Genomic DNA, 57,671 nt, shown 5'->3' on the forward strand with positions numbered 1-57,671 from the left:
ATCAGCAAGACAAAGGCTGGTTGATATACGATGGTAGGCAATTAGAAATTGGGAAATCAACTACTTAACATCAGGCTAAACAAGGATGCCCGGAAAAATCGCCGGGCACCTGTTAGCCCGGCAGTTGGCAGAGAGATCATGAAAGAAATGAAGGATTGGAACCAGACCGATATTGCGTGTGCGCATAGCAAGGGCGGTGTTACAGTGACTGCGCACCCGTTCGACAACCTCATCCGAAATGGATGTAGCCTTTGGCCGCCGCCGGAAATTGTCCAGAAGTTATACCAGAGCAGGCAAATTCGGGCGTTCACAGGTGAAGACGAAAAGGTATGCACATCTGGCGTCGGTTTCTACTGCGATCTGCAATCCATCCATAGCGAAGATGCGATAACATGGTCAGTCTTTGGGACTATAGCGCGAGCGCCGCAGGCTGATTTGAAGGTTTGGCTCACAGACTTATTCAAGCTTATCGACCTTCCGGGTTTGACACCTGACGATGCAGAGGTGTTTCTTTGGCGTCGGGTGCCGCATCCTGACACTCTTGTTCCGGGCGGCCCCGAGATAGACGTTGGCATATCCACCTCGACCGCTCTCATACTGGGTGAAGCCAAATGGCAATCGGGCGTTGGTTCCGCCCAAGGAAAGATGAGGGATAAAGACCAAATTCAACTGAGGGGTGAGTTTCTCAAGAAGTATGGGTCATGCCTGTTCCCGAATCGCTCCGAATTTGTCGTTCTTGGCATTGGGCTTTTAGAGGACGCCTTCAAGGACACAACACCGGCAGGCATCACCTTTCGATCAACAACATGGGAAAACGTGTGCTTGCTGGCCTCCCATCCTCAAGCAGAGGAAGTCTGGCGCTATTTCAAATGGAAGAAGAAACACACAAGACTTGCCAACAACCGGCTGCAGTGGATCGCCGAAAACGCCGGCGCCCACTGAGCCGGAGCGTTAAAGGATGAATAAAATAAAATGACATCTTTAAAAAAACACATTGTTTACACCTTTCTTGCGATATTCGTTGTAACTGCGTTTGTTGGGCTTTCGGGCGTTATCGGTTGGGTTGAGATTAAACCTGACACCGTTAAATGGGTATTTGCTTTGCTTATCGCGCAATCTGCCACGGTCATCGTAACGATTATCAAAGCCCCAGAATATTTTAGCGAGCCTGAAGCGATAGCGCAAGCCAAGGAGGAGTATCTTACAAAGATAGAAGAATTGCAGAAACAACTGACTCAGAGCATCAAGGACCGCGAGAATATGGTAGCGTTCTTCGGGAGTAAAATACTTCCTGATGATCCAAGACATCCCCTTTATAACTTGCTTCACAATAATAATAACCCCAATCCTTAACCATCTAATCAACCGGATTTGGCGAAAGACATGCCAAACCGGTTATCAGGCTGCATTATGGAAAATGAAAAAGACATCAAAAACACAGTGCTTCCACACATTATACCCCCAGAAAGAGGCGACTTAGCAATGCATAACGCTTGGATTGCAGCATCGCCACAGTTAAGCAACATCTTATCAGGTTATGAAGATAATACAAAACTGAGCGACAATGTTTTCCTACTTCATTTACCAGAGGCTTTACCCACCCTTTCTGCCGCTGTAAATCTTCTTCAATCGCAGCAATTTTCTTATCAAGTTCTATACTTTGCGGGTGAACCTCAATGGACTTTTGAGTCATAGCCATCTCCTTTGCTAACCCTGGCTTTCACTTGACGGAATACGCAAGTGAAGCCGTCGTTATAAGTGTAGAAGAATAATGATCGTGGCAAAAAGGGATTATCCTATATTTCCATTTTTCACGGGCCTACTGGTCCGGTTTTTAAATTGACGGTTTTCGTTAAACTTAAAAGGTAGTTGCTTATGAAAAATACACTAAAAATTTTATCTATTATATCTTTGGTCCTGTTTTTCCTCTGTTCATGCCAAACAACACGTCCGATTAAAAAATTAGAAAAGCAGGCCATTAAACCTGCTCAACAGGAACAATATTCTGCTCACGACTATATAACTGATGGGTTTGGGTATGTTAAAAAAAGGCAGCTTGCCGAAGCAATTATCTGCTTCAGTAAGGCCATAGAGCTGGAGCCTGAAAATCCTTATGCATATGGTTTTCGCGGGAATGCCTATAATGACTTCGGTAAAATTGACAAGGCCCTTCCTGACTTAAATAAAGCTATTGAGCTGGACCCAGATAATCTATTTGCCTACAGTAGTCGCGGGAAAGTCCTTTTTAAGAAAAATAAAATTGATCTGGCTATATCTGACCTTAACAAGGCCATAGAGATAGATCCTGACAAAGATATTATCTACAATTATCGTGGAATGGTCTATATGAGAACAGGACAAATTGATGAGGCTGTGCCTGATTTTAGCAAAGCAATAGATCTGAATGCAGACCAAGAACTTTATTATAGAAATCGTGGGGCAGCATATGTAAAAAAAGGTCTATTTGATGAGTCAATATCTGATTTTACCAGAGCAATAGAGTTGGACCCTAATAATGGATTTGCTTACCACCTGCGTGGTGATGCCCATATTAATAAGGGCGAGATAGATGAAGCTATCATTGATTTAAGCAGGGCCATTGAGTTAATCCCTTATAATGCTCGTAATTTATTCAATCGAGGAGATGAATTTATCAGTATAGACGATGCGGTTTTTGATTATAACAATGCATTAGAATTGGACAGATACAATGCAACTCGTTATATAGCTCGCTCAAAAGCGTATTTTATAAAAGGTCTAATTGATGAACAAATATCTGATTTAAGCAGAGCCATAGAATTGGATCCAAATAGTTCACTTATTTATAATTTACGTGGAACTGCGCACTCAATAAAGAGACAGTATGAAGCGGCTATCTCAGATTATAGTAAACTCATAAACCTGGACCCAGATAATCCTGAATACTATAGTCAGCGTGGGAACGCTTATGTGGCCTTAAAAAAATTGGAAGAGGCCAATTACGATTTCAATAGAGCTATTGAGCTGAGTTCTGATAGTGTATCTGCATACAGTAATCGTGGAAATATGTACATGATAAAGAGACAGTATGAAGCGGCTATCTCAGATTTTAGTAAAGTCATAAACCTGAATCCCAATAAACCTAATTATTATATTCAGCGTGGGTACGCTTATAAGGGCATAAAAAAAATGGAAGAGGCCATTTATGATTTCAATAGAGCTATTGAGCTGGATCCCAAAGATTATATAGCGCGTAGCCAACTTGCATGGCTTTTAGCTACCTGCCCTGATAAAAAATATCGTGATGGTATTAAGGCAATAGAACATGCTGAGAAGCTGGTAGAGTTTAATAAAAATCCAGCCAGATTAGATACATTAGCTGCAGCCTATGCAGAAGCAGGCAGATTTGAAGATGCAGTAAAAACCCAGGAAATAGCAATTGATATCCTGAAAAAGGAAGGATCTTCTGCCGATAAAATTGCCATATATCTTGAGCGACTGGATTTTTATAAAGAAAATAAGCCGTGGAGAGACAAGTAGCAAAATATTTTTTATGAAAGATTTTCGAAAGAGAAAATGAGTGTCATGCCTTCACATTTCAAAACCTGTCATGAGTGAAGCCCTGACACTGTTTTTTAACTTTAGTAATTATAACTTATAATCCCGCATTCGGCGGCTCCTTCGGACCCGCCGAATGCGCAGGTGACCTGCGTATTGTGTGTCGAAAATATAAAGGATCATCGACAATAAATTTAAAATACATCTTATGCATACGAACAATATTAATCATTTCAAACAATACGATGTGGTAAAAATAATATCTTTTTCAAATCCAGATCGTATAATTAAATCTGAGTTCGATACAAAGAAACCAGAAATCGGAGACATTGCAACAATAGTTGAAATTTATACAAATCCAACAATTGGTTATGAGTTAGAGTGCTCAAATTCAAAAACAGGGGAAACACTCTGGTTATGTACTTTTGATCCTTTAGAGGTAAAACTTGAGTTAGTGAATTAAAAACACACAACAAAAAGTTCAAGGTGGTGCGACACCTGGCTACTATATCGCCGAGCGTAGCAGAGTCAATATTATCAACTATCTTAGGAGCATGGAGTTGAATGCCATAAACACGCCAGGCTCTTTAACTTCAGAGTTATGACAGCACTATATTTTAATGCAAGGAGATTTTCATTTTATGATAATTAATATTGGTGGCGTTCAATATGGCATTGGTCTTCCAGAGTTTTTAATTATTTTAGTTATATTTGCAATTGCAGTAGGTATCCCACTTATCGTAACCCTTCTACTCAGGAAATATGTCCCACAAAAACTTTGGATTGCTTTATTGTTAGGTTTTATACTCGGCCCACTTGGTCAATTTTATTTTAAAAAGGCATGGCTGTATTTTATATCACTTCTTATTTTAGAAATAATTCTAATCGTAAAACAGGTTAATTATGGTTTGTTAGCATTATCAATTTTATCAGCAGGCATCATGTACTTGCGTTTTAATAAATTAAAAAGTCATAACATTTAAATTAACAAGACTGGGGGGCCTCTTTCAATTTTTGCAGAACATCTAGGCGCAGCTTGTTATTTGAATCGAGGAGGGTGAAATGAAATATGTGAAGCCTATATTGATTTGTTTAACCAGCCTACTCTTTGCTGGTTGCTTCATTCGCATTCAAACCACCAGTAATGAAGAAATGAATAAGAATGTTGGTAAATTCGGAGTTATGAATAGAGACATGATTCTTATCAAAAATTACATGTCAAAGGAAGCTCTGAATTTGGGAGAAAAAAACCATATAAAACCTGAGTTTTTTATAAGGATACTAAAGGCAAATACGAGAGTAAAAATAAAAAGTGTTGCTTATCGAAGGTTACCGCATGGTGTGTTCTATTATTACGTTTGTGAAGATATTGAAAATAAAGATAAATTTGAATTATATAATGGCGACTTTGACGCAATAAAATTAGAAGTCAATCGCTAACAAGTAACTTCTCCTGCCGCGGCTCCGCAAGCAAAGGCTGCTCTTGATGATCTTAAGAAGACGTAGAATAATAAATGCTCTTTGAAATTTAGTTGTCAGAAAAGATAATAATTTTTAAAAGATCACCCTGCTTTACACTTTATCCTTAAGATCTGAATACCCGGCACATGAAGGTAAATACCTCTCATATATTCGTTAAATAAAGTCATTTCCTTCATTTATTATTTAAATATTGCGGGTAAACATTCAATATGTTAATTTTTATAAAAAATATCAGAGAATAAACCTTCAAACATTTTAAAGAATATTTATGGCAAAAGATTTTTACGAAATACTCGGAGTAAAAAAGGAATCCACCCAGGAAGAGGTAAAAAAGGCATACAGGAAGCTTGCCAGGAAATGGCACCCTGATATCAACCCCGGCAGCAAGGATGCTGAGCAGAAATTCAAGGATATCTCTGCTGCTTATGACTGCCTCGGGGATGCTGGAAAGCGAAAGCTCTATGATGAATTCGGTGAAGACAGCCTAAACTCCGGGTTTGACGCTGAAAAGGCTCGTGAATATAAAAAATGGGGTGCATACCAGCAGGAGGGTGGCTCAGGCCGCGCTTCGTCCGGAGGTCGGTCCGGGCAGGATTTTGGCAAATACCAGAGCTATGAAGACCTGTTCGGAGACCTTTTCAGCTCCAGGGGTGCAGGCAGGGCCGGTGGTGGGGCAGGATACGATTTCAGAAGCAGCATGTCCTCAAAGGGAAGGGATATGGAGCATGAGATGACCATTGACCTTATCTCTGCCCTTAAAGGTTTTGAGACAGAGCTTGCCATGCAGAAGATGAAGCCATGTGGTTTATGCAGCGGGTCAGGTATTGATCCGAAATCAAAGATGTCAACCTGTAGCAAATGCGGCGGTTCAGGCAGGCTGAATGTGGCAGAAGGCCCGATCAATTTCACAAGAGAGTGCCCCAAATGTCATGGGCATGGCAGCACAGGCAAACCCTGCCCGCAGTGTTCAGGCCAGGGGCAGGTTTATGATACTGAAAGGATAAGGGTGACAATTCCCAGGGGAGTAAAGGAAGGGAGCAGGGTACGTGTTGCAGGTAAAGGGGAACCGGGTTTTAATGGGGGGGAACCGGGAGACCTGTATCTGCTTGTACATATAAAACCACATGAGACCTTGAGGCGTGAAGAGGATGACCTGTTTCTTGATGTGCCTATAACCGTAAACGAGGCTGTTTCAGGAGGGACAATCCCAGTGCCCACCATTGATGGTATCGTAAACCTTAAGATACCAGCAGGAAGCCAGAGCGGTCAGAGTTTAAGGCTTAAAGGTAAAGGGGCTTTGAACCTCAAGACAGGAGCAAGGGGAGACATGATGGTGAAGCTTGTTGTAAAGGTCCCCAGGGGAGATAATGAAGAGATCAAAAAGGCGGCAAAATCACTTGAATCATATTATAATGAGGATGTGAGAAAAAATCTGAAATTGTAGCAATTATTTCATACTCTCTTTTATCTGAACAGCGAGCTCCTCCAGAATAGCATCAAACTGCCTGCGCATCTGGACCATATTCTCACGCATTCTTAATATAACCTCCACGCCCGGAAGATTTACATCCATATCTTCCATAAGTATCTTTGCCAGCCTGAGCTTATCAAGTTCAGCAGAATAAAACCGCTTTGTGGGATTTTCTGCAAAGCATTCGGGACAGACTATCTCCTCCTCCTCAAGGTATGTAATAGTCTCTTCATCCATTTCAAAGATGTCGATTACCTCAGAGAGTGTCCAGTATTCTTTTGTCATATATGCCTGTTCGAGTTGTTTTTATTTATTCCGATAATATGAAATTATTAACAATAAATCAATAACCCATAAAAAGAAATGCCGACAGTGTATCTATACAAAAACTATATACTTAACAGGGTTTAATCATGAGGGCTGTCTCTGGAAGGCAACCACACTGAAAGGTGCTGTTTTACTATTTTATGATCACTGCATTTTTTCAGGTCATCAACATCATCTATATCGCTTATCTTAGGGAGTATAAAGAGTCTTAAGCCCTGCTGTTTTATCAGTTCAAGTGTTTGAGCTATTACTGTTTCAGTCCCCCAGGGTATGCCTGTAAATATGTTAAACGCCATTCTCATGCCCACTAGCCAGTAACCGCCATCAATTGTAGGCCCCAGCACAATGTCGGTTTTATCAAGGGCATTGAATGCCTGTTCTACATGCCCTGGGATTAATTCCAAAATATCTGTTCCGATGAGAACGACCTTTGTGCAGCCGATATGAATGGCACTTTTTATGGCAGAATGCATCCTTTTTCCAAGGTCTCCCTGAACCTGTTCTGTATATGTTATACTATCACCCAGCCAGCTTTTCATCGCTTCTATACTTCCGCCGGTGTAGCACACCTCGAAGTGAAAATCTTTTTCAGCATGAAGCTGTTTTATCTGGCTGATAATATTTTCAGTAAGTTTTCGATGGACATCAGCGGCATTTACAGGCCCAAGATCAGGAATAAGGCGGGTCTTTGTCTTACCCGGAACAGGGTACCGCGTAAAAACAATAAGCTTATCCATCAGGGGACAAGCCATACAGCGCAATTTTTAGCATTGGTAATAACATAACTTGACACGCTGCCCATAAAGAAGGAGTTATTTACCCCTCTCCTCCCAATAATAAGGGTTCCGCAGCCATGTTTTTTTATATTTTTTATAATTGTTCTACCGATGCTGATCCGGCTTTCCACTTCAAGGATATGTATCTGGCTTTTCTTTAGCCCTGCATCAGTTAACGTCTTTTGTGCGTGGGCATAAAAACTTTCAATGCACAATTTGTCCCCTCTTGCAATGATTTCCTCCATCATGTCATTATCCTTTTTAAAATCAATGGCGCAGTAATCCCTGAGTTTGGGGGTAACATGCATGAGAGTAATATCAATGGATGTGTTTCCTGAAAACATAAATGCGGCATGATCAACAGCAACAAGAGAGGCTTCAGACCCATCCACTGCCAGCATAACCTTTCGCGAATTAACGTCGCCGCCAACAGCCCATACAGGAATTGTATCTGTAAACTCAATAATACTGTTTGAAATACTGCCGGTAAATGCCTCGGTAAACTTTGATATCCCCCTGTTTCCTACAACAACAGCATCGCAGATCGTCTGTTTTGCATAATCAAGTATCTCCTTTGAGGTGCCTTTGAGAGCAGGGAGTGAGACTTTTTCAATAAGTTTTTTATTTACCCCGAGCTTGATCATTATCTCCATTGATTCGTCCAGGATCTTTATGGAATGCCGGTGGTTTTTGTCAGCTATCTCCTTGAGCCCTGCCTTTACCTGGGGGTCTATGTTGGATTCCTGAATAAGAAAGTCCGAAATTTTGGGCTGAATATTTATAAGGACATAGTGCATGCCCTTTATGATTGAACACATGTCAATGCAGTATTCAATAGCCTTTCTCGAATGAATGCTTCCGTCTACCGCAATAAGTATCTTTTTTTCCATGACAGCTCCTCTCTGGCAAACTTAAATTTGACCCTATGGAGTTGGGCCTCTTGTGCGATGAATTGGGCTAAAGAATAGCGGAAACGCTACTGCTGGTCAACATAAAAGGGCCTAAGGGGAGCAGGACAATCAGCCTTTGAACCCTGTAATGGCCGCGCCAAGAATAGCTGCGTTACTATTGAGAATCATCTTAACAGGGATTTTTTCCATTAGTCCTTTAAATCTGCCCTTGCCTGTGAATCTCTTCATAAAGGTATCTTCTTTGATCCTCCAGAGAAGTTTCGGTGGAATACCCCCTCCGATATATACCCCTCCCCTGGTTAAAGCTGTTAAGGCAAGGTTTCCGGAGGCGGACCCGAGTATTGACAGAAAAAGATCTATAGTCTTCAGGCAGAGTTTCTGGCCCTTTTCCCGAGCAGAATCATTTATTACCTTTGCGGGGTCACCGCCTTTTATTTTTAATGAAAGCCAGCCAGGTTCTTTGTACTTACCCGTGGATTTAAGATAATCATAGATATTTAATATACCCATGCCTGAGATTATCCTTTCAAGGCTGACATGTTCGTATCTGCCCCAGAGAAATCTCAAAAATTCTGTCTCAAGGCAGTTATTCGGGGCAAAATCCACATGGCCTCCCTCTGATGGAACCGGGATATAGCCCTTTTCACTGTAAATTAGGAGCCCCTGTCCAAGCCCTGTCCCTGGTGCAATAAGAGAGATGTTTCCATTTTTTTCGGGCTGTGCCTTGTTTATAACATGAATTTCCGATCCTGTCAGGTATGGCACAGCGGCGGCCATTGCACTAAGATCATTGATCAGCTTTACATCTTCCATTACGAATATTTTTTTTATCTTTGATGCGTTCACTACCCATGGGAAATTGGTAGTTTTGCATACCCCCTTTTCTACAGGACCTGCAAGGCCGAAACATGCCTTTTTTACCCGAAAGCGGTTATCAGAGAGAAAGGCCATTATAATTTCTTCAAGACCACTGTATTCTCTGCTGGGATAACTGTTAAAAGCCTTCATCACTGGCCGCCTTTTTCCCATGCTAAAGATACCAAGGTTGGTTTTGGTCCCGCCTATATCGCCGGCAAGGATATATTCGGTTTTTATATTCATCGTTTTCCCCTGTGCCTTGCGCCCTGCGCCCTTTGCCATATTATGCTCATCTCCCATATCTCTATTAACTTGCTTTTGTCAGTGATACGAAAATCATTGTCAAATATATAGATAAATCATGTTAAATCAACAGAAAGATATTGTTAGACATGGATTTGACTTTTCATAATATTGTATCTATGTTTACAGCATTATTTTGGGTGGATATCTAAGGATCGCGGTTTTTTTACAGATAAAGGAGTTTTTATGAATATCAGCGATAAGGTTTTTGTGTCATTTGATTACAGGCTTACCCTTGATTCAGGGGAAGAGATTGATAAATCCCCTGTTGGGAAACCCCTTGGCTTTATTACAGGAGCCGGGCAGATCATTCCGGGACTTGAAGAAAAGATGATTGGAATGGCTGTAGGCGATAAAGCAAACATCAGCGTGGCGCCTGAAAATGCATATGGGTTAATTAATCCGGATTTGTTTCAGGCGATAAAAAGGGATCAATTCCCTGATGATATAGAGATCAGGCCTGGCATGACATTTCAGAGTCACGGGCCGCAGGGGCCTATGATAATAAAGGTTAAAGAGGTAAAAGGTAATGATACAGTGGTAATAGATCTGAATCATCCGCTTGCCGGTGAAAGGCTGCATTTTGATGTTAATATCGCCGAGGTGCGGCAACTCACATCTGAAGAGAGAGATGGCCTTTTGTCTTCCTGCGGTTGTGACTGTGGGTCAGGCCATTCTGGCGGTTGCGATTCAGGCGGATGCGGGTCAGAGGGCTCATGCTGCCATTAATTCCTTTATATCTCTACCGGACTTATAAATTTCAAGTGAAAAAGATTTCTTTTTTATGGCCGTTTTAAGCCTTATTGATATAAGCATAAGCTTTGGCGGCGTCCCTTTATTAGACAGGATAAACCTCCAGGTCGAAAAAGGGGAAAGGGTCTGTATCCTTGGCAGAAACGGTGAGGGTAAAAGCACCCTTTTAAAACTCATCGGTGGATCAATCAGGCCTGACAGCGGAACTATTTCAATACAGAAAGGGTTAACCGTTTCAGGCCTTTCACAGGAGCTGCCACAGGGCCTTACTGGCACAGTTCATGAGGTTGTTTCCGGGGGCTTAACCGGGGTGGGGGAGCTTCTTGAAGAGTATCACAGGCTTTCAAAGATCATGGCACAAAGTCATGATGTCGACACACTTAATAAAATTACAGGCATACAGGAAAGGCTGGATAGATTAAACGGCTGGGAGATTAACCGTCAGGCCGATGAGGTGATTACCAGGCTCTCACTTGACCCGGATGAACCTTTTCCTTCTCTGTCTGTTGGATTTAAACGCAGGGCTCTTCTTGCAAGGGCTCTTGTCAGTAAACCTGATCTCCTCCTGCTTGATGAACCTACCAATCACCTTGATGTTGCATCCATAACATGGATGGAGGAATTCCTTGAAAAAACCAAAAGCACTATCATAATTGTTACACATGACAGGATGTTCTTACAGAAACTCGCTACGCGGATAATAGAGATAGACCGGGGCAATATACTGAACTGGGCATGCGGGTACAGCGAATTTCTGAAAAGGCGTGAGGAGGTGCTGGAGACAGAGGCGCTTCACAGAAACGAGTTCAGGCACAAACTGGCACAGGAAGAGGAGTGGATCAGAAAGGGTGTAAAGGCGAGACGTACAAGAAATGAGGGGCGGGTACGTGCGCTGATAAAGATGCGCGAAGAGCAGAGAGGCTGGAGGATGAAATCCGGTATCGCAAGGATCACAGTGCAGGATGCTATCAGCTCCGGGAAACTTGTTATTGAGGCAACCGGTATCAGGCACAGCTATGGAGATAAAAAGGTAATAAAGGATTTTTCAACCTTGGTAATCCGCGGTGACAGGATAGGTGTTATAGGCCCTAATGGCTCAGGTAAAACAACCCTGCTCAAGATACTGCTTGACCGGATGAAGCCAGATAGCGGCAGCGTAAAATATGGCACAAGGCTTGAGATTACCTATTTTGACCAGGTAAGGGAAGAGCTTGATGAAGATGCTACGGTTGAATCAAGTGTGGCTGACGGTAAAGACACTGTTATTATTAACAATACCCCCAGACATATTATAGGTTACCTGAAGGATTTTCTATTTACACCTGAAAGGGCAAAGAGCCCTGTACGCATACTTTCAGGAGGAGAGCGCAACAGGCTCCTCATAGCAAAACTTTTTGTCCGGCCATCGAACCTCCTGGTGCTTGATGAACCGACAAATGACCTTGATATGGAGACCCTTGAACTCTTAGAAGAAAGGCTCATGGATTACAAAGGCACTATAATCCTTGTAAGTCATGACCGTGCCTTTTTGAATAATGTTGTTACAAGCACTATTGTCTTTGATGAAAAGGGTAAAATTGCAGAATACCCGGGCGGGTACGATGACTGGATTACCCAGAGACCTGAACCTGTGCAGGTAAAGGAGCCTCCAAAAACACCTGCACCTGTAAAACAATCAAACAAAAAAGAGCAACCACGCAGGCTCAGCTTCAAAGAGACAAAGGAGCTGGAAGGGTTACCCTCTATTATTGAAAAACTGGAACAGGAGCAGGCATCTCTTTATGAGCAGATGGCAGCCCCGGAGTTTTACAGAAAGAATGGTGAAGTAATTGCAGAGGCAAAGTCCAGAGTAGAAGAGATAAAGAGAGAACTGGAAGAGAGATACGGGCGGTGGGAAGAGCTTGAGGGGATAAAAGAGGCATCCTCTTAGATTTAAGCTTCACTCATAAGGATAAGCGGCAGCCTGTCAGCAACCAGAAGCCCTTTTTTTGTGGGGGTAATAGAATCTCCTGATATCTTTACATACCCTGTGTATTCAAGTTTTTTAGCGGATTCCATTGCACCGGGGATATCTTTAATAACATCAATTTGTATGCCTTCAATAGTCCTTAACCCTAAAGATATCTTTTCAAGAAGCTCCTGTTCAATCATCAAATCCTCAGTATCCTCAACAGGCAGCATTCCGCCTTCAAGACTTGCCCAATATTTTTTAATAGAGCTGTAATTCCACCACCTCTTTTTACCATCAAATGAATGGGCAGACGGGCCAAGTCCAAGGTATGGTATGCGACGCCAGTATTTCATATTATGCCTTGACTGGTATTCACGGCCTCTGGCGAAGTTAGAGACCTCATAATGAGTATAGCCTCTTTCTTCCAGAAAGGCTGATGTCTCAAGAAAAAATAGAGCCGCAGCATCTTCGCTTAGATCATTCAGTTCACCCTTTTTTTTCATGGCGTTAAAGACTGTTTTCCCCTCTATTGTAAGCTGGTAGCATGAGATGTGTTCAGGGCTTAAGTCTACAGCCCTTTCAAGGTTCTTTACCCATTCATCAACCGATTGATTCTTTAGACCATAGATAAGGTCTATCCCTATGTTATTAAAACCTTCTGCTCTTAAATCCATGAATGCCTTTTCAGAATCGGCGGTGCTGTGCCTCCTGCCAAGGAATTTAAGGTCACTATCATTAAATGACTGAACACCAAGGTTTACACGGTTAATGCCTGCATTATTAATTCCTGTTATTTTTTCATGAGTCATATCACCCGGGTTAACCTCAATGGTGATCTCTGCCCCTTCAGTAATTTCAAATGTGTTTTTTACTGAATCAATGATCCCGGTAATTATCCCTGTATCAAGCAGAGAGGGTGTACCCCCGCCAAGATAGAGAGTATCAAAGGAGGTAAATTTACTTTTATAAAAGGTTATTTCCCGTTTCAGGGACTCAACGAACCTGCTGACAAGGGTGTTTGAGGCAATGGAGTAAAAGTCACAGTATGGGCACTTAGACCTGCAAAAGGGGATGTGGATGTATAGGCCGGCCAATCTTAATCGCTATTCGACTTAAATACCGCAACAAAAGCGCTCTGGGGGATAGCGACTGCCCCTATCATCTTCATGCGCTTTTTACCCTTTTTCTGTTTTTCAAGGAGTTTGCGTTTACGTGAGATATCACCGCCATAACACTTTGCAGTAACATCCTTTCTGAAGGCATTTACTGTGCTGCGTGCTATTATGGTTCCGCCTATGGCACCCTGTATGGCGATCTTAAACATATGCCTCGGGATCTCTTCCTTGAGCTTTTCACAGGCATGCAAAGCCCTTGCCCTTGCCCTCTCCTTGTGTACTATCTGAGAAAGGGCATCCACCCTGTCTGAGTTAACAAGGATGTCCAGCTTAACAAGGTCGTTCTTCCTGTAGTCAAGCATGTCATAATCAAATGAGCCATAACCCTGTGTAACGGTCTTTAACCTGTCGTAGAAGTCATAGAGTATCTCGGCAAGCGGCATGTCAAAATTGATCTCAACCCTGCCCTGTGTGGGGTAATTAAACCTGGCGTTTTCACCCCTGCGTTCAAGGCAGAGGTCCATTACAGCGCCCATGTACCTTTCAGGTATCAGGATGCTCGTCTTAATATAGGGCTCAAGGGATGTTTCTATGGTTGCAGGGTCAGGGTAATAGAGGGGGTTATCCACCTTGATCTTTTCGCCGTTGGTAAGTTCAAAGTGATATTCGACTGATGGAACTGTCATGATGATAGACTGGTCATACTCACGTTCAAGCCTTTCCTGCACGATTTCAAGATGCAGGAGACCCAGGAACCCGCACCTGAAGCCTAAACCAAGGGCGGCTGATGAATCTTTCTGATAAACAAAGGCAGCATCATTAAGCTTGTATTTTTCAAGCGAATCGGCAAGTGACCCGTAATCATCCGAGCTGATGGGGTATATGGAAGAGAAAACCACCGGCTTTGCCTGCTTGAACCCCGCCAGAGGCTCAGGCGCAGGGTTATTATCAAGGGTTATGGTATCACCGATGCTTGTGTCGCTTACAGTCTTGATCCCTGCTATCATGTAACCGACATCGCCTGCTGACAAAGATTTTACCGGTTCCTTTTTTACACCGAACCTGCCCACCTCTTCAACCCTGTAGGTTGCCCTGTTGGACATGAACCTGATCACATCGCGCGCCTCAAGTTTGCCTGAAAAGACCCTGATGCTCACGATCGTGCCCCTGAATGGATCATATTGTGCATCAAAGATAAGCGCCTTTAAAGGGCCCTCCGGGTCACCCTTTGGAGCAGGAACATATTTGGTTACTGCTTCCAGGACATCATCGATACCTATCCCTTCCTTGGCAGAACATAGAATCGCTACATCTGAGTCAAGCCCAAGGTCAACCTCAATCTGCTCCTTTACCCTTTCAATATCCGCTGATGGGAGGTCTATCTTGTTTATTACAGGTATAATTTCCAGGTTCTGCTCAATAGCTGCATACATGTTTGCGAGGGTCTGTGCCTCAACCCCCTGTGATGCATCTACAAGAAGCAGGGCGCCCTCGCATGAGGCAAGCGCCCTTGACACCTCATATGAAAAGTCCACATGGCCGGGTGTATCGATGAGGTTAAGTTCAAATTGCTCGCCGTTTTTAGCAGTATAGGGAAGGGTGATGGCCTGACTCTTAATAGTAATACCCCTTTCCCTCTCTATGTCCATATTGTCCAGTAACTGATCCCTGAACTGACGGTTATTCACCTGGCCGGTATGCTGTATTAATCTATCCGCAAGGGTTGACTTGCCGTGGTCAATATGCGCTATTATGCTGAAATTTCTTGTATTTTTCATGTTTGATCTATTTGCTTTTTATATTGTTAACATTGTTATGATAAAATAAATTTTCTCAAAAATCCTTTAATGCCTACAAACTTTGCTCCTGAACTTTTTTATCGTTCATCTCTTCGTAGAGACATGCCTTGTCTCTACATGATAACAATCCTGTTTAAACTTATAGGGCGTGGATATTGTCCTGCCATAGTATAACAGGGTTTGATGCTTCCCCACCTTAAAAGGCAGATAAGTATATGAGAAAACAGAGGCAGCGTCGAGAAAAAAGATATACAGATATTAGTTTATGAAAAGTATTCTATAGTATAGGGTCTATATCATTGACGTTTTTAAATGCAGCATTTATAATCTTACCTGAATCTTACTTTTATTAAGGGAGTTGTCATGCAAACGACCCAGTTATCAAGTAAAGGGCAGGTAATTATACCCAAGATTTTAAGGGACAGGTATAAATGGAACCCAGGCCAAAGGTTATCAGTTATTGATACTGGTGATGGCATTATATTAAAGCCATTAAATGTTTTTAAAAACAGTGAACTTGATGAGGTGGCAGGGATTTTAAAATATAAAGGCAAGGGGGTTTCCCTTGATCAGATGGAAGAGGCTATAAAAAAAGGTGCCCTAGAGGCCAAAAAATGATCTCAGTGGACACCAATATAATTGTCCGCCTCCTTACAGGTGATGATAAATCCCAGTTTGAAAAGGCAAAGGCATTATTTTTAAAAGAAAATATATTTGTCACAATAACCGTAATCCTTGAATGTGAATGGGTGTTACGGTATGCATATAATTTTGAACAATCAGAGATCCTGAATGCCTTTCAATCTTTATTTGGTTTGCCTAATGTTCATTTTGAAACATCAGAAAATATCTTAAACGCCATTGAATGGTGCCAGAGAGGAATGGATTTCGCCGATGCCCTCCATCTGGCTCAATCAAAGAAGGCAGATGCCTTTGTTACATTTGATAAAAAGCTTATCAAGGCCGCCCGGAAAAATATGACAATCCAAGTGCATGAGCCCTGATTTTCAGAAACGGGTGACTTGCTTTCCCCCTTTCAATCAACACCTGCCCGTTTACGGTGATATTCAATAGCCTCTGTGCAGTTGTTATCAAGCAGATCCTTCAGCTTGTTCTTAATAAGGTTGTTATCCCATGATGGAGATGCAATAAGTTTTTCCTTATAATCAGGCAGCCGGTAAAGAAAGGCGCTGATTGTCTTTTCATCCATCCCCCTCATGTTCATACCAAAACCTGCCTGTTCAAGCATGATGCCGTTTAACTCCTGTTCAAACTGGCCGCGCATGGGGAGGGCCAGGTATGGCTTCTTAAGGTAGATCGCCTCTGTTAAAAGTGTAAACCCTGCTGTTGCAATAACTGCCCTGCAGCTTGAAAGATCTTTCAGAAATCCATCTTTACTGAATGGTTTATAGGAGATGTTCCCCTCCTGACTGTTCATGTCATAACCATAGAGTGTGAACCTTTCCCGCTTGAATCCTTTGAGCATCTCAATAAAAGACTCGAACCCGCTTGTCAGATAAACAAGAAAATGATCTGCTTCAGATGTGGGAAGATCAAGGACTTGCTTTCTCAATATGGGTGGAAAAAGGAATGTCCGATCATTTGTAGTTTTACCAAAATAAAAGGTGGTAACAAGAGAGACATCCGGTTTTGGTACTATAGAGCGGATAACTGTCTCGGTTATGAGTTGATCTTTTTTGAGAGAAAGCGGGCAGTCAAACTCCATATACCTGATGCGGTGCTGGTTATCCACTGTAATAAGCGGCAGGTTGTAATGGTTTGCAAGATATGCGGTCATGGGTTCAAAATCGGTTATTACGCAGTCCGGTTCAAACTCCTTAAACAGGGTTTTCTTTAAGAGCTGAAGAGCCCTGTGGCCTTCGGGTAACCTCATAAGGTTATCTGTAAATGTCTTAACTATTGATACCTTGTTATCCACGCTTGCAATATGGAGTCCCTCTGTCTCAAATACATCAAAATTATCCTTGAGATTCTTGTACCCCCTGTCATATGAAACAACCTTTACCTGATGCCCCTGATCAAGAAGAAAGGGGATAATCTCAGAAGCACGTGATGAATGCCCTGAACCTTCGCCTGATACGCCATAAACAATTTTTGCCATTGAGTTACCTTTGGTTGGAGGTTATAGTGTGAACCTTCTATAACATATTAATAACTATTTTTACAGTGGATGAATATGAATAAAAATTTTTTTATGAGTTGCCTGTTTCTTCTTTTTATTTGTTATATCTGCCCTTGCACAGAAGCTAAAGGACCTGATTTTACTGATAACCTCGGCAAGATTGTTAAAGAGGGTGATAACTATAAAATCAGGCTTCTGGATGAAAAACAGGGAGGTGTTAAAACAGCGGAGGCGGTGTTTCTTATCAAGGCCAAACCTGAAACTGTATTCATGGCTGTGACCGACTTTGACCATTACCCGGAGTTCATGCCCAATATTGTTAGCGCCACGAAGGTAGGAGATAAGGGTGGGGACAAGAAATACGGCTTCACACTGAAGGTTGCCTTCTGGGATATTAAATATACCCTGCTTTTAAAGCCAGGCCATAAAGGGGATTCCTATTCCCTTGACTGGACATTTGTGGAAAGCGATATAAAGGATACAACAGGGGCATGGAGGATCGGGCCCTTATGCAATCCGAGCTTGTAAACCATATCAAAACAGATGGTTTTACCTATATCCCAAGGGCTGCTTCAGACTGGATGGTATGTGATATTGCAGATCAGCCCATGCGGATAGCGAGGCTTGTTGGCAAATGGATTCAGGAAGGGTGGTGCAGGCACACGATCTTCAACCTGAATCTCCCAATGAAAAAGAGATATGATGGGGTTAAACAATGCGAAGGGGTGATTCGTGATATGCTGGATAGTTTAGGGATACGATATTCACTCTCTATAAAACAACTTTACCATGACCGTGAGGAGGTTACAGGTTTTATAACGACAGGGTAACTTTTCACCACAGAGAGCATCCGCCTTCGCTGAAGCTATGGCGGGACAGGCAGAGGACATGGTATAAATGCTTTAAAAACTCCGTGTCCTCCGCGGTTATCTATAATAATTAATGGACAGGAAAGGAGCTAAATGCGGTATTTAAAATTATTGGCTATAATCAGCATAATGGTTTTGTTATCCACCGGTTTTACAGGTGCAGGTGAAACACCTGCTGGAAAACGCCCCGATCAATGGGCGCAACCTGTGAGTATGAAGGGGGTGCCAAACCTTCACAAGGTCTCTGAAATCCTGTATAGGAGTGCCCAGCCCACATCCGAAGGCATGAAAAATCTGAAGGCATTGGGAATAAAAACCATCATCAATCTTCGGTCATTTAACTCGGATAGAAAAGAAATAGGAGATACCGGTCTTGGTTATGAACATATCTACATGAAGGCATGGCACCCTGAAATCAAAGAGGTTGTAAGGTTTCTGAAGATAGTCACAGACGAAAAACGTACTCCTGTTCTTGTCCACTGCCAGCATGGCGCTGACCGCACCGGGATAATGTGCGCCATATACCGTGTCGCAGTGCAGGGCTGGACAAAGGAGGAGGCGCTTAAGGAATTGAAAGATGGTGGATACGGGTTTCATTCGATATGGAAGAACCTGCCTCCCTGGTTTGAAAAACTTGATATAGAGGCAATTAAAAAGCAGGCATTTTAGAAGATTGTTTTTACATGTAGGGGCAGACCCCCGTGTCTGCCCGGTTAGACATTATACCTGGGTACTAACAATCAATCTTGATCTTCATCTGGCTCCAGCCAATTTTTTCTAATAACCCATCCTATTTCTGGTTTTATGTTTTTTGTCTGTGCATTCTGTGAAATACCTATGAATCCTGCAATAAAATCCATATTGTAAATTTTACCACGATAATGCCACTTAAATGGTGCCATTGATAAACCACCGGGGATATCTTGCATCGTTATATGAATTACCTCTTCCTTCTCTGGTTTGAAAACAGGGTTTAATACACTAGGCATTTTTGTATATCCTGTCAGGTAAGGGAAAAAATTTACCACCCAACCAGTTATATAAGGTCCTTCACCACTTTTCTCATCCAATTTATAAATAGAATTCCAGAATTTCTTATTGATTATCCCTTTTGATGCATCCACGAACTCTTTCAATATGGGGACCAGTTCATCTGTCCACCATTTAAGGTCATACTTTTCAAGCTGCCTTGTTCGATTAAGGATGTCTTCCCAGTCTTCAGGGGTTCCTTCCAGGGTAATTGAAGGTATTCCACATATTGTAAAAAAATCATATGAAAAATAGTGTTGCATCATATCCATAAGGGTTATCTGAAATGCCGCTTTATTAACTATAGAAGAAGTGGAAAAACCTTTTGATATAAGATCTTCATTATCCTTTCCGATATGCTCACCGATCTGTCTGCAGAATTCAGGAAATACTTCCTCCCAGGGGTTATCCTTCTTTCCTTTAATAAAATCATCCCTGCGTACTACTAATGCTATTTTGCCTTTGTGCTTTACAAATTTGGCACGTAAAGACTCTGCATTATTGTTCACATGAGCAGCAAGGCCTTGAACTATAAGCAGCCAGATATGATCAGGGGTTATTGTTAGCGGCCTGTGTGTAGCAAAAGAATGGTGTACAGCATTTACAAAAGGGTGTCCCTCGCAAATGACTGTTTTGTCAATCGATTGTGAAAAGGCTTCAACATTTCCAAAATTTATCTTAACAGCACCCCCAAGTGGTTTTTCAGGAAGTAAGTCTTTTGCTATCGTAACTTCATTTAATATGAAGGTTGTGCGGCTATTAGCAATTGTATTATGATCGAAAATAAAAATGATTGCCAAAACCAGAAGGAGTTGAAATTTTATCATTATTCCTCCATTTATAATTGTGATTAGCCTGATTATCCAAAATGTATCACATTTTTCTAAAAGTGATATTTTGAATTTCCTATCTCATAATATCATGACATTGTCTCCCTTTCATCCAGGAGAGCCGAAGATAGATCACTACCATTCAATTTAAGCCGTGTCCGGGGTCTTTTCCATGCTGGGATAGTAGTACCCAGTCTATCAAAAAAAGGGATGACCTCTGCAACAGGTTTTCCACGGCGTAAAAGTGCTATTTTTTCGCCATGTTCCACTTCAGCAATAAACCTTGATAGGTTTTTACGAAAGTCAGTGAAGGTAACTGTCTTCATAATGCTGCCGCCTATATATCTTAATCAATAAAGTGTGCATATGGATTGTAATTTTGTCAACATTTTCATTTATTGATAATCAAACAGGTGTGTCAATCTGAAGACCCCCACCACATCAGGATACTCCTGCCCAAGGAGACTCATTGAGTCTGTATTATACCCTATTGTCCATATGTTTATAACCTGGTAATTTCCTGAATCATTTTTCTCGTTATCAACAATACCGATGTGGTCAAACATTGTTCCATTCTGTATGCCGGTATCCAGTATAACAATATCGCCAGGTTTAAGCGTTGCCATATCTGGCTTGCCATTTCCATTAAAAACATTAATAGCATTATGTTTCAGATAAATCTGTAGGTTTCGTGTTCTTCTATGGTCAATATTATAATCCGGCTTCCGGATGTTTTCATACCGCTCCGGGTGTGATAAAACGTCTTCATGAACAAGCGCCTGCAGATCAATGCCAGCATGCCTTAGAGCCCTGATGATGATATCAGTACATACAGCCTCTTTTAAAATAGGTCTCCCTGTTTAATTTTATCCTTGTCAGGATTCGAAGGAGAGAGCGCAACTCTGAAACTTTTTATTTGGGCCTCACCTTTCTTAACTGTTAATAAACGTTCTTCTTTGTATATCTTTATCCATGTGTCAGATACCATCTCCTGATTAACAAAACCCTCCAGACCGGTAAGGGCCCTGACCCTGATCCATTGCCCGATATTTTCTTTTTCATTCAATGTCTGATTATTCCTCAGCTTTACAACTACCCTGAAATCCTGTCCGGCTCCTTCACGTAAATTTATCTCAGGCCTTTTGGTATAAAGGAGCGCATCAGCATTGCCGGGATGAAAGAGGCAAAACAATGAAATGGTTGTGATAATTATTTTTATGGCTAATTTGAAAGCTTCTATTGAGTCTCTGCTGGTTTAAATTTTAAAAAAACCTTTCCCACACTATAAGCAACCATGCTATTGCGGCAATACAGATACTTAAAAAGACAGCGGCAGAACCAATATCCTTTGCCCTGCCTGAAAGTTCGTGCCTTTCCATCCCGACTCTGTCCACTACTGCCTCAAGCGCAGAATTCAAAAGCTCTACAAGGGGGATAATAAGATAGCTTATTATCAGGATTGCCTTCTGAATGCCTGTTTCACCAATGAAAAAACCGGAAGGGACGAATATAATCCCTGCAATGATCTCCTGTCTGAATGCCTCTTCATTTTTCCATGCGGCCTTGAATCCTGCCACACTGTAGAAAAAGGCATTTACAAGCCTTTTTAATCCTCTGTTTGATCCATCACCCATATGCCCTCATTTAATCTATTGCGGCTGTTCATTTACAAAATCGATAACAGTTATTTCAGGAGGAGATAGAAACCTTATTGGCGGGCCCCATGTGCCGGTGCCCCTGCTTACATACAGATAGGAATTGCTGCCAAGCTCATACAGGCCATCCATGTACTTAAACATCATACCTACAAAAAAATTAAAGGGGAATATCTGCCCCCTGTGCGTATGACCTGAAAGCTGCAAATCAAACTTACCAATATTTTCTGTTTCAATCCTGGGCTGGTGTTTTAAAAAAATGTTTAATTTATCCGGTGAAAAAAAATTGATCACACCTGCTTCATCAATCTTCTGCACAAAGCCGCCCCTGTTTACAGCAGGGTCATCAATCCCTGCGATGTTTATAAATCCGTTTACCTGTACACCCTCGTTTCTGAGCAGCCTGAAACCGCAATCCTCTGTAAATTTACCGGTAATATGAATGCCCGCAAAAAATTCGTGGTTCCCGGTTGCAGCATATTTTCCATACCTTGTTTCAATATCCCTGAACAGCCTCTTAACCTTATCCTGCTCCCTGAGCCCGTCATCAATAAGGTCACCGGTCGATACCAGTATATCAGGTTCAAGGCCTGAGATAATATCAGTAATTTTTTCGGCTAATCCTACACCGTTAAGGCGGCTGAAATGGATATCCGATATCTGCACAACCCTCAGTTTTTCCACACCAGCCGGGAGTTTTAATGTCTCAATTGTAACCCTCTCACTCCTGATATTCCACGCCTCATATAACCCGTAAAGATTTATAAAGGCAGTCAACGCAATTACACAAATTAGGGCTATCCGTTTGTCAGGTATTAGCTTCAACAGGTTTATGTTAAAAATGTGTGAGGATAAATAGATAATAAACCTGTAAATATCAACCGCCAGGTTAAGTGCAAAGAGCAGAAAGAGGATGCCCATCCATAAATAGCCTGTATATGTGATTAGGGTTGACAGGGCCTCCGTCCCTTTACCCTCTATCATGCGCATAATAATTGGAGAGAGCAGGAGAAAAAAGAGGATAATAATAAATAAAATATTCTGCGACAGGGTTAGGTTGAAGGCCCTTGTTACCTTTCGGTAAAAATAGAAATGCAGAAGTGCATACAGGGAGAGAAAAACACCTATGAACATGATAAAAGCATAATTGAATCTCATTTAATCTCCGGGAATATTAGTAAATATGGCTATATAATAAGCATGCATAAGTGTCAACCGGGCCATTAGCCTTGCAGCTTCTCTTCCTCTTTACATGGGTCTCTGTCCTCTTTAGGCGACATTATCTTTACCTCCGGTAATATATCCTTGAATTCATCAGCAAAGATCTCCCACAGGGTCACAAAGAGCCCTGCTATGATCGGGCCAATGATCATACCCACCATACCGAACATGAGGATGCCGCCCAGTGTCCCGAATAGTATCATAAGCTCATGCATCTGTGTATCCTTGCCGACCAGTTTTGGGCGAAGCAGGTTATCCATGCTTCCGACAACAAGACCGCAGAATAATAAAAGGATGATTGCCTTGATTATGTGCCCGGTAAATAAGAGTATAACAACTGTGGGCAGCCACACTATTGCAGAGCCAACACTGGGTATAACAGAGAGTACTGCCATGATTGTACCCCAGAACAGGGCGCTTGGGATTCCTAGAGCGGCGAAGGCAATACCTGCAAGTGCCCCCTGCAAAACCCCTATCACAATTGTTCCCTTGAGGGTAGCGCGGGTAATAGAGGTGAATTTATCAAGCATCCTTCTCTCAAACTGATCCTCAAGGGGCAGATAGTAGAGTATCCTGTTTAAAATCTTATCCCCTTCCAGAAGAAAAAAGAACATGCAGTAGAGCATGATAAAGAGGTCCAGTATTATGTTTACCGTGCCTATGGTAATTGAACTGAGTTTGTCTATAATAAAACCGCTAAGGCTTCCGGCAAGTTCACCTGCCTTTGAAATAATCTGCTCACTGTACGGCGCTATAGACTGGTAGAATGGCAGGGATTCAAATAAATCTGAAATCGTGCCGGGTTCGGAAATCTGGCGCTCTATCCAGGGCCTGGCAATAGTGCTTATCTTTACGGCCTGGGCAGCAACAACCCCTAAAAGCCCGGTTAAGGGAATAATAATAATGCATAAAATCAAAATAACTGTAACCGCACTGGCAGCAACACGGCGTCCCTTAAACCACTTTTCAAATTTATGAAATACGGGCATCAAAAGCGCGGAAAAGATGGCTGCAAGGAGTACAGGCATAATAAACTGCCTGATCATCACAAGAAACAGGATGGAAATCAGTACTACCAAGACGATCAATATCCAGTTGTTAACAGCCTTTTTATTCATTTAAAGTGCCCCCTGAACTAAGCGGTTTTAGTGAAATGATCATACTTACTTAAGGATATCAAATATTTTCCCTGTCCAGATTATCAGTATAAATCGAGTCAGAAAGGTGGCTAAGAGGTTTATTCGTAAAATATCTCCGGTTATTTAATTTGCTTTCCGGTTATTGTTTTAATATCAAGCACGTCCTTTTCTCTGCCTGTCGCTGATTTATTTTTGATTAGCTTTTCCAGAGATATTACCGGAATATTTAGTTCTCCAATTTCCACAGAAATTTTGTCTCCATCAGCCTCTTTATATGTAACCCCATCGACTTTTGTTATGATGTCAATCCTGCGGGGGATCACACCTATCTGGAAAATAATGCCTTCAGTAGAAAAATCATCCGGCTTGATCCCGTCAAGTGGCGCACCGAATCGTGCCAAGGCTCTGAATATTTTTTTTGAATTAATTGGATCAGGTTTGACCCAGATATCGATATCTCCGGTGGCTCTTGGATATCCGTGAGTCCCCAATGCATAGGCCCCAACTATCATAAAATCAACTTGTTCTTCTAATAATAGTTGCAACATCTCTCTGTAATCTTCGTTCAGCATCCTGTCCTCTTACAAATGCCCAATTGTCTTTTGTAATCTCCCAGATCATGGAAAATAATTCGTTTTTTTCTGAATGGACATATTCACTATCATTGTCTTCGAGATCAATTTTTTTGATTATTTTCCTGTCCATTTTCATTTTAAGTACAACCTGATTCTTATAGTTTAAATGCAACTATTATTTATTTGAATATATCCTTAATAAACTTAAGAAGATAGGCCAATTTTATGGGGCATTATGAGAAAATATTGATTGTGTGTCAAGGGATAATGGCCTATCTTCTATAACTTTTAGCGTATAATTACTGTGTAGTAAAATATAAGGAACTTTCCATGACAGAAAGCGCCTTATATTCAGTTTCTATTTCAGCGCTTCATTATAAAGCCTGTTGACTGTCTCCCAGTTTATCACATTCCATATGGCCTCAAGGTAATCACCCCTTTTATTCTGGTACTTAAGGTAGTATGCATGCTCCCATACATCTATGCCAAGAATGGGCGCACCCTTTACCTGTGCAATATCCATGAGCGGGTTATCCTGATTCGGGGTGGAACATATGGCGAGTTTCTTTTCAGGTGTAACTATAAGCCATACCCAGCCTGAACCAAACCTGGCCATTGCCTCGCTGTTCATCTTCTTTTTAAACTGATCCATATCCCCAAAGTTCACTTCTATATCCTTTTTCAGCCCTGCGGAGGGTTCGCTCTTTTTAGGTGAGAGCAGTGTCCAGAAAAGCCTGTGGTTATAGTGGCCCCCACCATTGTTTCTTACTGCATCACCCAGTGTCGAGATATTTTTCATGATCTCTTCAAGGCTTTTACCCTCAAATTCTGTACCCTTAATGGCCTTGTTAAGATTGTTTACATATGCGGCGTGGTGTTTTGAGTGGTGGATCTCCATGGTCTGGGCGTCTACGTATGGCTCCAGGGCATCGTATGGATATTCAAGGGGGGCAAGCTTAAACTCGGCATACGCATTACCTGTAAGTAAAAATATAGAAATCAGTGTTAATATAAATGACTTCATTTTTGCCTCCTTTATAAATGTTTTGATTGTCTTTAGTGATAGCCAAATTTTGAATAATATAAATACGAAAATTTGGTTGTAAACTTTTTTAGATTTTTTGTTTATAATAGCCCAAATTATTTAAACCCCTTTGCAATAAAAATTTTAAGACTGAGAGATCTCTAAAAATGGAAAATAACCCTGTCAGGATAAATCAGTTCAGCCGTAAAGCAAGAATTACATGGGGTATATGCCTTAATACTGTTGCCGCACTGCTTTTAGCAGGGGCAATATGGGTACCCTTTATATTTGAGTCTCAGACCCTGAGATACCAGTTGGGGGTTGCGAGGAGTATGCTGCTCACAGGGCATATTATGGGCACTGCTGCCGGCTTTCTTCTGTTTGTCCAGATGATACTTGTGAGCAGATCCAGGTTTCTTGACAGAGTATTTGCCATAAACCGCCTTTTACTTTTCCACAGGATAGCTGCCATAATAATCCTTTTTATGGCAGTTGCTCATCTGCTTCTTATCCTTAATACCCTCGGGAGCCAGATCCTTTTATTTGAATTTAGTCAATGGCCTGAATATACAGGCCTTATATTACTTGTAATGATCGCAGGCATAGTATTTTCAGGCCTGTTCAGGGGTATGATCGGTATTAAATATCAATTCTGGATATCGTTGCACAGGGTATTTACACCTTTAGCAATCCTTTTATTATGCATCCACCTCTTTTTCGTGAGTAACACATTCCATTATGAGGGCGCCTATATACTTGGGCTCTCCTTTTTTACAGCCTGTCTGTTTGCCTATTTTTTACTCAGGCTTATAAAACTCACTCTTTTCAGGGCCGCTTTCAGGGTAGATAAAATTAAAGAGGCAGGAAAGGATATCCACACCCTTGAGCTTATGCCTGAAAAGGATCATGGTATTGTGTATGCCCCCGGCCAGTTCGCATTTTTAAAGATAAGGTCATCAGTAATTTCACGTGAAGAGCATCCCTTTACCATCTCATCCTCTCCTACCAGGCAGCCAGCGCTTCAGTTCACCATTAAAGACTCTGGTGACTGGACAAACAGGGTAAAGGAGATAAAGGCAGGGGAGAGGGCCTTTATCCACGGCCCGTTCGGGATCTTCGGGCACATTGATTTTGATTCTATTGATGAGCTGATCATGATTGCAGGGGGGATCGGCATTACCCCAATGTTGAGCATACTCAGATACCTGCATGATATTAAGTCAGGCCGCAAAATAACCCTTTTGTGGAGCAACAGGACACGCAAAGAGGTTGTTTATGCGGATGAGTTGAATGATATGGCAAAGAATAATCCTAAGCTATCTATAAAATATCTGTTCACAAGAGAGGAGGGGCAGAATAAAAGCCCTGTAAGGCTTAACAGGGACGGTCTTGAATTGCTTCTTACTGGTTGCAGCAGGGAATCAATCATCATTTTATGCGGGCCTCCGGCCATGATGACACAGGTTAGAAAAGGGCTTATTTTGATCGGGTTTAGAGCCAGCTCCATCATTGAGGAGCGTTTTAGCCTTTGATATATTGACATGAACGGTATAATTACTAAATTCACAAAAACATAATTATAAAACCATTTAAGAAAAGGAGATGATCAAATGAGACAGGTGATAAAGACCATTATTTTTCTTGTGGCAGCAATACTGTTTTCCGGTTTTACCCAGGCAGCGCCTGTTGAGTGGAACATAGACAAGGCCCACTCAAACTTTTATTTTGATATCAGACACATATTTTCAACCATCAGGGGGAGCTTTGACGGCTTTACCGGCAAGGTACTCATTGACTCTGAAAAACCTGAGGCGAGCAGCGTTACATTTGATGTTGAGGTGAAAAGTGTTAACACGGGCATTAACCAGAGGGACAATCACCTGCGAACAAAGGATTTTTTTGATGCGGCAAAATTCCCGATCATGAAATTCAGGTCAAAGGGGATCAAAAGTGTAGGGGATAATAAATATATAATGACCGGGGACTTTACAATAAAGGATGTCACAAAAACCATAGAGGTGCCATTTACATATCTTGGTGTTAAAGACAACCCATCAAAGCAGGGCGAGCTTGTTTCAGGGTTTGATGCCCTGTTTACAATAGACAGGCTGGCGTACAATGTGGGTGATGGCAGTTTTTATAAGATGGGCCTGATAGACAAGGATGTTAAGATCTTTATATCGCTGGAGTTAACAAAGAAGAAATAGCATAACACGAGCGTAGAGACAGGTTTTAAACCTGTCTCTACCAGCAGGCAACGCTTTATGAACCAACGAAGAAATCAAAAATGTTTCCCAATGTGCTTGTATCGGCTTTATAGATTTCTGTGTATCTGCATCGTGTGCAGCTTACAGTAGTGAACTTTTTATTCTGGACATCAAATATCTTGGAGAAAAAGCCCCCTGTAGCTGCAAATTTATCTACATCAAATTCGTCATTCCTGCACTTTGGGCATTGCCATTTTTCATGCTGCATAATTGCCTCCTTCTTAAATAAGGTTATTTCGCCATCCGGTTACATGCTGTTTATATAGCTTATATTTCAATGATTCCTTTAAAATGTGTGCCAGCAATTCATTGCCCTGTATATCATAATTTTCTGGAAAAGCTAATTCTTGACTGAGTTTATGTGAAATGTTAATGAAACCCCATGGATTTCAGTTATTATGAACTGTTGATGGAACAGGCTTTATTAGAGGCAAAAAAGGGTTTTGATGAGGGCGAGGTCCCTGTGGGGGCAATTATTGCAGACCATGAGGGTAAGATAATCTCATGCGCCCACAATCAGCCCATCGGCCTTAACGACCCGACTGCTCATGCTGAGATTCTGGTCATAAGAAGGGCAGGGGAGGTCTTAAAAAATTACCGCCTCACTGGTTTGACCCTGGTTGTTACAGTTGAGCCATGCCTCATGTGCATAGGGGCAGCCATCCACAGCAGGATATCAGCACTGGTGTTCGGCGCCTTTGACCCTAAAGGAGGCGCTGCCGGGTCTTTATACAACCCGGCGATTGATACCCGCCTGAATCATCGCATAAAAATTATCTCCGGGGTCAGGGGGAAAGAGTGCGGTGATTTACTAAGCGATTTCTTTAAGGCGAGGAGAAATCAGAAGGAGCTCTAACGGAGAGGTACCGAAGTGGCCGTAACGGGGTCGACTCGAAATCGATTTGTCTTGTGAATAGCAGGGCACGTGGGTTCGAATCCCACCCTCTCCGCCAGGCTTTGTTCGAAACGAAGTGAAGAACGAAGCCTGCCACGGCGTAGTTTTATCACGAAGCCGGGCTATTAGAGCCAGATAACTACTGTTCGTTTCGAGCTATGCCCGGGCAAGCCAGGTAAGAATGTTCGAAACGAAGTGAAGAACGAAGCCTGCCATGGCGTAGTTTTTTCACGAAGCCGGGCTACTAGAGCCAGATAATTACTGTTCGTTTCGAGCTACGCCCGGGCAAGCCAGGAAAGAATGTTCGAAACGAAGTGAAGAACGAAGCCTGAGTGCGAGTAAAGCTGAAAACGAGACCCCCTTGTAAAAAGGCATACCGCCATGCAAAACTTCTTTTATGTATATATCTTGACCAGTGATGACGATCCTGAATGCCATTATACAGGATTTACTGAGGATCTTGAGCAGCGTCTTAAGGCACATAATGCAGGTCAGGTTCCACATACTAAAAAATATAAACCCTGGCATTTCGAAACCGTTGTAGCCTTCCGATCCCGTGATAAAGCAGTAGCGTTTGAAAAATATCTGAAATCTCATTCAGGTAGAGCATTTGGTTCAAGACATTTATGATGCAGGAGAAATACAAACCCTGGAAACTCATTACGTACATAGCTTTCACAAATGAAACGAAGGCAATGGAATTTGAGCGATATCTTAAGTCCGGTTCAGAAAGGGCTTTTGCTGAAAATCATTTATGGAATAAAACAGAATAAATAAATGCACTTCTTACATTTATTCCATAAACATTTCAGGGTGCATATGCATTAATGAAACAGAATATCCCGGTTATGAGAAGGCAAACCGGGCGGGTTCAAAATTCTTTGCCATACATATGCGATTGTTTCCAAACGAATCCAAGGGTAAACCGATTTTATCAGCGCTTTGGTATATGGTAAAGGACGAAACCCCTTTTAGAAAAGGTATGTTTAATTTGTATGAAAAGGTTGTTTAACCAACTTATCGAACTAGTTTTGCTGGTGACTCTGATAGGTGAAAATAGGAAGATGCAAGTAGACAAGGGTTCATATTTGAGTAAAAATTAACTTGATTTACCTTTTTACCTACGTCCAATAGTTATACAGGCTATCCAGAATTGTATAATCAAGTGCCATCTTATTGATATCCTCTGAATAATTGATAATATAATTCAACCTTTTATGCAAAGAGAGAGTTAGGGGTCTGGTTTTTTATTTCCGTGTCAAAGCTGTAATTATGACAGCAAAAATTCATTGAAATACATTGATTGATCTTTTGGCTCGTTCACACGGAGACCATGTGAACCAGAAAAAACTCTCATTTGCATGGTAACTAAAAAATGCTATAGTCTTTTTAAAAAAAGGAGTTTGCCATGTATGAACGCATTTCAATAGATCCTAAAATTTGTCATGGGCAGGCCTGCATAAAAGGGACACGGATACCGGTTCACCAGATTATACGCATGCTTGCAAGCGGTGATAAATCGGAAGAAATCATTGAGGATTACCCATCATTAGTAGCAGAAGATATACAGGCATGCCTTGAGTATGCAGCGTCTCTCGCAGAAGAACAACTTACGCCGGTTGAAATGATAGGATAATCTATAACACCATGAAGATATTTGTGGATGAGAATATACCTTTAATGACCGTGAAAGAGTTGCGTTCAAAGGGATTTGATGTCAGAGACCTTCGTGGGACAACCGATCAGGGCATAACCGATGAAGAGTTATGGAAGATTGTTCAAAAAGAACAACGACTATTGATTACAACCGATAAAGGATTTTCCGCACAACGTAATGAAACACATCATGGGATATTGATAATACGCCTTAAGCAACCATCCCGGTTAAAAATTCACCAACGAGTAATGCAGGCAATAAATAACTATTCAGAGGATGAATGGAAAGGGCTTATGGTAGTGATTCGGGATGTAGTTCAGAGTAGTTGGAAATGCTCTGCAAAAGATTAAAATAGTTGTCTATTGGGGTGGGGGATTAAAGATCACCTTCCATCCCTACGGTCAGTGAGGACTGAATAAATACTAAACAAACTGCATTGAGTAATATTTGGCAGTAAGATTTTCACCTGTAGCATGTTCAATCAAATTATCCCACCTGTAACACTTACCCGGTTTAAACACCTTTTCTATCAAGTATGCCCCGGTTTCAGGTTTATCAGTAAAATGTTCTTTAAAGGGTTTTTTAGAACCTGATATTTCTTTTCCTATATAATGATGCAATTGAGATGCAAGCAGTTCGCCCAACAGGTAATTATGATAATAACATGGATACAGTGCGACATGGATTTTTGCTGCGTAATCCGGGCTATTTCTTCGACCTGGCTTTTTTATCATTTGATATTTTTCCACAAGCCTCCACCAAAGACTGTTCAAATCCTGATCCGGATCTTCATACATTTTCATTTCAAACCTGAACATCACCTGAATCCAGCGGCTAACTACAAGCTGTTTAAGTACAAGACTCTTATATATTTTAGCGGCATTTTTTATCTTGGTTCCTTCTGAATTACATATGTTTGTCTGAAGCCATTCAGGATGGTAACAAAACCTGCCAAACATATTGGCAATGGCCTCGGTTACAAAACTATGGGCAGCATCTCTAAGATGATAAGGAAGAGCCATATTGTTGTATTTTGAATAAACACCATGACCCAGTTCATGGAGCATGGTCTCCATCCAGTATGTATCATCCTTAATATTTGCGAGAATTCTTACATCACCCTCATGGTTAATATCTGCACAATAGGCATGCTGGTTTTTACCTTCCTTTTCATACAGATCACTGTTTGAAAGGATATCATCGACCCTCAATCCTAAATTGCGAAAATATTGAGCGCATACCTTTAAAATATCCCTGCCCTTAAAATAATTATCAAATTTAACTTTGTATATTTCCGGACCTTCCTGAAAATATTTATCATGATAATGCCAGGGTTTTAATTCCTTCCTGGAAATACCATAATGTGCGGCAAGATAACTATCTATTGTTTCTTTTTGTGCCATAAAGGCGGGTTTGGTTAACTCATCCAGTTTGTCAAATAACCTTAAGATATCTATTGGCTCCTGTTCGTTAAGCTTTAAAGACATTTCATGAAAATTTGAATAACCAAGATCAATAGCAATATCATTACGCATTTTAACAATCTTTATTATGTCTTCTACAAATTCATTGCCTATTTCTTTACTTGCAAGCCATGCCTTCTCCAGCAACTCTGAATCTGTTGAGTTTTTTAAAATTTCATCAATTTCATTATCAGCTACTCTGTTTCCATCTATTCTTGCCCTGTAGCTGGTATACCTGTTTTCAAGATTTGCTTCGGCCTTTATAAGGGCCTTAAGCATTTTATTATCGGCCTGGTACCATTTATAATTCAGGTAAATTACCTCAAGTTGTCGCCTTATAATATCATCTTCAACCTGACCTGATTCTATTAAATTCTTTAAGGTTACATAGTCTTTTTTATTTGCATAGACGCCGGCTAGCTTAACCCTTAATTCGGCAGCTTTATCAAACAGCTCCTTTTTACCGGTAATATTGGCCTCATGCGTTACCCTGTTACATTCAATAGTGGGAGGTATTATTTTTGATTCGAGTTTATTAATAAATGTTATTAGTTTCTTTTCCATTTTAGAGGTAATAAAGCTCCTCATCCACCTTTGGTGGCAGCTCTTTTAATAGTTTATATGTCTTTTCCTTAAAGCTGAAAGGGCCTTCACCCTCTAAAAGGTCTCCCATCTCCGCCTCTATCTGGTCAGGGTCTTCACCCCTTTCCATGCGCGCTATGGCCTCTTCCATGCCAGGCCCAAGGTTAATCCCTGTCATGTCTGATAGTTTTCGCATAAGGTTTGCCGCCTGCCTGGGGTCATCCTCATTAATATTCTCGGCCTCCTTTGCAAGCATATTCATGGCCTGTTCAAGCTTGGATTCATCCATGCCAGGAATGGGCATATCATCAGGCTCTTCACCTTTGTGCTTTACAGTGGCAAATTTTGACATCTGCCTCTCAAGCTTTACTTTCTTGCATTTGGGGCAGGTCGGTTTTTTATCTGTATTTGCTGTAGATGAAAAAAAGTTGAATATCATATGGCATTTTTTGCAGTAAAACTCATATATGGGCATAAAGACTCCTTTAATTTTTTTGAATAATTAAAACTGGAAATACAAAAAAATGGATTATCAGTCAAACCATTTATGAATAACCGATTACAACTTGTAATTTTTGAGATATTACTATAATCTTCAGGAATCAGGAACACTTTAAGGAGAAAAAAATGGAAGTGCTCTGGGCCCCCTGGCGGATGGAATACATACTCACGGAAGGTAAAGAGACCTGCTGTATATTCTGCACTGATGATAACAGCGCTTGTGATGAAGAGCGCCTTATACTGCATAAAGGGAAAAACACCATTGTAATGATGAATAAATTCCCTTATGTAAACGCCCATCTGCTGGTTGCGCCTCACAAGCACTGTCAGGGGCTTGATATGCTCAGTGATGAAGAGAGGCTTGACCTCATCAATATGGTAAGCATAGCCACAGAAATACTGAAAAAGGCCTTTTGTCCCGAAGGGTTTAATGTTGGCCTGAATCTCGGCAAGGTTGCGGGCGCCGGTGTGGAAGAGCATATGCACTTTCATATTGTGCCCCGCTGGTACGGTGACTCTAATTTTATGACTGTGCTGGCTGATGTGAGGGTAATACCGCAACATATCAGGGAGACATACATGAAGTTGAAACCATATTTTAAGGATTTATAATAATTTTACCTGCAGGAGGGAGATTAGGGTATGAAACATATTAAATTTCTGATTTATGTCTTTATCGTATTTGTTGTAGTGGCGCTTATTATCCAGAACCATGAAGCCTTTAACACAAAGGTTGTTTTCCGTACAAACCTTATATTCAGTCAATTTGAATCTACCGGTATAACCCTCTATCTGATATCAGCCATAGCATTTACCTTGGGGCTTATCATATCATGGCTCTATAACCTGCTTGACAGGTTTCAGCTTAAAAGAGCGATAACAAGGCTCAGGAATGAAATTAAGAATAAAGACAAGGAATTAAACTCATTAAGAAATTTACCTATTACCTCAGAGAATGTCCCTCCGGGTGTGAGTGACAGTGATATGGATTTGACATAAACGGGGAATAAAAATGCATGTACAGGTCTGGCAGTATCTTGCTGACCCTGCCAATCAAAAATTCCTGCTCTATCTTCTTGCAGCCCTTGTTATCGGTTTTCTTGCAGGGAGATACCTGAAGAGAGGAACGAGCCGCAAAGGAGGGGCCTTTTTTGACAAGGGGGACAGCGCCCTTTTCAAGGGCATACAGTACCTGCTTTCAGATGACCCGGATCATGCAATAGAGGAGTTCACAAAGTCGGTCCAGATCAATTCGGATACGATCGAGACATATGCCGCCCTCGGTAATTTATACAGATCAAAGGGGGCCATTGACAGGGCCATACATATCCGCAGAAGCATAATACTCCGGCCAAACATAGATGAAGAGACAAAGGTGAGGGCGCTCTTTGACCTTGGCGTTGACTATAAAAGGGGCGGTTTTCTTGACCGCAGCCTCGAGACATTCCTCAATGTAATCAAAAAAAGGCCATCTGACATTGCTACCCTTGAGGAGCTTGAAAAGATATACGAGGAGGTAAAGGATTGGGAAAACGCCTTTGAGACACGCCGGAAGATCGCAAAGCTTTCAAAAACAGATTGCAGCAGCATCCTAGCGCATCACAGGGCAGAGGCAGGTAAGGCGCTCTTTGAACAGGGTGATGCAACCAGGGCAAAGGCATTTCTCAAAAAGGCTATCTCCATAAACAGGCAGTGCATTGACGCATACCTTCACCTGGGCGATATCTGTTTTTCAACAGGGGATACCAAAGAGGCAATGGCAACCTGGAAAAAGATAGTCGGCATATCACCCCACTTTACCTTTCTCGCATATCAGAGGCTTGAGCAGGTATATAACAGATCACATGACATAAAGCAGATAGAAGCCTTTCTCAAAGACTGCGCAAAGTACAACACAGATGCATTAACCCACCTTGCCCTTGCCCGTCATATGTACCGGGAGAAAAAACATGAAGAGGCCGTTATAGAACTTAAAAAGGCGCTTGATTATTATCCCCGCTTCTGGGAGGCAAGGCGTCTCATGGGAGAGATCCTGCTTGAGACAGGCAACTCCGGGGATGCCCTTAATGCCTATAATGACCTCCTGATGCATCTTAATGTGCCATACCTTGAGTTCCAGTGCGCTAACTGTGGGTTTAAGCCTGCAACCCTTAAATGGCAATGCCCCCAGTGCAAAAAATGGGATACCATTACAGTTACAGATACCGGGTTTAAGAATATAAATGGCCTTCCAAGCCCTGAACTGCTCCTTGCAGAATCCTATGACCGTGGCGGTGCAGAGTAATGAATGAAATGACCCCCATGCTCAGGCAGTTCATTGATACCAAGAGCGCCTATCCTGATTGTATAATCTTTTTCAGGATGGGTGACTTTTACGAGATGTTTTTTGAGGATGCCGAAAAGGCATCAAAGATATTAGGCATTACCCTCACATCAAGGGGCTCCTTTAATGGGAACAGGGTGCCCATGTGCGGGGTTCCGCACCATTCATCAAGATCATACATGGCCAAACTCATAGAGAACGGCTGCAAGGTTGCTGTTTGCGAGCAGGTTGAAGACCCTAAGCTCGCCAAAGGCATAGTAAAAAGAGATGTGGTAAGGGTGATAACCCCCGGTTCAGTGGTGGCTGAACTTGATATTGAGGGGGGCCGCAACCTTTACATGGCTGCTGTCTCATCCGGTGAGAGCATGTACGGCCTTGCCCATGTTGATCTCTCTACCGGTGATTTCAGGGTCACAGAGGTGAAGGAGCCACGCGAGCTGTTTGATGAGCTTGGCAGGATAGACCCGGCAGAGGTTCTTATTTATGATACTGACCCGCTAAAGGAAAACCGGGAGCTTTCAAGATACAGGATAGAGCTCTTAAAGGGGCCGGATTATGATAGAAACCGATCCGAGCAGATACTCAGGGATCAACTGGGGGTAAAATCACTTGCAGGTTTCGGCTGTGAGGGGATGAAAGAGGGGATATCAGCGGCAGGGGCCATTGCACAGTATCTGCGCGAGACCCAGAAGGGTGACCCTGATCATATCAAGGAGATATCCTCCTACCACCTTGGTGATTACATGTTCCTTGATGAATCAACCACCCTGAGCCTTGAACTCTTTGAGACAATGAGAAGGCGCTCATCAAGGGGGTCACTATTCAGGGTTATTGACAAGACAATTACGCCGATGGGGGCAAGGCTCCTCAAGAGATGGATCGGATACCCGCTTGTCGACATCACACGCATAAAGCAGAGGCTATCTGCTGTATCAAACCTTAGTGACGACAGGATATTCAGGGAGGATATAAGGGAAAACCTTGAAGGTATATATGACCTTGAAAGGCTGAACGGCAAGGTATCACTTGGCAGGGCAAACGCCCGCGATCTTTTAGCATTAAAGGCATCTATCCTGAAGCTCCCATCAATAAAGGAGAGGCTAAAGGGGGCAATAAGCGATCTGTTGTCTGATATTGCGGAAGGGCTTGATACACTGGATGATATCGCACAGATCATAGAAACCGCCATATCTGATGACCCGCCTGTGTCATTGAGGGAGGGGGGGCTTATCAGGGAGGGCTACAACCCTGAGCTTGATGAGCTGATATCTATTACCAGGCACGGTAAAAAATGGATCAGTGAGCTTGAAAGAAAAGAGCAGGAGAGGACAGGCATCCCAAAGCTCAAGATAGGATTCAACAAGGTATTCGGATATTTCATAGAGATAACAAAATCCAATATCCACCTTGTCCCTCCTGATTATATCAGGAAGCAGACGCTTGTTAACTGTGAAAGATACATCACCGAATCACTCAAGGAGTACGAGGAGAAGGTGCTGGGGGCTGAAGAGAGGCGCATTGAGCTTGAATTCAGCCTGTTTGAAAAGATAAGGGGACAGATCGCCCTTGAAAACCACCGCATCAAGGAGACTGCATCAGGGATCGGCGAGATAGATGTGCTGGCCGGTCTTGCTGAGGTCTCAGAGCTGAATAACTATGTTTGCCCGGAGATAAATGAAGAGGGGGCGATCAATATCATTGATGGAAGGCACCCTGTTATAGAGCAGACCGTGAAGGAGGAGGATTTTGTCCCCAATGATATCTACCTGAATGATACAGACCAGCAGATCATGATCATTACCGGCCCCAACATGGCAGGCAAGTCCACTATACTGAGGCAGACTGCCCTCACAGTGCTTATGGCCCAGATGGGCTGTTTTGTGCCTGCATCAAAGGCAGTGATAGGCATTGTTGACAGGATATTCACTAGGATTGGGGCGTCAGATGACCTTACAAGGGGTCAGAGTACATTCATGGTTGAGATGGATGAGACAGCCAATATACTCAGGCACGCAACACCAAAAAGCCTTGTCATACTTGATGAAATAGGGCGGGGTACAAGCACCTATGACGGCCTCTCAATAGCCTGGGCGGTTGCAGAGGCGCTCCATGACCTTGATAACAAAGGCGTAAGGACGATCTTTGCAACCCATTATCATGAACTCACAGAGCTCCTTGCCGCAAAACCAAGGGTTAAAAATTTCAATATAGCGGTCAGGGAATGGAAGGATAAAATCATCTTTTTAAGAAAGATGGTGCCGGGCAGCACGAGCCGGAGCTATGGGATACAGGTGGCAAGGATAGCAGGCATACCGGAAAGGGTTATTGACCGGGCAAAGGAGATACTTAATAACCTTGAAAATGAAGGCCATGATGACCTTGGAAGGCCAAAGATCGCACGGTCAGATACAAAACCCGGTAAAAACCAGAGTGTGCAGCTCTCCCTTTTCGGGAATAATGAGTCAAGGGTCATAAGGCTGATAAAGGATCTGGATATCTCAGGGATAACCCCCATTGAGGCGCTCATAGAACTGGATAGGCTGAAGAAGTATGTGGATGGTTTAAGATGATAATTACAGCAAATAAAAGATATTTTTTAACATTATTCCTCAACCTCGTGTTACTTTTCGCAGTCTTTGCAGGGAATAGTTCAGAAGCGGCTCCATCAGCTGGAAGTTTACTTAAAAGCGCTGATACCTGCAGGGAATCTCTATATCAGTCATCAAAGCGCATGAATTACAGGCATAACTGGGATGCCTGTATCGAGGCATATAAAAAGATATATACCGGTTACCCCAAAACTGATCAGGCTGCATGGGCGCTCTTCCATTCTGCAGGGATGTACATAAGGCTGAACAGAATATCCAGCCTTGAAAAGGATCTGGATGAAGCCCTTTTACTGTATGAAAGGATCATAAAGGATTTCCCTGACCACAGGCTCGCTGATGATGCCCAGTATAAAAGGGGGGAGATATACTTCACTAATAAACAGGATATGACCCAGGCCTATATGGAGTTTCTAAAGGTGGAGATCAAGTTCCCCAACGGGGATATGAGGACTGCTGCAAAGGGCATGCTGGAAAAACTCTCAGCCCTCCTTGGTGAAAAACAGGAAAAGGCAGCAGAAAAACCCGACACATCAACCGGTACGTCAGAAACAGGCATTACAACAGTAAAGAATATACGCCACTGGTCAACCCCCACCTATACAAGGGTGGTAATTGATATTGATAAACCGGTGGACTACAGCGATCATCTCCTGAAAAAAGACCCTGACCTTGATAAACCCAGAAGGCTCTATCTTGATATCAAGAATTCACGGGTAGGGAAAGATATAGAGACCACCATACCAATAAAGGACGGCCTTTTAAAGACAGCCAGGGCAGGTCAGTATACACCTGATACAGTAAGGGTTGTCCTGGACATAGAAAGCATAAGCGGTTACAAGACCTTCAGGCTCCATGACCCCTTCAGGATAGTTATAGATGTGCAGGGAAATAACAAGGTTGCTGCAGGCGGGGAAAAGAGGCCACAGAAAAGGCCGGTGGAAAAGGGGATTAAAAAACCTGAAAAGCCTGATGATTCAGTATCCCTTGCGAGGCAGCTCGGCCTGAGTGTAAAAAGGATAGTCATTGACCCCGGTCACGGGGGTAAGGACCCGGGATGCTATATAGATGGAGGGATAAAGGAAAAGGATATAGTCCTTGATATGGCAAAAAGGCTTAAGGCCAGGCTGGAAAAAAGGCTTAACTGTGAGGTGCTGCTCACAAGAACCACTGATATCTTTATACCCCTTGATGAAAGGACCGCCTTTGCCAACATAAAAAAGGCTGATCTGTTTATCTCACTTCATGTCAATGCCCATAAAGATAGCGCTATACATGGAATTGAGACATACTTCCTGAACATGGCTACAGATAAACAGGCTGTACTGGTTGCAGCAAGGGAAAACGCCACATCGGAAAAAAATATAAGCGATCTTCAGTCAATACTTAATGACCTTATGCTCAATACTAAAATAAGTGAGTCAAGCAGGCTTGCACACTCTGTACAGAATGGAGTAATGGGGGATTTAAAGAAAAAATACCAGGTAAACAAGAGCCTGGGGGTAAAACAGGCGCCATTTTATGTGCTTATAGGAGCGGAGATGCCATCCATACTTATTGAAACGGGCTTTCTTACGAACAGCACAGAAAGGAAAAAACTCATAACCGATAATTATAAGGATGTGATTTCAGAGGGCATATCAAAAGGCATAGAAGATTATATCAAAAGCATAGATATGGCATATTCAGGGAGATAGCGCTGCCTGGTCTCTTTACCCAAGCGCATCTTCCACTGCTGAAAGAATATCTTCACGGTTAAAGGGCTTTATAAATACCCTGTCAACACCAAGACCTTTGGCCATGCGCAGATACTGGTCAGGGGAGTTTTTCCCCCCGCCGGACATGGCAAATATCTTTACATCGGGGAATTCACTTTTAAGCTCCACGATGGTGCCAAGCCCCTCTTTGTCAGGCATTATTATGTCTGTAATGATGAGGTCAGCCTGTTTTTCTCTGTGCGCCCTGATAGCCTTTTCACCATTTTCAGCCTCTCTTACAGAATAGCCCTCTTTTTCAAGCATACGCCTCAGGGCAAGACGCATCTGTTCTTCGTCATCTACTATCAGGATATCTTTTATTGTTTCTGACATCATTAATTTCCTGTAACTGCTCAGGTTTATAAATATTGCTTTCTTGGTTGTAGAAGCAAGTGGATATTATGCCAGGAAGGCATTTCAAATTACAGGCAAAAGATTTGGTCAGCCACTGATTGTTATCTTCAGCTTTTCCATATCTTCACGTGTAAATACCTTTCCGCAGCCAGGGCATTTCTTCTGTGAAATGCTTATATGGCCGCATGATGGGCACGGAATAAGCACCTCCTGTATGGTATTTTTGTTCTGTTCCCCGGGCTCTTTGGGTTCAAGTGTTAAAGGAAATTTATGTTTGCATTTCGGGCATGTTACAGTTATTCCCTTATCTGAAGATGCTGGGATCTTGTCTGTATCCAGGCTGTATTTTGTTTTACACTCGGGACAATGTACTTTCATGATAATACACCCATATTGATCATTGACTTAATTGTTGAACCGTCCATAAACTGGCGAAAACATAGCATTTATTATTAATAAATACAAGTTTTAAAAAAATACTTATCTACTGGTAGGTAACCCTGAACACCTCCTCTATGGTGGTAATGCCATTAAGCACCTTCTGTGCCCCGTTCTGCCGCAGGGTAACCATCCCGTTCTCAACCGCCTTCTGTGTTATTGCATTTGAATCAGAGGTCTTAAGTATGAGGTTCTGTATTGACTCATTCACTATCAGGAGTTCAAATATCCCTGTCCTGCCTGAATAGCCGGTATTCAGACATGCGGGGCACCCCCTGCCCCTGTATATGTTTCTTCCTTCAAGCATCTGAGGGGTTATGCCTACCTTTGAAAGGGATTGTTCATCCGGGTTATATGCCTCTTTGCATGCAGGGCAGATTACACGGACAAGCCTCTGGGCAAGTATAGCTATAACCGATGATGTTATCAAAAATGGCTCTATGCCCATATCTATAAGTCTTGTAACCGCACTGGCAGCATCATTTGTATGAAGGGTAGAAAAAACCAGGTGGCCGGTAAGCGCAGACTGTATGGCTATCTCTGCTGTCTCAAGGTCCCTTATCTCTCCTACCAGGATGACATCAGGGTCCTGCCTTACTATGGAACGTAAGCCCCGTGCAAAGGTGAGGTCTATCTTGGGGTTTACCTGTATCTGGCCCACCCCTTCAAGCTGGTATTCTATAGGGTCTTCAATGGTTATGATATTTTTATCCGTATTATTTATCTGAGATAGCGCTGCGTAGAGAGTGGTTGTCTTTCCGCTCCCGGTTGGCCCTGTTACAAGAAAGATCCCGTGTGCGGCATTGATGAGTTCATTGAATTCACCGAGCCTTTCATTCGGCATACCCAGCTCAGTTACACTGATAAAAATCTTTGTCTTATCCAGCAGCCTTAAAACCACCCTCTCACCATAGGCAGTAGGTATGGTTGAGACCCTTATATCTATGTTTTTATCGCCTATCCTTATCTCGATACGGCCGTCCTGGGGAAGCCTCTTTTCAGCTATGTTCATATCTGCCATAACCTTGATGCGGGATATGAGGGCCGCCTGTATCTGCTTCTGGGGGGAGATCATGTCATAAAGTATGCCATCAAGCCTGTACCTGATCTTGAGCCCTTTCTGGGTGGGCTCTATATGGATATCGCTTGCCTTGTCCTTTACCGCCTGTGAGAGCATAACATTTACAAGCTTAATAATGGGGGCATCGCTTGTGTCATCAAGCAGGTCGCCTGCCTCCTGTATAGCAGAGATCATGGAGCCCCCGCTTTCATCATGCATGTCCTGCAGCACCTGCTCTGCGGAGTCCTGGCTGCTGTCATATATGAAATTTATTGAAGAGATTATCTCAGACTTCGGGGCAAGCACAATCTCTGCATCCTTTAAGCCCAGCTGGAGCCTCAGGTCATCCAGGGGCTGGAAGTCTACAGGGTTGTTTATGGCTATCTTTTTAGAGTCCCTGCCAATAAGTGGTATCATGCAGTACTTTTTAAGGTACTGTATTGGCACCTTTTCTGTGAATTCTGTATTAAGTTCATTTACAGAAATGGCAGTATGATAATCCATGTTGTACTGTATGCCAAGGGCCTTGAGAAGGCCCGGCTCAGACAGATATTTTTTCCTGACAAGTATTTCACCGATCAGGCCGCCCTTTTCCTCCTGGATCCTCATGCCTTCATCCAGTTGTCCCTGTGTAATCAAATTTAGTTCAAGAAGTATCTGTCCGAGGGATTTCATATCATTTATTCTTCTTTAATGATTTCAGGTTTTCTGCTGCTATGTCAGTAAGCCTTTTACCTGCCTTTAAGGGATCAGTAGATGCATCCGCCACATCCTTTGGCGCCATTGCTATAAGCCTTTCATACATCTCAATCGCCTTTTCGCTGTTGCCCTGCACCTGGTTAATATAGCCGATATTCAGGATTGCATAGGGGTTATCCGGGTTTTCGAGAAGGGCCTTTTCATAATATTTCATGGCCTTGTCATACTCCTTGAGTTCAAGATATTTATAACCCATACCCGCGAGCCTCATATCTTCAGAGAGCTTGCCATCATTATTCATTCGGATGACGCCCTCCTTTATGGAGTTGATATGTTCCTTTTTTTCCTCGTATAATTCTGTTGCCTCTTCGGGGTTTGTCTGAATTCGGGGGGTCAGGAAAATATACAGATTCTTTTTATCAAGGGAGGTGGTTTTTGACCTGAAGAGATAGCCCAGAATCGGAACCCGGCTTAATAACGGCACCCTGTAATTTGTCCGGTTGTCTTTAGAATCTATAAGGCCGCCGATTACCACAGTCTGACCATCCTTTATCCTTACCACGGTGTTGGCTATCCTGGCAAAGGTTGTGGGCTGACCTGCCTCATCGACACTCAACACCTGGCTTACCTCCTGTTCGATCTTGAGTCTGACAAACCTTTCCTGGTTAATCTGGGGTGTGATCTTTAATTTTACACCAACCTTTTTAAAGTCGTAATTGCTGTAGCCTGTTGTGCCTGTTGAGGTATTTTCATCCCTTCTTGATATAAAGGGGACCTCATCTGTCACCTCCAGGTTGGCCTCTTCATTATCCAGGGTCATTATCTGTGGCCTTGAGTGTATCTGAACGTCAGAGTCATTGGCATATGCCCTGAAAACAGCCCCTATATCGGCAAAATCTATCCCACCAATACTGATGGTATTACCCAGAACCCCGTATGTAAGGCCAGTGGGCAGACTCACCCTTCCGCTTGAATCAATGTTAGGGAAATTATTTACCCCGGGGTTGGATGCGCTGTATACCGATGCATTGTCACCCACCTCTCCAACCTGCCACTGCACACCTATCTCAAGCTTGTTACTCATGCTCACTTCCATGATCAACGCCTCTATGTATACCATGCTTCTGGGCCTGTCCAGTTCATGGATCACATTTTCAAGGATCATGTAATCGGCCTTTTCCGCGGTTATGATCAGCGAATTTGTTGCCTTGTCTGCAACAATCTTGATATTCTTTGAAAGCACCGGGGCTGTGCCCCTCTGTTCGCCCTGCTGAGGGGTATCCTTGGGAATGGCCATCAGGGTCTTTGACATATCTTCAGCATTCGCATTCTGAAGAGAGTACACATGTATACCGCCGTCACCCCTTGGTATCTCTTTATCAAGCAGGTCAATCAGCCCTCTTACCTTGAGGGTATCAACCTCTGAGGCAAGTATTATAACCGAATTTGTCCTTTCATCCGGCACAGCTGTTATCTGGGAGGCAGCGACTGCTGTTGCAGCCCTTTTAGCAGTGCCGATATTTGATCTGAAAACTGTCCCTATGCTTGTTGCCATTGCCTGAGCGGATGCGTTTTTAAGCGGGATAACTGTGACCACCTCTCCTGTACCCGGCACATCCAGCACCTCAATTATCTTCATGAGGCGCGATATGTTTGACTTGGTTTCGGTCAGGATAAGCATGCCTGTAGGATCATAAGAGACCATTACGCTGCCCTTTGAAATAAGGGATTTGAATACCACTTCAAGATCTTTCGGGTTTGCATATTTAAGCGGGATTATCTGAGTAACCAGTCTATCTTCAGGCCTCATCTTTTCATCACCAACGAGTGTCTCGATATTTTTTGATTTTGCCTCGGCTACAGAGATTATCTTTGTTACACTTCCTGATGCCACAGTAGTGAAGCCATGAACCTCCAGCACCGATTCAAATACCCTGTAAGCCTCAGCAACAGATATCTTGGATGGTGAAATGATGGTGACCTTTCCCTTGACATTGGGGTCAACCAGGAAATTCTTCTGTGTAAGCTCGCTTATAAATTTTATCAGAAGGTTTATATCCACATTGTCAAAATCAATGGAGATCAGGCGGGAGTCTTCTTCTTTTACACGTGCTGAGCTTCTATCCGGCACTGCAGCCTTTCTTTCTCGGGCAGCAGGCGTTACGCTCTGTTCTGAAGCGGGAATGGCAGGGGGAAAAAAATCTTCATTAATTTCAGGAGGCTGATCTGATGCGGCCTCTTCACCGGTTGATGAGGTTATCTCATCCCCTTCACTCGTACGCGCACTGTACACAGTGCCTGCTGTAAAAATAGAGACCATCAAAAAAAGAGCGCCGATTTTTAAGAAATTTTTAACGTGCATGATTAACCCTTCTGTTTTATGGAATTTGGACCTTTTACCATATATTTACTTATCACTCAATCAGTACCAAAAAATCGTTCTGACCCCTGAGGTTTTTAAGGTCAGGGTCATTTTTCGCCCATGCCTTTACCTCTTTATTTAAACTGATGGCCTTTTTTAGATAGGCCATACCCTTTTCAGGCTCATTGTTCAGGGCATATGCGCAGGCCAGATTATAACAGGGTGTTACAAACTTTGGTTTAATCCTTACCGCCTTTTCAAGGTAATTAATTGCGTCATAATATTTACCCTCATGGAGGTAGAGCGCCCCAATATCATTTAAGGAGGCAATATGGCCCGGGTCTTTATCAAGTATTTCCATGTAAATGGCTAAAGCCTCCTTTACCCTCTTCTCCTTCAATAGAAGAACCGCCTTTTTATACAACGCTTCTCCTGTATCTGTCATGCCTTTTCTATCTATCCCTGATGGCGTGACATTTTTTTCGTTTGAATCAACCTTTTCAAGAACAGTAATATCCCTGTGCTGCCTTTGCATATCTTTGGCGTGTTCAATTGCCGCACCGGTTGCGGCCTGTTCAGTGGTGTCCCCGCTATTTAACCTTATAATATAGAAGATGCCTCCGGCAATAAGTATGATAGCTGCTAGGGCTGCATATATGTACTGCCTGCCTGACACCCCCTCTATGCCAGAGCCTCCACCCCCGATAGACCTGATGTAGCCTATGCGTCCGGCATCCTTCTCCTTCTGCGCCTTTTTGAGTGCCTGATTGATATAACTCATCTTATTCCGCCATCTGATATAAAAGGGCATTTGTCCTTGGCCCTGCAACACCATCCACACGCAGGCCAAAATCACCCTGAAGACGTTTCATCTCATTAAACGTGGATGTGTCATATATCCCGTTCACCTGCACCAGGTAACCTTTTGCCTGAAGGATTTTCTGTAACCGGCTGATCGCCGGGCCTTCCATGCCGATACCATATATCTGGTCGCCGGCATAAACAGGGAATATCCATGTTACTGCCCTTCCCCAGTTTTCAAAGAGAAACAGCTTATCTATCTCCCTGGGATTTCCCTCTGTATCCTGGCATACAGCCCCTTTCTCATTTACACTTGTTATCAGCAGGTATTTTCCATTGGGTGCATCCCTGTTTGTTTTAAGCACAAAGGGTTTTTTCAGCGTTATGTAATATTCAGGGGAAAGCTCAAATGTCTCAAGGCTTAAACGGCCTCCTGTTTCATTGATCCTTTTATCCGGGTTATTCCTGTAAAAAAGGGAAAAGAGCGCTGAGATACTGTTTGCATTGTCAAGGTACAACTCAGGCTCATTTTTGACTACCTTAACAACAGGTGTCTCCTCTTTTTTTTGAGTGGCGACCGCCTCTTTTAACTGCCTGGATAATGAAGCCTCATACATATGTTTCAGGTAAATAAACCCTGTAACCCCTGCTGACACAAGCAGGATAAAGGCAAACAGGATTATATGCAGAGGCCTTACCCATGAAAAGAGCCCCCCCTTTTTTATCACAACGCCTGATCCATACAGGTCATTTGCCGCCTTCTCGATAATGGTTCCGGTTACTGTATATGCCCCCTTTGTGTAGGCGATAAGAAGCGCCCTGTCGCAGATGCTGTTTATTCTCCTGGGTATGCCCTCAGACCTTGAAAATAACCTCTTATATGCCCCGCCTGTAAAGGTGATATTGCCATGACTGCCTGCAACAACAAGCCTGTGTTCAACATACCCCTTTAGCTCCATCTCTCCAAGGGGTTTAAGAAAATAACGCACCAGTATCCTGTCATTAAGCTGTCTCAAGGATGGGGCGCCTATAATATCATTGAGTTCAGGTTGCCCTATCAGTACTATCTGAATCAGCTTTTCCCTTTCTGTCTCAAGGTTTGAGAGCATTCGAAGCTGTTCAAGCACATCCCTTGACAGGTTCTGCGCCTCATCTATGAGCAGGACAGCATTGCCGCCATTGCTGAAATTTTCAAGGAGAAAGCTGTTCAGGGCATCGACATAATCCTTTTTTGTGATCTCCCTGTTATTACCGGTATTAATTCCAACACCGAATTCCTCCACGATCAGTTTCAACAGCTCAATATCGGAGATGTATGAATTAAGAATAAGGGCACTTTTTGTCTTTTCATCCAGCCTGTCAAGGAGCACACGGCAGAGGGTGGTCTTCCCGGCGCCGATGCCCCCTGTAATAAGGATAAACCCCTTCCTCTCATTAATCCCGTAAAGCAGGTGGTCAATCGCCTCCCTGTGGTTGGGGCTCAGGTAAAGATACCTGGGGTCAGGCGTTAGATTGAATGGGGTCTCGGTAAGACCGAAAAATGAATTATACATCCCTTTACCCTCTCCTCTGCCCTCGCCTGATATATGTCCGCCTATTTATCATCATCTTACCCTGATCTGGATATTCCTTACTCTTCCCCTGCGTATGATCTGGTACCCCACTGATTCACTATCCCTGAGACTGCCATAAATGGAGAGCAGGTCCTCCGGGTTTTTGATCTCCCTGCCTTCAATACCCTTTATAATATCACCGCTTCTTAAGCCTGCCTTCCTGAAAATAGAGCCTGCCTTAACGCTCGTTATGGTCATCCCATCAACCACCCCATCCTGCATATGCGGCTGAATAGATGCCTGGGTCATAACCTCCTGGATATTGGAGAGAGCTGTCTCCAGCTCTGCCCTGTTCAGCATAATGGTCTGTACAGGATCTCCCCCGGTACCCGGCGGAGGGGTCATGCCTGAAAAGCCGGGAAAGGGTCCAGATGCAGCTCCCTTCTGCCCCTGGTTTTCATCCTTGAGCAGGATCTCATCCTTTCCATTGAACCTTATTACCACCTTGTTCCTGTATATATTTTTTAGAATAGCACCCTTTATATTGTCACCAATATGGTAGATATCCTGTGTCCTTTTTGACTTGTCTTCAATAATAGCATAGGCATCCTCATCACTCCCTGCAACAGTGCCAAGGAGTATGACATCAAGTGAGGTGGGGTTAAGGTTTTCCACCTGTGAGATGTCATCTATTTTGCCTGTTAAACCGGCACCCGCCCTTCCAAAGATGCTTCTCCTGTTAATCACCTCATAGGCGCTTAATCCGGGGGTAGCAATGCTTTTTGGGGGTGCAGCCTTTACTGCTTCAGCTCTCTGCTTGACCAAAGGTTTTTCAAACCGGGCCTCAATAACTCTGTAAAAGGTATTAACCCCAAGAAAGATTATCAATGCTGTGGCTATTATGTTAATGATGGTAAAAATGTTCTTTGTCATTACATCTGTTATCATATGCACATCACCTTATTACTGGTAGCGGGTTCGTTAAGGTACCCTGTATATCAAACTTCAGTTTGCCATTCTTCATTATATTTGATGACTCTATGGCCCCTGCAATATCAGGCATCTCGATCTTCATTTCAGGGGTTGGGGTTATCTCAGCGGAAAACCTTAACCCGCTCGAAAGTATATCCCTTTTCAACTGGAGATCGCCCCTTGCCTTCCCATTGATTGGGCCGCCTTTCATTGAGAGATCCTTTACATTAAACCTCATATTATCAAGAACCCCTGTAAGACTTATCTTTTCAAACCCTATGTCCCTTACATCAAACAGCGGCAGGACAGGCTTTATAATGCCTTTTTTTGCATCAAGAGAGATATCGCCTTTTCCGTTTATAAAGTCGGAAGGGTTGCCTGTAAAGCTGACTCTTCCTGCCAGCACGCCCTCTATATACTTACCTGTACCAGGAAGGATAAAGGGCTTTCCATCAAGTATAATGTCATCTATATCTATTGTAATGTTACAGCTCTCTTTATCCTTTTCTTCAAAAATACCGGATATCTCCCCGCCATTTACCCGGCTTGTAAAGGTTACTTTATTTCGGCCAAAAAGCAGGCCGGTTATAGAAACCCTTAAGGATGTCTTTTCAGAGACATAGAGGAGCTCGTAAGGATTATACTTTAGCGCGACCTCAAGCCCCCTGATCCTGATGCCAAGGGGTAATATAAGCCTTGTATCCTCGAAACTGATACTTAAGTCCGGGAACCTCTTTTCTGCCTGGGCGTTCAAAAAACCATTCAGTATTCTATCAGGGAACATGATATATAAAAAGAGAATCAGCAGGAGCGCTATATAGACCAGGTACCAGTACCTGTTATTTCCCTTAAGAGCCTCTATCATAACTCAGTTCATACCCTGCTATATTCTCTTATATGTGAGCACCCTGATAGTCGCATCAAGGTAGCCCTCTTCCTTTTTGTTATCCCTGATGGTGATCCTGCTAATATATATAAACTTTTCCGGCTTCTCGATCCGGTATAAAAACTCTGTAAGCTGTGCCAAAGATACCGCCTCGATGGGAAGTTCAACAATGTCTTCAATGAAATTCCCCTGTTTTTTGCCTTCTGTGGGCCTCATTCGCGGTATATTCTTCGTTATTCCGATTTCATTGATCTCCCTGTTAATAAGGGAGTCAAGGGGTTCATCCCCGCGGGCAGCGAGAGCCTTTTCAAGATTCCCTGATATGCTTTCTATATCCTGGCCCCCGGCGCCAGTCAGATTATACTCCTTTATGATCTGTTCCAGCTCTTTTGCCTCCTTTTTAAGTTGATCCTTGCTGTTGAAAAATGGGACAACAAGCTGTGTAATGATCAGGAAGAGCGCCAGGATCAGCCCTGATCCGCCTATTAAGAGTTTTTCACGCCTTGCTAGTTTCATATCTTATCCATTTTCCTTATAACTAATCAGCCCTTTCAAGCTTCAGGTCAAGTATGACCCCATCACCTTTCTGTTCGCGTTTTATCTCTATTACATTTTTATAAAGGTCAGATGACTTAAGGACATTTTTTATCTTTGAAACCGTATCAAAGCTGTCGGTTACTGCTGTTATAGTGACCTCGCTGCTTCTTATTGTTAATGTGCTTATATCAAAAGGGTATTGATCAGTTATCCTGACCGACAGGTCCCTTATGATATCAAGCACCCTCTGGTCAGGGTTTATCTCATTTGACAGATCGGATGAGGGGCTGTTGAGGTTTTTAAGTCTCTGCCTGGCCGCAGTTATCTTTCCCCTGGTGCTTTTTATCCCGCTGAACTCAGGTACTTTTTTATCAAATTCCCGGTTAACCTCTGAATGCCTCCTGCTCATAAAATAGTAATCAGTGCCCTGGTTTATGATCAGCATTAAAAAGAGGAGGGCAAGCATGATAATGGTGAGCCTGATGTTCTTCACCTGGCCCAGAATACTCTTTTTAGCCTTGTACTCATCTCTCCTGAAATTAAAGCCGCTGTTTTTCCCTGTCTCCTTTACAGCAAGGGCAAGGGCATTATCCATTAATGCGGGGTCATAAACCGCAGAAAGTTTGAGCTCCATCCGCAGTTTACCCTCTCGTGCAATATTTAGCCTCTCGGAAGGGGTCTCAAAAAGGCTGCTTATTATGGACTGGGCATCCCTGTAGCCGGAGAGCCTGCCGCCAAAATAGATCTTTTCAGGATTAAAACTGTTCCTGGCCCGTGTGTTATATGAATGGAGGGTCTTTGCGCTCTCAATGCATATGGCCCTGATGATCGCTTCAACAGATTCTGAAGCAGACCGGCCTATTTTTTCAGACTCGCTGATTTCCGCCTGCTGCGTTACTGCGCAGGGTAACTCCCTTATAACAACAATCCTTTTCCCCTTGAAGATCACAAGGGAGGGGTGTTCCGGTTCAAGGTCAAGGTATATACCGTTTAACGGGCTCTTTTCCTGATCCAGAAGAGAGGAAACAACAGGCACAGGCCTTACATCTATTATGTCAGGGTCAACCCCGGCCTTTTGAAGGAGATCAATATACCCTGAAACAGCAGGTTTCCCAACTGCTGCGGTAAGCAGGGCAGCGGGGTTATCCAGATCAGAATGGATGTAGTCTATTATAATCCCGTCCACAGAAAAGGGCACATGGCTCTCTATCTCAAATGGGAGGGTCTGCCTGATCTTTTTTGCATCTTTAAATGGGGTCTCTATATTCCTGAAGGATATCCCGGATGGAGGGATAGAAATAAAATACCTGTCGCTTTTCAGGTCACTTCGGCCAGCCACCTTTTCTAGGGCAAATAATGGATTATTATCAGTAACAGGTTCATAAAAGCATGATATTACCTGATACCCCTTTAACCCGCTTATCACCTGAACCGCAGATACATAGCTCTTTGAGATGTCTATTCCTAATATCTTTCCGGGCATCATTTATTCCTGATGAAAATTTGTTGGTCTTTATTCTCTATATATAAATATTTAAAAAAACTCAATGTATTCTTGATGCGCTAAAACCGCCTCCTGTTATATTACTTCCCATAAAAGTGTTGTAAAATCACCTTGAGCCCTTTTAACAACCGCCTTCAGCTCTTTTAGAGCTCTATCCCTTATACCTGTGGAGAGTATCTCAAAATATGAACTCTTTATTGTTATGAGGGCGGGTTTTATTATATCCTCGTCAGCGCCCAGGGCCTCTTTGTACCAGTTGGGATTGGTCAGGTCATTATCCTCATTATTACGGTATGTTATGATCTCATCCACCATAACTGTGTCCATCTCCTCGGAAAGGGCCAGAAGGATATGCCTGTTTGCTGTATTTATGTTTATTCTGCCGCCCGGATCACCGAAAACCGTGATAAACTCCTTTAACCCGGGGGTCTCCCTTGTGCCAAAGAGCAGTTTACCTGTTATGCCCCTGATATAGATCATCTCACTGATTGATCTTAGAGGGCTGTTTGCGCAGGGATATGGTTTTTCTAGTGATTGGTAGTATGATGCCTCTGCACCGAACCTGGTAGGCTCATCGTCCCTGTCGATCCAGTCCTTGATATTATCCACTATATCCTCTGCCTCTTCAGGTTCGAGCTCAAAGGGTTCTGATATAAGGAGCCTTAAAAGGATATCCTTTTGATCCTCATCGTATGTACCATCCTGTTTAACAAGGCTGTTTATCTGTAACCTGCCTGACAGGTCAGATATCTTCACCTGGAATCTCCCCCCATCAAAGAGCGCTTCCGAGAGGGCTGATCCCCCCTCCAGAAGGGCCCAGTCATCCTGAAATGAATCGCTTGCAGGATCATCCTCCTTTAACAGGGTTATGGCAAGGTTGTACCCGGATTTTGCAATATAACCTAAAAGGATATTATCCCTTGAGCTCACAGCCCCGTATAACTCATGCCTCATTGAGCTGTTAAAGTGAAGGGTAAGAACTACAATAATAGCCATCATCAGTATGGTTATGATCAGCGCAACTCCCCTGTTATTTGTGAGTGATGTTTTCATATCTCAGTTTGAAAGCGGCAGCGCCACAGAGGTGGAAAAGGTTAATGGTTTTTCCGGGTTGTCTTTATCTATAAATTCAAGCGTAACAGTCACCATTGGCGGGAGCCCTGTCCCAGGGCCGGCGACAGATTTATCCCATGCATCATAGATGTTGCCATCTTTGCCCCTGTATGTGAAATTGACTGAATGGAGCCCCTCGCATATGCGCCACCCGCCGGTATTTTCATCAGGCCATTCAAGGTTTGCCCTGGTGTCTGACCTGTAGAGTATAATGCTTTTATCCTCCTTTAAAATTGGGTAGTAGGCGATCTTCGCATCACCTGCCTCATCCTGTGATTTCTCCAGATCTATATGGGACCTGGAAAAGAATCTGATTCGGTCTGATTCCCTCCCCTCTATAAAGTCATCCTCTCCAATCAGCGCCTCAGAGGCAGTTACACCCTGTCCACCCCCTGATGGCTCAGGTATATAGGTTGATTCAAGGTCTTCCACAATCCTGATCATAGCTGTCCTGGCCATCGCATATATCTCTGCCTGGGTCTCTGCTATCTCTATATTTCTGTAAGTGCCTGTATAGGCAGGATATATAAGAGAGACTATAACAGCAAATATGGCTATTGCCACCACTATCTCAAGCAGGGTAAAGCCATACTGGCCATTAACCCTCTTTTGACCTGATAAAAGAATAGTTGATATCCTGAATCTATTTAAGCAGGCGATCATTCACCATTCACCCTTCACCATTCAGCTAAAAAAGCTTGTACAGCCTTATATCATATTGATAGACCCTGTTTTCTCCAAAATAGACATGAAGGTCTATCTGTTTAAAACGGTCAGCATATTCTTCAAGCAGCTCAATGGATGTGCTGTTTATCTCTACCTCCCAGGTATAATCAGGGTAATCATCCCCGAAATCCCCTGAGTCGTTCATGATGCCCTCTGTCTCGGCTATCTCGATCTCAGCCATCTTCCCCTGTGCCAGAAATGAAGCGGTCGTATAAAACTTGGCCTCGTTGGCAAGACTCAGCCCCTGCGACTGGGATGCAAGGAGGGTTGTAAGCGCAATGCCTATAAGGGCTAGGGCAAACATGACCTCCATAAGGCTAAAACCCCTGCTGTTAAATATCCTTTGATGCAATATCTTCAAAGCTTAGATAATCCTCCATGATCTTTACCTTTCCCAGGAAGGGCTCCAGCACAAGGGTGAATTTTCTATTGCCCTTATCCCCAAGGTGTATCAGGGAATAGCGCATGTACCCCTTTCTGCTGAACCTGATCCTCTGTTCACCATCTGTCTTTCTTTCTGAGCCATACTGATCTATATCAAGTATACGCACATCCTCTGGTAGTGTCCTGGCCTGATCCTTTGCGGTAAGCGCCTCGGATTCATCTATTCCGGCCTTTTCATACCAGTATTTGCCATTTTCTATGTCAAAGAAGAGGGTATGATCCTGATATTCGGTTATTGATAAGTCCCTCACCTTTATTATGGTGGCGACAAGTGTCCGGGATGCAGTCTTAAGATTATCCGAAAGCAGGGTTTCACGCACAGCAGGCACAGTAATAGAGAGAAAAAGCCCTGCCAGGAATATAACAATTGTCAGCTCCAGCAGGGTAAAACCCCCTGACAGCCTCCCGGAAAAGTGCCTGATATTAATCCTGATCGTCTTCCCAGCTTGTGACATCTTTGTTTTTTCCCTCACCGCCAGGTTCATTGTCATCACCATAGGATATTATGTCAAAATCCCCATTGTCACCAGGTGACTGATACACATATTCATTTTGCCAGGGGTCTTTAGGTATCCTTGCGATATAACCACCTTCTCTCCACTTTCTGGGGAGTTTTCCGACTGTAGGAGGCGATACCAGGGCGGTTAACCCCTGTTCAGTGGTGGGGTAGCTCCCGTTATCAAGCCTGTAAAGATCAAGGGCAGTCCTGAAGGTCTCTATCTGGGTCTTTGCCTTGACCCTTTTTGAATCCTCTATATGCCCTATAACCTTTACACCCACAATACTTGCAAGTATACCCAGGATGACAATAACAACCATTACCTCTATCAGGGAAAAACCCTTTTCGGTATTTCTATTATCTGAACTCATATATCCTCCTAAAAATTTTTCTAGTGAACGATCTGGCTCATCTCCATAATGGGGAGAAGTATTGAAAATGCAATAAACCCTACTATAACCGCCATCCCAAGAAGCATAAAGGGTTCAAGCATGGATGTCATGGCTGACACCTGTGATTCCACCTCCCGCTCGTAAATATCCGCAATCTTGTTAAGCATCTTTTCAAGCTCTCCGCTGTGTTCGCCGACAGATATCATCTGGACAACAACAGGGGGTATCAGCCTGTTGTTTGATAATGGCGCAGAGAGGCTTTTTCCCTCCCTGATCTCATCTACCGCGTTGTCAATCAGCTCTGCCACCAGTATATTATTTACCACATTGCGCACTATCTGAAGGGCATTGATCAGGGTTACGCCGCTTGTGAGAAGGCTCCCAAGGGTCCTGGCGAACCTGGCTATAATCATCCTTTTTATAACAGAACCGAACACAGGCATCTTTAATTTGACCTCGTCCCACTTGCGGGAGAACCTCTCTGTCTGCCTTGCGCGCCTGAATATAAAACCCGCCACAATAAAAAAGAGCAGGATCAGCCACCAGTATGATTTTAAAAAATTACTGGCGCCAATAACGATAAGGGTAGGCAGCGGCAGGGCCTTTTCCATCTCATCAAACACCGCAATAAACTTGGGCACAACAAAGGTTACAAGCATAAGCAGGGCAAGCACCCCTATGCAAAGCATGATAACAGGATAAACCATTGCGGATATGACCTTGCTTTTTAATGCCTCCTGGTTTTCGCTGAACTCGGCGAGCCTTTCCAGCACAAGGTCAAGGGAGCCTGATGCCTCCCCTGCTGTAACCATGTTGATATAGATCTGGGAAAAGTATTTTGAATGGTTTGTAAGCGATGATGCAAGGCTGTTCCCCTCGTTTACAGACTCCTTTGTCTGGGCAAGCACCTTTTTTAGAAGGGGGTTCACCTCCTGCGTGATCAGAAGCTCAAGGGATGCGACAAGGGGTATGCCCGCGCTCATAAGGGTGGCGAGCTGTCTTGTGATTGTTGATATCTCATCGGCCTTTATGCGCCGCAACAGGGTATTAACAGAGGTTGAACCTGTCTGCTGGACCTTTATCTGTGAGGATGATTCTTTTATATTTACCGGAAAAAGGTCAGAGCCCCTGAGCTTGTTCCTTGCGGAGAGGGGACTGTCCGCATCAATAATTCCCTTTGTCTTCTTTCCCCTGCTGTCCAGCGCTGAATATTCGTAAACAGGCATCTATTATTATCCTTAATAAATAAGGTTTATCTTATCCCTGTAAGTCTGTTTGCAAGACCCTTAAGGTCCTCTTCCTTCATGTTATCGGTTGATATCTGGTTAAAGGGTATTGCATACTCCCTGCCTGACTGCACAGCAGGCATTAGCCTGGATGTGCCCGCTTTGAGATATGCCGCAACATTATAGGCCATCCTCTGTGCCAGGGAGATGTCCATGTTGTTTGGCGCTGCCCCTCTTATGTCCCTTGAAAATGGTTCGCAGACTACCCTCTTATTAATCTTGATCTTAGTCTCCAGTAATTCCCTATAGAAATACTCTGCTGCATTATCCTTTATGCCCTTTTCATCCCTCTCTGCTTTTTTATAACCCTCTGCAACCACGATAACGCACTCTTCCCTTTTATTGATTGCCTCAACCACCTCAGCATGGTTTATCCGGCTGTTAGGCAGCACAGCAAGGTGGGCTCGCGACCCCAGGCATGAATGGAGGGCATGAAACCCGCTGCTTGCCCCCATCATTTCCACAATATATACCCTCTTGTGCGTCCTGGCGTCTGCCATGTAACACCTGATCTTTTCTGCGCCTGCCTCAACGCCGGTATGCTGTCCAATGCAGTCTGTGCCAGCAACATCACTGTCTATTGTGACAGGCACAAAGAAGACCTGTATGCAGGTCGGTATCAGGTTGCAGAGATCATATATCCCCTTGAATGTCCCGTTACCCCCTATGGCGATAATGGCCTTTACATTTTTCTTTTTAATAGTGCTGGCCGCTTTCAGCTGGACATCATGATCTTTAAAATCCTCGAAACGCTCACTCCTGAGATATGCCCCCCTCCATTCGGACAGGGGTGCAGCATGAAATACACCGGGGAAATGATCCAGTTTTTTATATTTAACCGGGTCATACACAAGGCGGAGAAAGTTATCCGATTTATCAACAAGTGATTTAAACCCCTCTTTTGTTGCAAAGACCTCTCTTCCCATCCCCTCAAGATGATAGGTAAGAAAGGCTGTCACAGGGTTGTATCCGGGGGCGCATCCCCCTTCCTGGATAATCAGCACATCTATCTCGCTGAACATCCTCTTTGACTCAATGATGGTGCTTTTCAGGAGCTGGGTTATCCTTTGGCCGACCTTTATCCTGGACAGGAGTTCATCCTGGCTTACCGGCCTTACAAGGTAATCATCCACCCCTTCGTTCATACAACTGATCTTGGCATCCTCGCTCTCTTCAGAACTCACCATTATAAAGTATATCCCCTCAAGATCAGGGTTGGATTTAATCTTTCTACAAAACTCAAGGCCATCCATTTTGGGCAGGGACAGACCGCACAGTATAATATCAGGCTCAATTTTTTTGAGTTTTTTATATGCCTGGCCCGGGTTATCCAACAGTTCAATAGAAAGATCATTCCTTGATTTCAAGATTTTCAGGTATGTCTCTCTGTTTGATTTTTCATCATCTACGATCAGTATCCTGGTCTTTTCTTCCATAGCAACTCACCCTTGTAACGAAAAAATAGATTTTTCCCGCCGCAGGAACAAAAACAAAACCGGCAGCGATCGCCAAAATAACCCATTACACTTTATGGGATTGCCTAAAATGATGCAAATAAATTATGATATTCTAATACAAATTATGGTATTAATGAAAGAAATAATTGATATTGCTTATACAATCGAAATCGAAATCGGGTTTATCAATCGAAATCGAAATCGATTTTACTGCCGATTTGGATAACGATTTCGATTTCGATTTCGATTTCGATAAGGATTTATGGGGTTCATCATCAGAAAATTCATTAATAGTGCAGGGGCAATAATGTTTATGCCTGTTAAGGGGATATATCTTCTTATATTTTTCATCATCCTTGTTACAACCATCCTTATCTTCTATAAAGGTATTGAAGGGTGGTTTGTGTTTCAACCCCAGAAGAGGCTTGATTATTCCCCTTCCGATTTCCAGTTGAAATTTCGTGATATCTATCTCAATACCACTGATGGAGTAAAATTGCACGGCTGGTATTTTTACCCCTACCCGGATAAGCCTGTAATATTATTTTGCCACGGGAATGCAGGCAACATCTCACACAGGCTTGAATATATAGATCTTCTCCTTGAGATAGGGGTTAATGTCCTTATCTTTGACTACAGGGGATATGGCAAAAGCAGCGGTCACCCCTCGGAGCAGGGGATCTATACTGATGCATTGAGTGCATTTGATTATCTTGTAAGGGATGAGAAGATCAACCCCAGTGATATTATCCTGCTTGGCCGCTCACTC

At 43.0% G+C, this 57,671-nt stretch carries 64 protein-coding genes and 1 tRNA gene (1 of these 65 running past the window's edge); 28 read left to right on the forward strand and 37 right to left on the reverse strand.

Translation table 11 applies throughout. The features are described from left to right. Positions 1-138 precede the first annotated feature (138 nt). The 8 genes from GX654_05445 to dnaJ all read left to right on the forward strand — a co-directional run bounded on the left by GX654_05445 (position 139) and on the right by dnaJ (position 6,463). A complete protein-coding gene (locus tag GX654_05445) occupies positions 139-942 on the forward strand; it encodes a hypothetical protein (protein NLD36298.1) in 804 nt (267 codons plus the stop codon). A 30-nt stretch (positions 943-972) separates the two neighbouring features. Further along, a complete protein-coding gene (locus GX654_05450) occupies positions 973-1,353 on the forward strand; it encodes a hypothetical protein (GenBank protein NLD36299.1) in 381 nt (126 codons plus the stop codon). A gap of 57 nt (positions 1,354-1,410) precedes the next feature. Beyond that, entirely contained in the window at positions 1,411-1,695 is a 285-nt protein-coding gene (locus tag GX654_05455) for a hypothetical protein (GenBank protein ID NLD36300.1), read from the forward strand. Between the two features lie 180 nt (positions 1,696-1,875). After that, positions 1,876-3,519 carry a tetratricopeptide repeat protein gene (locus GX654_05460; protein ID NLD36301.1) on the forward strand — a complete coding sequence of 548 codons (1,644 nt, stop codon included), beginning with the start codon at positions 1,876-1,878 and terminating at the stop codon, positions 3,517-3,519. Between the two features lie 265 nt (positions 3,520-3,784). Continuing rightward, positions 3,785-4,000, forward strand: coding sequence for a hypothetical protein (locus GX654_05465; GenBank protein NLD36302.1), 216 nt, complete (start codon positions 3,785-3,787; stop codon positions 3,998-4,000). Between the two features lie 178 nt (positions 4,001-4,178). Beyond that, positions 4,179-4,520 (forward strand): hypothetical protein, encoded by a 342-nt coding sequence (locus GX654_05470; GenBank protein NLD36303.1) that lies wholly within the window; start codon positions 4,179-4,181, stop codon positions 4,518-4,520. A gap of 79 nt (positions 4,521-4,599) precedes the next feature. Beyond that, the gene (locus GX654_05475; GenBank protein ID NLD36304.1) at positions 4,600-4,977 is read left to right on the forward strand and encodes a hypothetical protein; all 378 of its coding nucleotides are present in this window, start codon (positions 4,600-4,602) and stop codon (positions 4,975-4,977) included. A gap of 310 nt (positions 4,978-5,287) precedes the next feature. Then, positions 5,288-6,463, forward strand: coding sequence for a molecular chaperone DnaJ (dnaJ, locus tag GX654_05480; GenBank protein ID NLD36305.1), 1,176 nt, complete (start codon positions 5,288-5,290; stop codon positions 6,461-6,463). 3 nt (positions 6,464-6,466) lie between these two features. Here dnaJ and GX654_05485 read toward each other — a convergent pair whose 3' ends face one another. The 4 genes from GX654_05485 to glk all read right to left on the reverse strand — a co-directional run bounded on the left by GX654_05485 (position 6,467) and on the right by glk (position 9,605). Further along, a complete protein-coding gene (locus GX654_05485) occupies positions 6,467-6,775 on the reverse strand; it encodes a hypothetical protein (GenBank protein NLD36306.1) in 309 nt (102 codons plus the stop codon). Positions 6,776-6,897: 122 nt separating this feature from the next. After that, on the reverse strand, positions 6,898-7,554 hold the full coding sequence (locus GX654_05490) for a glycosyltransferase (protein ID NLD36307.1): 657 nt from the start codon (positions 7,552-7,554) through the stop codon (positions 6,898-6,900). Then, positions 7,554-8,483 carry a universal stress protein gene (locus tag GX654_05495; protein ID NLD36308.1) on the reverse strand — a complete coding sequence of 310 codons (930 nt, stop codon included), beginning with the start codon at positions 8,481-8,483 and terminating at the stop codon, positions 7,554-7,556. Before GX654_05495 ends, GX654_05490 begins: the two co-directional genes overlap by 1 nt. A 129-nt stretch (positions 8,484-8,612) precedes the next feature. Then, the gene (glk, locus tag GX654_05500; GenBank protein NLD36309.1) at positions 8,613-9,605 is read right to left on the reverse strand and encodes a glucokinase; all 993 of its coding nucleotides are present in this window, start codon (positions 9,603-9,605) and stop codon (positions 8,613-8,615) included. 246 nt (positions 9,606-9,851) lie between these two features. Here glk and GX654_05505 point away from each other — a divergent pair, with 246 nt between their 5' ends. Next, complete coding sequence (locus GX654_05505; GenBank protein ID NLD36310.1) at positions 9,852-10,394, forward strand: peptidylprolyl isomerase; 543 nt, start codon at positions 9,852-9,854, stop codon at positions 10,392-10,394. 55 nt (positions 10,395-10,449) lie between these two features. Then, on the forward strand, positions 10,450-12,348 hold the full coding sequence (locus GX654_05510) for an ATP-binding cassette domain-containing protein (GenBank protein ID NLD36311.1): 1,899 nt from the start codon (positions 10,450-10,452) through the stop codon (positions 12,346-12,348). A gap of 2 nt (positions 12,349-12,350) precedes the next feature. On the opposite strand, the gene hemW is transcribed toward GX654_05510, so the two are convergent. Together hemW and lepA are read right to left on the reverse strand one after the other, a co-directional pair. After that, on the reverse strand, positions 12,351-13,463 hold the full coding sequence (gene hemW / locus GX654_05515; GenBank protein NLD36312.1) for a radical SAM family heme chaperone HemW: 1,113 nt from the start codon (positions 13,461-13,463) through the stop codon (positions 12,351-12,353). A 2-nt stretch (positions 13,464-13,465) separates the two neighbouring features. After that, on the reverse strand, positions 13,466-15,262 hold the full coding sequence (lepA, locus tag GX654_05520; protein NLD36313.1) for an elongation factor 4: 1,797 nt from the start codon (positions 15,260-15,262) through the stop codon (positions 13,466-13,468). A 384-nt stretch (positions 15,263-15,646) separates the two neighbouring features. Between lepA and GX654_05525 the strand changes: the two genes are divergently transcribed. Together GX654_05525 and GX654_05530 are read left to right on the forward strand one after the other, a co-directional pair. After that, complete coding sequence (locus tag GX654_05525; protein NLD36314.1) at positions 15,647-15,901, forward strand: AbrB/MazE/SpoVT family DNA-binding domain-containing protein; 255 nt, start codon at positions 15,647-15,649, stop codon at positions 15,899-15,901. After that, the gene (locus GX654_05530) at positions 15,898-16,287 is read left to right on the forward strand and encodes a type II toxin-antitoxin system VapC family toxin (GenBank protein NLD36315.1); all 390 of its coding nucleotides are present in this window, start codon (positions 15,898-15,900) and stop codon (positions 16,285-16,287) included. The genes GX654_05525 and GX654_05530 overlap by 4 nt, the downstream gene beginning before the upstream one ends. Positions 16,288-16,319: 32 nt before the next feature. Here the strand turns inward: GX654_05530 and GX654_05535 are convergent, their stop codons facing one another. Then, complete coding sequence (locus GX654_05535; GenBank protein ID NLD36316.1) at positions 16,320-17,405, reverse strand: hypothetical protein; 1,086 nt, start codon at positions 17,403-17,405, stop codon at positions 16,320-16,322. A gap of 75 nt (positions 17,406-17,480) precedes the next feature. Here GX654_05535 and GX654_05540 point away from each other — a divergent pair, with 75 nt between their 5' ends. From GX654_05540 to GX654_05550, 3 genes are all read left to right on the forward strand, one after another. Then, entirely contained in the window at positions 17,481-17,954 is a 474-nt protein-coding gene (locus GX654_05540; protein NLD36317.1) for an SRPBCC family protein, read from the forward strand. Next, a complete protein-coding gene (locus GX654_05545; protein NLD36318.1) occupies positions 17,936-18,256 on the forward strand; it encodes a hypothetical protein in 321 nt (106 codons plus the stop codon). The genes GX654_05540 and GX654_05545 overlap by 19 nt, the downstream gene beginning before the upstream one ends. A 132-nt stretch (positions 18,257-18,388) precedes the next feature. Beyond that, on the forward strand, positions 18,389-18,964 hold the full coding sequence (locus tag GX654_05550) for a dual specificity protein phosphatase family protein (GenBank protein ID NLD36319.1): 576 nt from the start codon (positions 18,389-18,391) through the stop codon (positions 18,962-18,964). Between the two features lie 71 nt (positions 18,965-19,035). Here the strand turns inward: GX654_05550 and GX654_05555 are convergent, their stop codons facing one another. The 10 genes from GX654_05555 to GX654_05600 form a co-directional block, all read right to left on the reverse strand. Beyond that, complete coding sequence (locus GX654_05555) at positions 19,036-20,151, reverse strand: DUF4419 domain-containing protein (protein NLD36320.1); 1,116 nt, start codon at positions 20,149-20,151, stop codon at positions 19,036-19,038. A gap of 92 nt (positions 20,152-20,243) precedes the next feature. After that, entirely contained in the window at positions 20,244-20,480 is a 237-nt protein-coding gene (locus GX654_05560) for a type II toxin-antitoxin system Phd/YefM family antitoxin (GenBank protein ID NLD36321.1), read from the reverse strand. Between the two features lie 69 nt (positions 20,481-20,549). Beyond that, a complete protein-coding gene (locus GX654_05565; protein NLD36322.1) occupies positions 20,550-21,002 on the reverse strand; it encodes a DUF1287 domain-containing protein in 453 nt (150 codons plus the stop codon). Beyond that, positions 20,996-21,346, reverse strand: coding sequence for an SH3 domain-containing protein (locus GX654_05570; protein ID NLD36323.1), 351 nt, complete (start codon positions 21,344-21,346; stop codon positions 20,996-20,998). Before GX654_05570 ends, GX654_05565 begins: the two co-directional genes overlap by 7 nt. Positions 21,347-21,416: 70 nt before the next feature. Further along, the gene (locus GX654_05575; protein ID NLD36324.1) at positions 21,417-21,788 is read right to left on the reverse strand and encodes a diacylglycerol kinase; all 372 of its coding nucleotides are present in this window, start codon (positions 21,786-21,788) and stop codon (positions 21,417-21,419) included. Positions 21,789-21,803: 15 nt separating this feature from the next. Further along, entirely contained in the window at positions 21,804-22,967 is a 1,164-nt protein-coding gene (locus GX654_05580) for a metallophosphoesterase (protein ID NLD36325.1), read from the reverse strand. Between the two features lie 65 nt (positions 22,968-23,032). Then, positions 23,033-24,148, reverse strand: a complete 1,116-nt coding sequence (locus GX654_05585; protein ID NLD36326.1) for an AI-2E family transporter — start codon at positions 24,146-24,148, stop codon at positions 23,033-23,035. A gap of 140 nt (positions 24,149-24,288) precedes the next feature. Then, on the reverse strand, positions 24,289-24,741 hold the full coding sequence (locus GX654_05590) for a hypothetical protein (GenBank protein NLD36327.1): 453 nt from the start codon (positions 24,739-24,741) through the stop codon (positions 24,289-24,291). Then, positions 24,686-24,880 carry a hypothetical protein gene (locus GX654_05595; GenBank protein ID NLD36328.1) on the reverse strand — a complete coding sequence of 65 codons (195 nt, stop codon included), beginning with the start codon at positions 24,878-24,880 and terminating at the stop codon, positions 24,686-24,688. Before GX654_05595 ends, GX654_05590 begins: the two co-directional genes overlap by 56 nt. A 222-nt stretch (positions 24,881-25,102) precedes the next feature. After that, positions 25,103-25,768: a superoxide dismutase gene (locus GX654_05600; GenBank protein NLD36329.1), complete on the reverse strand. Its 666-nt coding sequence runs from the start codon at positions 25,766-25,768 to the stop codon at positions 25,103-25,105. 167 nt (positions 25,769-25,935) lie between these two features. Here GX654_05600 and GX654_05605 point away from each other — a divergent pair, with 167 nt between their 5' ends. After that, the gene (locus tag GX654_05605) at positions 25,936-27,300 is read left to right on the forward strand and encodes a hypothetical protein (protein ID NLD36330.1); all 1,365 of its coding nucleotides are present in this window, start codon (positions 25,936-25,938) and stop codon (positions 27,298-27,300) included. Positions 27,301-27,378: 78 nt separating this feature from the next. Next, on the forward strand, positions 27,379-27,975 hold the full coding sequence (locus GX654_05610) for a YceI family protein (GenBank protein NLD36331.1): 597 nt from the start codon (positions 27,379-27,381) through the stop codon (positions 27,973-27,975). A gap of 55 nt (positions 27,976-28,030) precedes the next feature. On the opposite strand, the gene GX654_05615 is transcribed toward GX654_05610, so the two are convergent. Beyond that, entirely contained in the window at positions 28,031-28,243 is a 213-nt protein-coding gene (locus tag GX654_05615; GenBank protein ID NLD36332.1) for a GTP-binding protein, read from the reverse strand. Positions 28,244-28,444: 201 nt separating this feature from the next. Here GX654_05615 and tadA point away from each other — a divergent pair, with 201 nt between their 5' ends. From tadA to GX654_05640, 5 genes are all read left to right on the forward strand, one after another. Then, the gene (gene tadA / locus GX654_05620; GenBank protein ID NLD36333.1) at positions 28,445-28,891 is read left to right on the forward strand and encodes a tRNA adenosine(34) deaminase TadA; all 447 of its coding nucleotides are present in this window, start codon (positions 28,445-28,447) and stop codon (positions 28,889-28,891) included. 1 nt (position 28,892) lies between these two features. Further along, a tRNA-Ser gene (locus GX654_05625) sits at positions 28,893-28,988 on the forward strand. 323 nt (positions 28,989-29,311) lie between these two features. Next, complete coding sequence (locus GX654_05630; protein ID NLD36334.1) at positions 29,312-29,560, forward strand: GIY-YIG nuclease family protein; 249 nt, start codon at positions 29,312-29,314, stop codon at positions 29,558-29,560. A gap of 778 nt (positions 29,561-30,338) precedes the next feature. After that, positions 30,339-30,566, forward strand: a complete 228-nt coding sequence (locus GX654_05635; protein NLD36335.1) for a DUF433 domain-containing protein — start codon at positions 30,339-30,341, stop codon at positions 30,564-30,566. Between the two features lie 11 nt (positions 30,567-30,577). Further along, on the forward strand, positions 30,578-30,937 hold the full coding sequence (locus GX654_05640) for a DUF5615 family PIN-like protein (protein NLD36336.1): 360 nt from the start codon (positions 30,578-30,580) through the stop codon (positions 30,935-30,937). Between the two features lie 72 nt (positions 30,938-31,009). Here GX654_05640 and GX654_05645 read toward each other — a convergent pair whose 3' ends face one another. Together GX654_05645 and GX654_05650 are read right to left on the reverse strand one after the other, a co-directional pair. Then, positions 31,010-32,614 carry a M2 family metallopeptidase gene (locus tag GX654_05645; protein NLD36337.1) on the reverse strand — a complete coding sequence of 535 codons (1,605 nt, stop codon included), beginning with the start codon at positions 32,612-32,614 and terminating at the stop codon, positions 31,010-31,012. A 1-nt stretch (position 32,615) separates the two neighbouring features. Then, on the reverse strand, positions 32,616-33,107 hold the full coding sequence (locus GX654_05650) for a zinc ribbon domain-containing protein (GenBank protein NLD36338.1): 492 nt from the start codon (positions 33,105-33,107) through the stop codon (positions 32,616-32,618). Positions 33,108-33,259: 152 nt separating this feature from the next. Between GX654_05650 and GX654_05655 the strand changes: the two genes are divergently transcribed. The 5 genes from GX654_05655 to GX654_05675 are packed head-to-tail and all read left to right on the forward strand — an operon-like array spanning position 33,260 to position 39,759. Beyond that, positions 33,260-33,745 carry an HIT domain-containing protein gene (locus GX654_05655; protein NLD36339.1) on the forward strand — a complete coding sequence of 162 codons (486 nt, stop codon included), beginning with the start codon at positions 33,260-33,262 and terminating at the stop codon, positions 33,743-33,745. Between the two features lie 30 nt (positions 33,746-33,775). Then, a complete protein-coding gene (locus GX654_05660; GenBank protein ID NLD36340.1) occupies positions 33,776-34,132 on the forward strand; it encodes a LapA family protein in 357 nt (118 codons plus the stop codon). 13 nt (positions 34,133-34,145) lie between these two features. After that, positions 34,146-35,417, forward strand: coding sequence for a tetratricopeptide repeat protein (locus tag GX654_05665; GenBank protein ID NLD36341.1), 1,272 nt, complete (start codon positions 34,146-34,148; stop codon positions 35,415-35,417). After that, on the forward strand, positions 35,417-38,026 hold the full coding sequence (gene mutS, locus GX654_05670; protein ID NLD36342.1) for a DNA mismatch repair protein MutS: 2,610 nt from the start codon (positions 35,417-35,419) through the stop codon (positions 38,024-38,026). The genes GX654_05665 and mutS overlap by 1 nt, the downstream gene beginning before the upstream one ends. Continuing rightward, positions 38,023-39,759: an AMIN domain-containing protein gene (locus GX654_05675; GenBank protein ID NLD36343.1), complete on the forward strand. Its 1,737-nt coding sequence runs from the start codon at positions 38,023-38,025 to the stop codon at positions 39,757-39,759. The genes mutS and GX654_05675 overlap by 4 nt, the downstream gene beginning before the upstream one ends. Before the next feature lie 15 nt (positions 39,760-39,774). Here the strand turns inward: GX654_05675 and GX654_05680 are convergent, their stop codons facing one another. From GX654_05680 to GX654_05760, 17 genes are all read right to left on the reverse strand, one after another. Next, positions 39,775-40,140: a response regulator gene (locus GX654_05680; GenBank protein NLD36344.1), complete on the reverse strand. Its 366-nt coding sequence runs from the start codon at positions 40,138-40,140 to the stop codon at positions 39,775-39,777. Between the two features lie 120 nt (positions 40,141-40,260). Further along, positions 40,261-40,551 carry a hypothetical protein gene (locus tag GX654_05685; protein ID NLD36345.1) on the reverse strand — a complete coding sequence of 97 codons (291 nt, stop codon included), beginning with the start codon at positions 40,549-40,551 and terminating at the stop codon, positions 40,261-40,263. A 106-nt stretch (positions 40,552-40,657) separates the two neighbouring features. Beyond that, positions 40,658-42,346: a type II secretion system ATPase GspE gene (gene gspE / locus GX654_05690; GenBank protein NLD36346.1), complete on the reverse strand. Its 1,689-nt coding sequence runs from the start codon at positions 42,344-42,346 to the stop codon at positions 40,658-40,660. Position 42,347: 1 nt separating this feature from the next. Then, positions 42,348-44,732, reverse strand: coding sequence for a type II secretion system secretin GspD (gene gspD / locus GX654_05695; protein NLD36347.1), 2,385 nt, complete (start codon positions 44,730-44,732; stop codon positions 42,348-42,350). A 52-nt stretch (positions 44,733-44,784) separates the two neighbouring features. Then, positions 44,785-45,513: a tetratricopeptide repeat protein gene (locus GX654_05700; protein NLD36348.1), complete on the reverse strand. Its 729-nt coding sequence runs from the start codon at positions 45,511-45,513 to the stop codon at positions 44,785-44,787. 1 nt (position 45,514) lies between these two features. Further along, the gene (locus tag GX654_05705) at positions 45,515-47,086 is read right to left on the reverse strand and encodes an AAA family ATPase (protein NLD36349.1); all 1,572 of its coding nucleotides are present in this window, start codon (positions 47,084-47,086) and stop codon (positions 45,515-45,517) included. Positions 47,087-47,137: 51 nt separating this feature from the next. Then, positions 47,138-48,034, reverse strand: coding sequence for a PDZ domain-containing protein (locus tag GX654_05710; protein ID NLD36350.1), 897 nt, complete (start codon positions 48,032-48,034; stop codon positions 47,138-47,140). A 7-nt stretch (positions 48,035-48,041) separates the two neighbouring features. Further along, positions 48,042-48,923: a type II secretion system protein GspN gene (gspN, locus tag GX654_05715; GenBank protein NLD36351.1), complete on the reverse strand. Its 882-nt coding sequence runs from the start codon at positions 48,921-48,923 to the stop codon at positions 48,042-48,044. Between the two features lie 18 nt (positions 48,924-48,941). Continuing rightward, on the reverse strand, positions 48,942-49,460 hold the full coding sequence (locus tag GX654_05720) for a hypothetical protein (protein NLD36352.1): 519 nt from the start codon (positions 49,458-49,460) through the stop codon (positions 48,942-48,944). 22 nt (positions 49,461-49,482) lie between these two features. Further along, complete coding sequence (locus GX654_05725) at positions 49,483-50,967, reverse strand: pilus assembly protein PilM (GenBank protein NLD36353.1); 1,485 nt, start codon at positions 50,965-50,967, stop codon at positions 49,483-49,485. A 93-nt stretch (positions 50,968-51,060) separates the two neighbouring features. Then, a complete protein-coding gene (gene gspK, locus GX654_05730) occupies positions 51,061-52,038 on the reverse strand; it encodes a type II secretion system minor pseudopilin GspK (GenBank protein NLD36354.1) in 978 nt (325 codons plus the stop codon). Between the two features lie 3 nt (positions 52,039-52,041). After that, entirely contained in the window at positions 52,042-52,761 is a 720-nt protein-coding gene (locus tag GX654_05735; GenBank protein NLD36355.1) for a type II secretion system protein, read from the reverse strand. 25 nt (positions 52,762-52,786) lie between these two features. Further along, positions 52,787-53,185 carry a prepilin-type N-terminal cleavage/methylation domain-containing protein gene (locus GX654_05740; protein NLD36356.1) on the reverse strand — a complete coding sequence of 133 codons (399 nt, stop codon included), beginning with the start codon at positions 53,183-53,185 and terminating at the stop codon, positions 52,787-52,789. Further along, positions 53,157-53,723 (reverse strand): hypothetical protein, encoded by a 567-nt coding sequence (locus tag GX654_05745; GenBank protein ID NLD36357.1) that lies wholly within the window; start codon positions 53,721-53,723, stop codon positions 53,157-53,159. The genes GX654_05740 and GX654_05745 overlap by 29 nt, the downstream gene beginning before the upstream one ends. Beyond that, positions 53,692-54,138, reverse strand: coding sequence for a type II secretion system major pseudopilin GspG (gene gspG, locus GX654_05750; GenBank protein ID NLD36358.1), 447 nt, complete (start codon positions 54,136-54,138; stop codon positions 53,692-53,694). Before gspG ends, GX654_05745 begins: the two co-directional genes overlap by 32 nt. Positions 54,139-54,158: 20 nt before the next feature. Next, positions 54,159-55,385: a type II secretion system inner membrane protein GspF gene (gene gspF, locus GX654_05755; protein ID NLD36359.1), complete on the reverse strand. Its 1,227-nt coding sequence runs from the start codon at positions 55,383-55,385 to the stop codon at positions 54,159-54,161. Between the two features lie 26 nt (positions 55,386-55,411). Next, positions 55,412-56,881: a response regulator gene (locus tag GX654_05760; GenBank protein NLD36360.1), complete on the reverse strand. Its 1,470-nt coding sequence runs from the start codon at positions 56,879-56,881 to the stop codon at positions 55,412-55,414. Between the two features lie 283 nt (positions 56,882-57,164). Between GX654_05760 and GX654_05765 the strand changes: the two genes are divergently transcribed. Continuing rightward, positions 57,165-57,671: the 5' portion of an alpha/beta hydrolase gene (locus tag GX654_05765; protein NLD36361.1), read on the forward strand. 369 nt of this gene lie beyond the right edge of the window; only the first 507 of its 876 coding nucleotides appear in the window; the start codon lies at positions 57,165-57,167; its stop codon lies beyond the right edge, outside the window.

The organism is Desulfatiglans sp. (assembly GCA_012513605.1).
GTDB lineage: Bacteria > Desulfobacterota > DSM-4660 > Desulfatiglandales > HGW-15 > JAAZBV01.

Excerpts from the sequence above, each read along its gene's own strand:
- GX654_05445 (NLD36298.1), top strand. The coding sequence starts at position 139 with ATGAAAGAAATGAAGGATTGGAACCAGACCGATATTGCGTGTGCGCAT.
- GX654_05450 (NLD36299.1), top strand. The coding sequence starts at position 973 with ATGACATCTTTAAAAAAACACATTGTTTACACCTTTCTTGCGATATTC.
- GX654_05455 (NLD36300.1), top strand. The coding sequence starts at position 1,411 with ATGGAAAATGAAAAAGACATCAAAAACACAGTGCTTCCACACATTATA.
- GX654_05460 (NLD36301.1), top strand. The coding sequence starts at position 1,876 with ATGAAAAATACACTAAAAATTTTATCTATTATATCTTTGGTCCTGTTT.
- GX654_05470 (NLD36303.1), top strand. The coding sequence starts at position 4,179 with ATGATAATTAATATTGGTGGCGTTCAATATGGCATTGGTCTTCCAGAG.
- GX654_05475 (NLD36304.1), top strand. The coding sequence starts at position 4,600 with ATGAAATATGTGAAGCCTATATTGATTTGTTTAACCAGCCTACTCTTT.
- dnaJ (NLD36305.1), top strand. The coding sequence starts at position 5,288 with ATGGCAAAAGATTTTTACGAAATACTCGGAGTAAAAAAGGAATCCACC.
- GX654_05485 (NLD36306.1), bottom strand. The coding sequence starts at position 6,775 with ATGACAAAAGAATACTGGACACTCTCTGAGGTAATCGACATCTTTGAA.
- GX654_05490 (NLD36307.1), bottom strand. The coding sequence starts at position 7,554 with ATGGATAAGCTTATTGTTTTTACGCGGTACCCTGTTCCGGGTAAGACA.
- GX654_05495 (NLD36308.1), bottom strand. The coding sequence starts at position 8,483 with ATGGAAAAAAAGATACTTATTGCGGTAGACGGAAGCATTCATTCGAGA.
- glk (NLD36309.1), bottom strand. The coding sequence starts at position 9,605 with ATGAATATAAAAACCGAATATATCCTTGCCGGCGATATAGGCGGGACC.
- GX654_05505 (NLD36310.1), top strand. The coding sequence starts at position 9,852 with ATGAATATCAGCGATAAGGTTTTTGTGTCATTTGATTACAGGCTTACC.
- GX654_05510 (NLD36311.1), top strand. The coding sequence starts at position 10,450 with ATGGCCGTTTTAAGCCTTATTGATATAAGCATAAGCTTTGGCGGCGTC.
- lepA (NLD36313.1), bottom strand. The coding sequence starts at position 15,262 with ATGAAAAATACAAGAAATTTCAGCATAATAGCGCATATTGACCACGGC.
- GX654_05525 (NLD36314.1), top strand. The coding sequence starts at position 15,647 with ATGCAAACGACCCAGTTATCAAGTAAAGGGCAGGTAATTATACCCAAG.
- GX654_05530 (NLD36315.1), top strand. The coding sequence starts at position 15,898 with ATGATCTCAGTGGACACCAATATAATTGTCCGCCTCCTTACAGGTGAT.
- GX654_05535 (NLD36316.1), bottom strand. The coding sequence starts at position 17,405 with ATGGCAAAAATTGTTTATGGCGTATCAGGCGAAGGTTCAGGGCATTCA.
- GX654_05540 (NLD36317.1), top strand. The coding sequence starts at position 17,481 with ATGAATAAAAATTTTTTTATGAGTTGCCTGTTTCTTCTTTTTATTTGT.
- GX654_05545 (NLD36318.1), top strand. The coding sequence starts at position 17,936 with ATGCAATCCGAGCTTGTAAACCATATCAAAACAGATGGTTTTACCTAT.
- GX654_05550 (NLD36319.1), top strand. The coding sequence starts at position 18,389 with ATGCGGTATTTAAAATTATTGGCTATAATCAGCATAATGGTTTTGTTA.
- GX654_05555 (NLD36320.1), bottom strand. The coding sequence starts at position 20,151 with ATGATAAAATTTCAACTCCTTCTGGTTTTGGCAATCATTTTTATTTTC.
- GX654_05560 (NLD36321.1), bottom strand. The coding sequence starts at position 20,480 with ATGAAGACAGTTACCTTCACTGACTTTCGTAAAAACCTATCAAGGTTT.
- GX654_05575 (NLD36324.1), bottom strand. The coding sequence starts at position 21,788 with ATGGGTGATGGATCAAACAGAGGATTAAAAAGGCTTGTAAATGCCTTT.
- GX654_05580 (NLD36325.1), bottom strand. The coding sequence starts at position 22,967 with ATGAGATTCAATTATGCTTTTATCATGTTCATAGGTGTTTTTCTCTCC.
- GX654_05585 (NLD36326.1), bottom strand. The coding sequence starts at position 24,148 with ATGAATAAAAAGGCTGTTAACAACTGGATATTGATCGTCTTGGTAGTA.
- GX654_05590 (NLD36327.1), bottom strand. The coding sequence starts at position 24,741 with ATGCTGAACGAAGATTACAGAGAGATGTTGCAACTATTATTAGAAGAA.
- GX654_05595 (NLD36328.1), bottom strand. The coding sequence starts at position 24,880 with ATGAAAATGGACAGGAAAATAATCAAAAAAATTGATCTCGAAGACAAT.
- GX654_05600 (NLD36329.1), bottom strand. The coding sequence starts at position 25,768 with ATGAAGTCATTTATATTAACACTGATTTCTATATTTTTACTTACAGGT.
- GX654_05605 (NLD36330.1), top strand. The coding sequence starts at position 25,936 with ATGGAAAATAACCCTGTCAGGATAAATCAGTTCAGCCGTAAAGCAAGA.
- GX654_05610 (NLD36331.1), top strand. The coding sequence starts at position 27,379 with ATGAGACAGGTGATAAAGACCATTATTTTTCTTGTGGCAGCAATACTG.
- GX654_05615 (NLD36332.1), bottom strand. The coding sequence starts at position 28,243 with ATGCAGCATGAAAAATGGCAATGCCCAAAGTGCAGGAATGACGAATTT.
- tadA (NLD36333.1), top strand. The coding sequence starts at position 28,445 with ATGGAACAGGCTTTATTAGAGGCAAAAAAGGGTTTTGATGAGGGCGAG.
- GX654_05630 (NLD36334.1), top strand. The coding sequence starts at position 29,312 with ATGCAAAACTTCTTTTATGTATATATCTTGACCAGTGATGACGATCCT.
- GX654_05635 (NLD36335.1), top strand. The coding sequence starts at position 30,339 with ATGTATGAACGCATTTCAATAGATCCTAAAATTTGTCATGGGCAGGCC.
- GX654_05640 (NLD36336.1), top strand. The coding sequence starts at position 30,578 with ATGAAGATATTTGTGGATGAGAATATACCTTTAATGACCGTGAAAGAG.
- GX654_05645 (NLD36337.1), bottom strand. The coding sequence starts at position 32,614 with ATGGAAAAGAAACTAATAACATTTATTAATAAACTCGAATCAAAAATA.
- GX654_05650 (NLD36338.1), bottom strand. The coding sequence starts at position 33,107 with ATGCCCATATATGAGTTTTACTGCAAAAAATGCCATATGATATTCAAC.
- GX654_05655 (NLD36339.1), top strand. The coding sequence starts at position 33,260 with ATGGAAGTGCTCTGGGCCCCCTGGCGGATGGAATACATACTCACGGAA.
- GX654_05660 (NLD36340.1), top strand. The coding sequence starts at position 33,776 with ATGAAACATATTAAATTTCTGATTTATGTCTTTATCGTATTTGTTGTA.
- GX654_05665 (NLD36341.1), top strand. The coding sequence starts at position 34,146 with ATGCATGTACAGGTCTGGCAGTATCTTGCTGACCCTGCCAATCAAAAA.
- mutS (NLD36342.1), top strand. The coding sequence starts at position 35,417 with ATGAATGAAATGACCCCCATGCTCAGGCAGTTCATTGATACCAAGAGC.
- GX654_05675 (NLD36343.1), top strand. The coding sequence starts at position 38,023 with ATGATAATTACAGCAAATAAAAGATATTTTTTAACATTATTCCTCAAC.
- GX654_05685 (NLD36345.1), bottom strand. The coding sequence starts at position 40,551 with ATGAAAGTACATTGTCCCGAGTGTAAAACAAAATACAGCCTGGATACA.
- gspE (NLD36346.1), bottom strand. The coding sequence starts at position 42,346 with ATGAAATCCCTCGGACAGATACTTCTTGAACTAAATTTGATTACACAG.
- gspD (NLD36347.1), bottom strand. The coding sequence starts at position 44,732 with ATGCACGTTAAAAATTTCTTAAAAATCGGCGCTCTTTTTTTGATGGTC.
- GX654_05700 (NLD36348.1), bottom strand. The coding sequence starts at position 45,513 with ATGAGTTATATCAATCAGGCACTCAAAAAGGCGCAGAAGGAGAAGGAT.
- GX654_05705 (NLD36349.1), bottom strand. The coding sequence starts at position 47,086 with ATGTATAATTCATTTTTCGGTCTTACCGAGACCCCATTCAATCTAACG.
- GX654_05710 (NLD36350.1), bottom strand. The coding sequence starts at position 48,034 with ATGATAACAGATGTAATGACAAAGAACATTTTTACCATCATTAACATA.
- gspN (NLD36351.1), bottom strand. The coding sequence starts at position 48,923 with ATGATAGAGGCTCTTAAGGGAAATAACAGGTACTGGTACCTGGTCTAT.
- GX654_05720 (NLD36352.1), bottom strand. The coding sequence starts at position 49,460 with ATGAAACTAGCAAGGCGTGAAAAACTCTTAATAGGCGGATCAGGGCTG.
- GX654_05725 (NLD36353.1), bottom strand. The coding sequence starts at position 50,967 with ATGATGCCCGGAAAGATATTAGGAATAGACATCTCAAAGAGCTATGTA.
- gspK (NLD36354.1), bottom strand. The coding sequence starts at position 52,038 with ATGAAAACATCACTCACAAATAACAGGGGAGTTGCGCTGATCATAACC.
- GX654_05735 (NLD36355.1), bottom strand. The coding sequence starts at position 52,761 with ATGATCGCCTGCTTAAATAGATTCAGGATATCAACTATTCTTTTATCA.
- GX654_05745 (NLD36357.1), bottom strand. The coding sequence starts at position 53,723 with ATGTCACAAGCTGGGAAGACGATCAGGATTAATATCAGGCACTTTTCC.
- gspG (NLD36358.1), bottom strand. The coding sequence starts at position 54,138 with ATGAGTTCAGATAATAGAAATACCGAAAAGGGTTTTTCCCTGATAGAG.
- gspF (NLD36359.1), bottom strand. The coding sequence starts at position 55,385 with ATGCCTGTTTACGAATATTCAGCGCTGGACAGCAGGGGAAAGAAGACA.
- GX654_05760 (NLD36360.1), bottom strand. The coding sequence starts at position 56,881 with ATGGAAGAAAAGACCAGGATACTGATCGTAGATGATGAAAAATCAAAC.